A 57,243-nucleotide genomic window follows, 5' to 3' on the forward strand; every position below is an offset into this window, starting at 1 on the left:
CTATCGGCTCTTGTAGCGGGTCTTGCCGCGCGCGACGCCGACATCACCCTGTTCTTCGACGACTACCACGCCATCGAGGCGCCGGTGGTGAAGCGGTTCATGGAGCGCCTGACGAGGCAGGCACCGGCCAACGTCGCCTTCGTCATCGGTTCGCGCAACCTGCCAGACCTGCAACTTGGCAAGCTCAGGGTGCTTGGCGACGTTTTCGAAATCGGCCCGGACGATCTGCGCTTCGCCTCGTCCGAGGCCGAGGCCTTCTTCAACGACAAGCTGGGCCTGAGTGTCAGCAGCGGCACGGTGGAAACCTTGTGTTCACGGACCGAAGGGTGGGCCGCCGGCCTGCAGCTCGCCTCGCTGTCGCTGAGCGCCGCGCATGCGCCAGAAACCGTCATCGGCAATTTCACCGGCGCCAACCGCAACGTCGCCGACTTCCTGATGGGGGAAGTGTTCCTGGAACTGCCGCCGGCCCTGGCGAAATTCCTGCTCCACAGTTCGATCTTCGAACGCTTCAGCGCCGAGGCCTGCCGGGCAGTCTTGCGCGCGGCTGATGCCGAGGCCGACATCACCGAGATCGAGACCCGCAACCTGTTCCTGGTGCCGCTCGATGAGGAGCGGCGCTGGTTCCGCTATCATCATCTGTTCCACGACTTCCTCAGCCGCGAAATGGAACGGCGCGAACCGGAGATGATCGCACCGCTGCACCTGGCCGCCGCAGAATGGTTCGGCGAACGCAAGATGCTCACCGAAGCCATCGGACACGCGCTCGCCGCCGGCGACCAGGCGCGCGCGGCGGTGTTCGTCGAAAACAATGCGCTCGAACTCATCGCCCAGTGCCAGCTGCTTTATGTCAGGCAGTTGCTGGCACTGCTGCCGAGGAAGCTGGTCGACCAGCGCATCCGGCTGCAACTCATCGTGCTGTGGCTGGCGGTGCACTCGAGCCAGCCCGAGATTGCGCAGCAGACGCTCGCCAATGCGCGCAAGCTCGTCGAAACCGGGCCGGCCGACGGCAAGGATCCCGGCACACTGACCGGCACCACCATCGAGGCCGAGATCGCGGTCCTCGATGCCGCCGTGCACAGCACGCTGGAGCAGTTCGAGGCCGCGCGCGATACCGCGCTGTCCGCCCTGCGCATCATCGCGCCGGACGCCTGGTTCATGGAGGGCGCGACGGCCAACGTCATCGGCTACAATCTCTATGCGCTGGGCGATCTCGAAGGGGCTCGGGCGGCGGCGGACGCCGCGCGCAAGGCGCATGAGCGAAGCGGCAGCCTGCTCGGCGTCACCATCGCCAATTGCTACATGGCCGTCATCGAGCGCTCGGCCGGCCGCCTGCCCGCCGCCGAAAGGCTGCTGCGCAACACGATCATCGAGGCCAGGACGCGGATCGGCGCAAACTCATATGCCGAGGCGCTCGCCGGAACGCTGCTTGCCGAACTCGCCTATGAGACCAACGCATCCGGCGAGGCGCTGACGCTGGTTGAGAATCTCGGGCCGCTGATCGAGGGCGCCGCCGTCATCGTCTATCCGCTGGCCAGCGTGCCGACCTATGCCCGCGTGCTGCAGCTGACCGGTCGTGGCGACGCGGCACTCGACATGCTGGAGCGCGTCTACCAGCGTGTGCGCGGTTCCGTTTATCGCCGGCTCGCTTCGGTGCTGGTGCATGACCGCATCCGGCTGCTCATCGACCAGAGCCGCATCGCCGAGGCACGCGCTCTGCTGAGCGAGCATCGCCGCGAAAGCACTGAGACCGCCCCTACAGTCGCCAATGAATTCGAGTTCTTCGCCGAAGGCAGGCTGCTGACAGCGGAGAAATCCTATGCTGCGGCGGCGGCGATTTTTGACACGTTGCTGGAGCGAACGAAAAGCAGCGGACGCATGCGTCGCCATATACTGGCGCTGATCCTGCGCGCCAGGAGCGCCGGCCACGACCAGCGCGAAGCTGATCGCTATCTTCTCGAAGCGCTGCGCCTTGCCCAGCCTTCCGGCTTCATCCGCTCCTTCGTCGACGAGGGCAGGCCTGTCGTGGAAGGGTTGATGCGGCTGCGCGCCGCGCAAGCAAAGACCGAGCCGTCACTGTCGGCCTATGCAACGCGCATCATCCATGCCGCGCAGACCATGCCTGTGCCGACGCGCAAGCCGGCGGCACCCGCGCCCGAAAAGGAACAGCTCACCCAGCGCGAGTCCGAACTGCTGCGCTGCCTGTCGGAAGGCATGTCCAACCGCGATATCGCTGTCGCGCTGTCGGTGAGCGAAACGACGGTGAAATGGCATTTGAAGAACATTTTCGGCAAGCTCTCCGTATCGAACCGCGTCCAGGCCGTGCGCGCCGCGCAGGCGGCCGCCGACCTTCGGCCCCCTTCGAAAGGAGGGGCATAGACATCTGGCGCAACCCCCTCTTTCGGGTCGGGCCATGGTATAGTTAGCCTGCTAGCGTCATCCCGGATTGCAGAGGACGCTGCGCATGGCGACAGGTTACGTTTTTCACGAACAGCTGATGTGGCATGACACCGGCCCCAGCGCCGACATGATGCCTCCCGGCCGTTTCGTGGAACCCGGACGGCATCTGGAATCGCCAGGGTCGAAGCGCCGGCTCAACAACCTGATCCAGGTCAGCGGCCTGGGGCGCCATCTGGTGCCGATCATTCCCGAGCCGGTGACGGTCGAGGACCTGCTGCGCGTGCATACGCAGCGCCACGTCGACGATATCAGGACACTGAGCGAGCGCGGCTCCGGCTTCGCTGGCCCGCAGGCGCCGATCGGCTTCAACAGTTTCGACATCGCCCTCTTGTCCGCCGGCACCACCTATGCGGCAATGCGCGCCGTGCTCACCGGCCGTGTCGACAACGCCTATGCGCTGGCGCGCCCGCCGGGTCACCATGCCGAGCCCGACCAGGCGATGGGCAACTGCCTGTTCTCCAACATCGGCGTCTCCGTGCGCCGGCTGCAGCATGAAGGCCTGCTCGGCCGCGCCGCGATAGTCGATTGGGACGTGCATCACGGCAACGGCACCGAGACGGTGTTTTATTCCGATCCATCGGTGCTGACGATTTCGCTCCACCAGGACAATCTCTACCCGACCGGGCGCGGCGCGCTGGCCGATAATGGCAAAGGCGAAGGCGAAGGCTACAACATCAACATCCCGCTGCCGGCCGGCAGCGGCACCGGCGCCTACGAAGCGACGTTCGACCGCATCGTTGCCCCGGCGCTGCGCGCCTTCAGGCCGGACCTCGTCATCGTGGCTTCCGGTTTTGATGCGTCCGGCTTCGATCCGCTCGGCCGCATGATGCTCAACAGCGAATGCTTCCGGCGCCTTGCCGCGCGCATGGTGGCGCTGGCCGCCGAGACGTCACAGGGACGCCTGATCATGACCCATGAAGGCGGCTATTCCGAAGGCTATGTGCCGTTCTGCGGACATGCCGTCATCGAGACACTGGCAAACCATCGCACCGAAGTGGTCGATCCCCTGTCGGATCATATCGACGAGTGGGCCGGACAGGACCTGCAGCCGCATCAGGCCGCGGTGATCGATGCCGCCGAGGGCCTGCTCGCCGGCCTGCGCCAACGCCTCGCAAGTGCTGCCTGACACGATGGATTTTCTGATCACCACGCTCCTCAACGCGCTGACCCTGATCAGTATCCTGATGCTGGTCGGGCTCGGGCTGGCGATCAGCTTCGGCCTGATGAACGTGACCAATCTGGCGCATGGCGAGTTCGTCACCGTCGGCGCCTTCGCGGTCTATTTCGTCCAGAGCATCGGCGGCTCCTTCTGGCTGGGGCTGGCCGCTGCCCCCATCGCCGGCGCGGTGGTCGGCTGCATCCTGGAATTCGCCATCATCCGCCACCTCTATTCGCGGCCGGTCTCGACCGTGCTTGCCACCTGGGGCGTCAGCCTGATCCTGCAGCAAGGGCTGGAACTGACCTTCGGTCTCGGCGCCAAGCCGGTGACGCCGCCGATCGAGGGCACGTTCGACCTCTTCTTCACCGTCTATCCCGCCTACCGGCTGATCCTGATCGCCATCGCCATGCTGACCCTGCTCGGCGTCGTGCTGCTGATCAGCCGGACATCCTTCGGCCTCGATATCCGCACCGTCATCCAGAACCGCGAAATGGCCGAAGGCGTCGGCATCAACACACGGCGCACCTATGCCATCGCCTTCACCTTCGGCGCGGCCATCGCCGGGCTCGCCGGCGGGCTGGTCGCGCCGCTGGCGATCGTGCTGCCGCAGATGGGAGTGAACTATCTTGCCAATGCCTTCTTCGTCGTCATTGTCGGCGGCGTCGGCTCGATCGGCGGCCTTGTCGCCGGCAGCGTCTTCGTCGGCGGCCTGACCAGCATCCTCAACTACCAGATCTCGCCATCCCTGGCGCAAGCGATCGTGCTGCTCGCGGCCATTGTCGCTGTGCGGCTGCGGCCCAACGGCCTGTTCAACGGGGCATCACGATGATCGCCCGGGACCGCAACTGGCTGCTGATCTTCGCCGTCTGCGCAGCACTCGCCATCGTCTATCCCTTCTTCGCCGACGGCTACCAGCTGACGGTGATCCGCGACGCCCTGATCTTCGGCCTGTTTGCCGCGAGCCTCGACTTCTTCTGGGGCCGCACAGGCATATTGTGTTTCGGCCACGCCGCCTTCTTCGGCATCGGCGGCTACATCATGGCACTCATCACGCTCAATGATGCCATCCCCTTCGGCAGCCTGCTTGGCATCATGGGCGCGGTGGCTGGCGCCGCATTCGTCGCCGCCATCATCGGCTACTTCCTGTTCTTCGGCGGCATTCGGGGCAGCTATTTCACCATCGTCACGCTCGCCATGGGCGTCATCTGTCAGCAGGCCGCGATCTCCTGGAGCTCGGTCACCGGCGGCGACAGCGGCCTGATCGGCATCCCGCCGATCGAATTCGATCTTGGCGGGATGCATGTCGATCTCAGCCAGGACCTGCCCAGCTATATCTTTGTTGCATGCATCGTCGCGGTGGTCGTGCTGGCGCTGTGGTCGATCAGCCGTGGCCGCTGGGGCACGGTGCTGACCGCCATCCAGGACAATGAGGTCCGGGCTGCCGCGCTCGGACACAACGCACCCTTGCGGCTGCTCGTCACCTTCGTCCTGTCGGCCGCGATCGCCGGGCTCGCCGGCGCGCTTTATGTCTGCATGGCCGGGCTGGTGGCCCCCGACCTGTCCGGCCTGCTTCTGTCGACCGAAGTCATCGTCTGGGTGGCGGTCGGTGGGCGCGGCACGCTGCTCGGCCCGGTGCTGGGCGCCATCGCCATCCAGCGCGCGCAGCAGACAATCAGCAGCTTCAATCCGAGCCTGTGGCCGCTGCTGCTCGGCTGCGTCTTCGTCATCATCGTCTTCGTGCTGCCGGACGGCATCCTGTCGATCTACGCGCGGCTGAAGAGCCTGTTCAAAGGCAGGAGGCAGGCGCAATGAGCGACGTGCTGCTTCAAGCCGAGAATGTCGGCATCCGCTTCGGCGGGCTGCAGGCGCTGGAAGGGTTGAACCTGACGGTGCGCGACAAGGAACTCTGCTGCATCATCGGGCCTAACGGCGCCGGCAAGAGCACCTTCCTCAACGTGCTCACCGGCACGCTGCGCCCATCCAGCGGCAGCGTGCGCTTCCTCGGCCACGACATTGCCGGCCTGCCGCTGCACCGCATCGCCCGGCTCGGCATCGCCCGCAAGTTCCAGATCCCGTCGGTCTTCCCGAACCTCTCGGTCGAAGACAATCTGAAGGTGGCGCGGTGGGGGGCGCCCTCGCCGGTTCGCCCGGTCGGCGAATTGCTGGAGCTGGTGGCGCTCACCGATCGAGCCGCCACGCTGGCCGGCGAACTGGCGCATGGCCAGAAGCAATGGCTGGAGATCGGCATGGCGCTGGCGATCGAACCACGGCTGCTGCTGCTCGACGAGCCGACGGCCGGAATGACACCGCAGGAAACGATGGCGACCGCGCAGATGCTGCTGCGGCTCAAGGGCGAGTTCTCGATTGTCGCCGTCGAGCACGACATCCGCTTCGTGCGGGCGCTGAACTGCGAGACGCTGGTGCTGCACCAGGGGCGCCGGCTGCGCAGTGGTCCCTTCCACGACATCGAGGCCGACGAAATGGTCCGCGACGTCTATCTGGGGAGGCGCTGACCATGTTGCGGACATTTGCCGTGTCGGCAGGCTACGGCCCGCTCCCGGTGCTGAACGGCATCGACCTCGGCGTGGCGCCGGGCGAAGTCGTCGGCCTGCTCGGCCGCAACGGTGCCGGCAAGACGACGCTGCTGCGCGTCATCGCCGGCGCCTTGAGGGCCAGCAGCGGCGCCGTGGTTCTCGGCGGCCAGGATCTCACCAATGCAGCGGCCTTCCGCCGTGCGCGGGCGGGCATCGCGCATGTGCCGCAAGGCCGTGGCATCTTCAACCAACTCACCGTGCGGCAGAACCTGGAAGTCGGCACGCGTGCCGCCCGTGATCGCGGCGACGGCGGCATTCCGGCCGACATCTTCGGCTATTTTCCGATCCTGCGCGAACGCGACGCACAGATCGCCGGCACGCTCTCGGGCGGCCAGCAGCAGATGCTGGCGATCGGCCGTGCGCTGTGCGGCCTGCCGTCGGTGCTGCTGCTCGACGAGCCCTCGGAAGGCATCCAGCCGAACATCGTGCAGTCGATCGCTGAACTGGTGCCGCGGATCGCCCGCGAGCGCGGTATCGCGATCGTTCTGGTCGAGCAGAATCTCGATCTCGTTCTCAAGGCGGCGGACCGCTGCCTGGTGATGGAGAAAGGCAGGATCGTGCATGAAGGCACGCCGGAGGCGTTCGCCGACGAGAGCCTGCTGAAGGATTTGTTGGCCCTATGAGGCGCGGCTGAAGCGCACCTGGGACCTGTTGGCTTTGTAAGGCGTGCATGGGGCGCGCCTGAACTGGAAGGGAACACAAAAATGATAAGCAGAAGAACTATCCTGAAATCCGGCGGCGCTGCCGCCGCCTTCGCCATGGTCGGCGCTCCATCGATCCTGCGCGCCGCCGACACCGTCAAGGTCGGCCTGTCGATTCCGATTACCGGGCTGCAGGCGATCCTCGGCGAGACGCTGCTCAATTGCTACAAGCTCGCCGCGGCCGAACTCAACGCCGCCAACGGCATTGGCGGCCGCCAGGTCGAACTGTTCATCGAGGATAACCAGACCACGACCAAGGGCTCGATCGACAAGGCGCGCAAGCTCCTCAATGAGGACAAGGTCGACGTGATCATGGGCACGATCATCTCGCCCGAGCGCAGTGCGACGCTGTCGGTGACCTCGAAGGCCAAGAAGCTGTTCTTCTACCCGACCAATTTCGAGGGCGGCGAATGCAACCGCTACTTCGTCGCCACCGGCCCGATCCCGATGCAGCAGGTCGACCCGATGATGCCGTGGGTGGCCGAGAACCTCGGCAAGACCATCTACATCATGGCCTCGGACTATGCCTGGCCGCAGAAGATGACCGAGGCGATCACGGCTGCCTACGAGAAGGCCGGCGGCAAGATCATCGGCGCCGACTACTATCCGTTCGGCACCACGGATTTCGGCCCGGCCTTCCAGAAGATCAAGTCGCTGAAGCCCGATGTCGTCTGGTCGATGGTGGTCGGCAACGACGCTGTCACCCAGCTCAAGCAGTATCGCAGCTTCGACATCAAGCAGCCGCTGATCGCGCCGCTCGACGAGGTCTTCAACAAGGACGCGCTGCCGCCCGGCGTCGCCGCCGGCACCTACGCGCCGCAGCCCTACTGGATGGCGCTCGACAATCCGGTCAACAAGAAGTTCATCTCGAGCTTCCGCGCAAAATTCGGCCAGGAAAAGATGGTCAACGGCATCGGCGAGGCCGGCTATAACGGCCTGCATCTCTATGCGCTGGCCGCCGAGAAGGCTGGATCGCTGAAGGACGACGATGTGCTCAAGGCGCTGCCGACCATCGAGTTCGACGCACCGCAAGGCAAGATCCGCGTCGATGCCTCCAACAACCACACGCTCTGCCATTCCTATGTCGGCAAGGCGGCGGCCGACGGCATCAGCTACGAGATCGCCAAGGATTTCGGCACCATCGCGCCGGTCACGCCCTACTGCAAGGTGTAGGCCCTCGCACCCAACCAATCCTGACGGCGGCGTTGCCGCCGCCGTCAGGGCTTCTGTGGCGCCGGCAGCCGCTCGCGCAGTTCGTCGACAAGCACACGGGTGTTTTCGGAATAGTCGATGGGCACGACGACCAGATGCACGCCGCCGCCCGCGAAGGCCTGCTCCAGCGCCGGCCGCAATTGGGCGATCTCGCCGACCCTGGTTCCCCTGGCGCCATAGGCCTCGGCGTATTTGACGAAATCGGGGTTGCCGAAGGTCATGCCGAAATCCGGGAACTCGTCGACCGCCTGCTTCCAGCGGATCATGCCATAGGCATGGTCTTCGAGCAGCAGGACGACAAGGTTTAGCTTGAGCCGGACGGCGGTCTCCAGTTCCTGGCTGTTCATCATGAATCCGCCGTCGCCGCAAATGGCCATGACGCGGCGTTGGGGATAGAGCAGTGCCGCCATCATCGCCGACGGCAAGCCGGCGCCCATGGTGGCCAGCGCATTGTCGAGCAGCAGCGTGTTTGCCATGCGCGTGCGGTAATTGCGCGCGAACCAGATCTTGTACATGCCGTTGTCGAGGGCGAGGATCCCGTCCGCCGGCATCACGGCGCGCACGTCATGCACGATGCGCTGCGGCGTGAAACGGTCTTCGGTGGCGCGCGCGGCGATGCGGCTCAAAATGCCTTCGCGCAGCGGCAGCAAGGCCTGTGCATTGGGGATCTTGCCTTCGACGCGGTCGGCCAGCAGCGCCAGCGAGGGGCCAAGGTCGCCGACGATCTCGGCCTGCGGGAAATAGACCTGCTCGACATCGGCCGAGTGATAGCCGACATGGATCACCTTCGGCCCGTTGGTACCCATGATGAAGGGCGGTTTCTCGACCGTATCGTGGCCGATGGTGATGATCAGATCGGCCTGTTCTATGGCCTCGTGCACGTAGTCGCGCTCCGAGAGCGCCGCCGTCCCCATGTAGAGTTCGGTGCCGCCAGGCACGGTGCCCTTGCCCATCTGTGTGGTGAAATAGGGTATCTGTGTGCGCAGCACGAACTGAGCGATATCCGGGGTCACGCGCGGGCGCGACGCCGCCGCGCCGAACATCAACAGCGGACGCTTCGCCTCCATGATCATCCGGGCAGCCCGATCCAGCGCGTCCGCGCCGGCAATGGGCAGGTCGACCGGATGCGTCGGCACCAGCGCGACCGGATCGCACTGGGCCGCCGCTATGTCTTCCGGCAATTCCAGGTGCACCGGACCCGGACGCTCCTCCTGCGCGACGCGGAAGGCCTCACGCACCAGCGAGGGGATCATCTTGGGCGAGACGATCTGGCGCGACAGCTTGGTCAGCGGCTTCATCGCCGCGACGATATCGACGATCTGGAAGCGCGCCTGCCGCGATGACAGGATGCCCTTCTGGCCGGTGATCATGATCATCGGCATCGCGCCGAGCAGCGCATAGGCCGCGCCGGTCGTCAGGTTGAGCGCGCCGGGGCCAAGCGTGGTGATGCACACGCCCGGCTTGCCGGTGAGCCTGCCGTAGGTAGCGGCCATGAAGGCCGCCGCCTGCTCGTGGCGGGTCAGGATCAGCTGAATCGACGAGCGGCGAATAGATTCGACGATATCGAGGTTTTCCTCGCCCGGAATGCCGAAAATCCGCTCGACCCCTTCGTTTTCGAGGGCCGCCACGAACAGATCCGAACCCTTGGTCATGAACCGTCTCTCCTGCAATGCGCACATTCCGTCAGCCACCTTCATATGGCACCGGAACGCGACGCCTCAAAGACCTGAAGCGTGCACTCATTCTGCAGGAGAGACCCGAATCCGCGTCCTACCGGTCAAAGACGCGTTGAGCAGGCCGCCTTGGGCGATGCAAAGAGCTGCGCCGGCGCAGACCACTGGCTGGCCGGTGCGCCGCGCGTGCCGGTGATCAGCGAGCGCAGTTCCGACAGATAGGTCTGCACGAAGAAGGAGGTCTGGCTTTCCAGCGGCGTATAGGGGCCCGGACGGTAGGCGCGCGACAGGATGCCGTCGGCATTGTCCTCGGTGATCTTCTTGTCCTGCACGGTGGTCACGTCCCACATCCAGCTGATTGCGTCTGCATCGACGTCCTGATCGGCGTCCTTGTCGACGAGCCAGGTCAGGATGACGTCGGTCTCCATGGCATTGCGCGGTATCATCTGGAACAGCGTGACATAGTCGTTGGCAGCGCTGGCGAAGGACAGCCGCCCGAGGCGGAAGCCGCTTTCGCCGCCATCATAGGCATTGCGGCCGCCCATCAGGCACGAGACCCCCTCGCCCGTATTGGACAAGGTGTTGCGGCCCGAGCCGATCGGCTTGCGGTGCATGGCGAACGGCATGGTGTCGAGGTCGCCCGGCTGCCATGCGCCCTTGTGGAATTCGGCATCGCCGATGACGCTGTGCCAGGCCTCGATTTCATTCTGCCATTCGACCGCCTTGTCGGCGTCGCGGGTCGCGGTGACTTTGACATGGCCGTTGACGCGGTAATATTCGGGATGCGCCGGCCGGCAATGGTAGCATTCGAGGAAGTTCTCAAGCACCAGCTTCCAGTTCGCCTTGGTCAGGTAGTTCTTGCGGGCGACAATGCGCGCCTGGTCGAGGCCATTTTCGCGCAACCCATCGGTCAGCCCCGCCGCGACAGGCTCGATGTCGGGCAAGGAATTGGCGTCCAGGCCACAGAACACCAGGCCGCCGAAACATTTCGAGGGCACGCGATGCAGTCCGAGCGCCTCCGGGTCCACGCTTGGCGGAAGATCCTGCCGCGACTGCAGTTCGCCGGTCAGCCTGAACGACCAGGCGTGATAGGGACAGACCAGAAGCTTGCCGCGGCCATCCTTGGTGCAGAGCCGCGAGCCGCGATGGGTGCAGACGTTGTAATAGGCCGCGATGTCCTCCTCGCCGTCACCGAAGCGCACAACGATGATCTCCTCGTCGAACAGCTGACGCACGATGTAGCGCCCTTTCTCGGGCACCTCGCTGGCATGGGCGACAAGCACCCATTGGCGCGGGAACCACAGATCCCGCTCCAGCGCGAAGATGGCCGGATCCGTATAGAAAGCCTGTTCCAGCGACCAGTCCTGACGCTGCCGGTCAATCAGGCGGACAATCTCGTTTCGATCGATGGGCTGGCTGTTCGGTGTGTTGGCCTGCACGGCGAACACCTTTCTGCACGCTGGCGTTAGGATGATGTTTCGATAGAGTTTGCGATGCCGAAAAGCTTGCGGCAAATACAGAAATGGTAGACCTTCATATCGAAAAGGCATGAAGGCAGAACCGAGCCCCGATCGTGAAAACCCTCAAGGCGTCACTTCCGCTTCTGAACGCCATGGTCGCCTTCGAGGCGGCCGCGCGGCATGGCGGCCTGACACCCGCCGCGCAGGAACTCAACATCGCGCAATCCGCGGTCAGCCGCCACGTCGCCAATCTCGAAAGGCAACTTTCGGTCGAACTGTTCACGCGTCAGGGCAACCGCGTCGCCATCACCGGAGCCGGCATGGCGCTGGCCGAAGCGATCCGCGAAGGGCTAACGACCATTAGGCAAGCGGTGGAGGAGTTGACCGAGCACGACAGCGACACATTCGTCGTCGGCTGCAGCCATGATCTGGCGCAAGCGTGGCTGATGCCCCGCTTCGGCCTGATCACTTCGCTTGTCGCCGATGGCCGCGTGCTGCTGCAGACATCCAACGACTACAGGGATTTCGACCAGCCTGAAGTGGCACTGTCGATCCGCTTCGGCGAACCCGAACAATGGCCTGATCTTGTTGCCGAAAAGCTGTTCGACGGAGAATGGTATCCGGTCTGCGCGCCCGCTTTCCTGGCCCGGCATCCGGCGCTTGCGACGGAAGAGCCGGAGGCTTTCCTTGACGTGCCTCTGCTGCATCAGGCCACGCCGCCCAGGGCGATCGACAGCTGGCAATCGTGGATCGGAACCGACCGCAAGCTCGAGGGTCCGAGGTTCACGAGCTATATGTCGATGATACACGAAACCATCGCCGGCCGCGGCGCGGCACTGGCCTGGGCCGGCTTCGCCGACGAGCAGCTTCGTCGCGGCCAGCTCATCCGTTTGACCAAGGCCTCGCGTCGCCACGCCGGCTCCTTCCACATCGTGATGCGGAAGAATGCCGGTCCGCTGGTCAGGTCGGTGGCGCAGGCACTGCTTGGGAGCGTCGGCACCACCTGAGGGATCAGGCTTCGCGGCCAAACCGTGAGGCGTCGTGGCGCGCGCCCCAGGCTGGCATGGCGGCCTCGACCTCGGCTTCCGACTTGAAGGCATCGGAGGCGTAACGGTCGACACGGAAGCGTCCGGGCGAGACGAACGGGGTCTGGCCGAGGGCGAGTTCGCAGGCGAGCCGGCCAAGGCCCGGGCCATGGGTGACGCCGCTCTCATTGTCGCCGCCGGCGATCACGACGTTGTCGCTGCCCGGGATCTTGCCGACCACGAGGCTGTTGTCGGGTGTGTAGCACGGCACGCCTTGCGCCCAACTCGCGATCCTCGAGCCGCGCAGCGGCGGGAAGATCGTCTGCAATTCCGCAAGCTCTTGTTCGGACGTCGCCTGCATCAGTTCCAGATTATGCGGTTGACCGGGTTCGATGCCGCTGTCGGCCGTTTTGTAGAGAGGCTGATAGTGCCTGCCGGTGCCCCACATGACGGCGCCGAATGTTTCGCGCAGCCACAGCCGCAACTCGCGGCACTGGACTGTCGGGATCGTCGACGGCAATCCCCTGTTGTCGGTGACGATACGCGTCGCGACGACCCGCAGCAGCGGCAGCTGCCAGCCAAGGCCTGCGATCACTTGGTTGTTCCAGGCGCCGGCGGCAACGATCGCGCCATCGGCTTCAATGCTGCCCCGGTCGGTTTCGATCGTCACCCGATCACCCGCGTCCTGGACGGCGGTGACGCGCGTCCCGCTGCGGAAGACGCCGCCAAGCTCACCTATCTGGCCGGTGAGCACCTTCATCGCCAGGGTAGTATCCAGCTGGATGCCGTGCGGGTTGTAAGCCGCCGAGTGGACGCGCGCCGGATCGATCAGGCCCTGCATCTTCTGGCCGATCTGCGCGGCGTTCAGATCCTGCATTTCCGGCGGCGCGTAGGGAGAGTCCAGCACCGGACGCACGAAGCGCTCGCGTCCATCCTCGGTCAGCGCCATGATCAAGGTGCCGTTCGGCCGGTAGCCGATCTCGACGCCGACCTCGTGCAGCCGGCGATAGAAATCGAGCCCATACTGCTGAAGCTGAAAACCTTCCTCGCCGAGCGGGATCATGCCCGCGGACCAATGCGAGACGAAACCCGCACCGGCGCCGGTGGTCGCCGCGCCCGGCTGACCCGCATCGATGATGGTCACCTGGCGCACGCCGGACCGCAGCAGATGCACGGCCGCGCTGCAGCCGATGATGCCACCGCCGATCACGGCGATATGTCGGTTGCTGCCTCCGGTGTGGTTGCCGTTTGTACTCATCTCTTCTGTTCTCCCTTCACTCATGGCCCGGTCCCGCCGGCGGGGCCGATATGTCTTTCCAGCCACCACAGGATGCGCGCGGCACTGTCGATGTATTCGGGGTAACCGCGCAGGCTGTGCCCAGCTTTCGGATAGATGACGAGAGCGCTCGGCGCTCCGGACCTCAAGGCCGCGAAATGGCATTCCTCGGCCTGTCCCGGCGGTGTGCTCTTGTCGATGGCGCCAGCCATGATCAGCGACGGCACGATCTTCTTCTGCTTGTGGAATGCGGGGCTGCGCGAAAAATACTCGCCGCCGGATTGCCAAGGCGACGTCGTCAGCATGATCTCGTCAAATTCAGGGATTTGCGACGTGCGATGCTGGCTATACCAGTCGCCAACCGGAGAGATCGGCACCGCCACAGCGAAGCGGTCGCTCTGCGAGGGCAGCCAGGCTGACATGAAGCCACCATAGCTGGTGCCGGTAACGGCGATACGCGTGGCATCGACCAGCCCGCGCGCGATCAGCGCGTCGACCCCGCTGATGATGTCCTGCGCGTCGGCGCCGCCCATGTCGCCCTTGACGGCACGGGCAAAGTCGTCGCCGCGCCCGGTGCTGCCACGCGGGTTCGGGAACAGGATCGTCCAGCCACGGCTGGCAAGGATGGCGCCGGCGCGCGAACGGCCAAGCCAGCGGTTGCGGTGCGCCGAAACCGGTCCGCCATGAACATCGACCAGGAGCGGCGTCGGGGCCGTCGCGCCAGACGGCCGCACCAGCCAGCCCTGGATGGTCAGCCCGTCCGGCGCCGGCCATTCGAAGGGTTCGACCATACCGCAGGCGGCCATCGCCTTGGCAGCATCGGGCGCGGCCAGCGAGGCCAGTTCAACAATGGAGCCATCCGTCTCTTCGGCCAGGAACGGCGCGCGCGACCAGGATTCGGCGATGAACAGCGAGCCCCTGTCTCCGATCGGGTGAGACGCGGGCACCCACTCGCCATGGGTGAGTTCACGCGACGCCCAATGTTGCGTCGCGACCGCACTGTCGAGCGCGAAATCGCCGCTCACGGTTTCTGGGCCGCCGGCACCGGCAAAATGGATGACCGTTGCCGAACGCCATTCGACCGATGTCACATCGATGCCCGGCGTGTCGGCAATTACAACCGCGCCGGTTTTCAGATCGAGGATGGAAAGCAGGCCGGCAACCAGCCCGCGATCGCTGCAGAATGCCTGGACGAAGGCGACCTTGTCTCCGCCCGGACCGCCCCTGACGCAACCGATCTGGTCCTTTGGCGTATGGATCGTCCGCGCGGAGCCCGAGCCGGCGTCGACCAGCGCCAGATGCGCCCTATACCAGCTGCCCTCGCCATGATCGTCGCTGACCAGCGCGGCAATGCTGTCGTTGCCGGACCAGCTCGCCTCCCAGACGTTCAGCGGCGGGGCGGTGAGCGGGCGAGCGGCACCCTCGATGTCCCAGATCCATATGCGGCGCCAAAGGTCCTCGCCCTCGCCCAGCCGAACCTCGGGCAGCCAGGCGACGGCTTCCGCCTGTTGTTTCTGGGCATAGCCGCCGTGGATACCGGCAAGGTCGGCCGCGGTTCCGGCGACCACCAGAAGAAGTTTCCTGCCGTCCGGCGACCAGTCGAGCTGTTCGATGCGCCCTTGCAGGGCGGCGCTCGCGACAACGGCACTGTCGAACCATATCTCGACAAGGTCCGTCGCGGGACCGTCACCCTGGCAGGCGAATGCGAGCCGCGACCCGTCAGGCGACAAACGGATCTGCCGCGCTTCCCTTTCGCTGAGCCGTTTGAGCGGACCGCCGCGTGCGACCTGATAGAGCCTGCTCGCGGGTCCATCCTCGATCGTTCCTTCGGAACTGTGGCCGATGAAATGGAGTTGTCCCGCGCCATGATGGCCGCACAGCGAGCGGCCGCCGAAGACGTGGCCGGGGGCGCCCAGAAGATCGCTGTAGAAGCCGTGGACGGCTTCGAATTCCGCCGAGGAGCGAAAATCCCGTTGCATCGGATACCCTCATAGTCATGCGTTGCGAACCCACGACGCAGAGCCGCGCCGCACTGTCCTGATGGCAACGACGGCGACCATACAGGCTCAATCGGAGCTGTCTAGACACATGTGTCTGTGGCCTGATAGTTGATAGGCACTGCATCTGGATCACGCGACCGGAACGCTGATTGATCCGGCATTCCGAGATGTGGGTACTGCCGAGAGAGCGAGGAAAAAGTGACCGTTTCGAATGCCGCCCGGGCAATTTTTGACAGTGAAATCATTTGGGATGCGCATTCCGGCTTCATGCCGGATCCGGCGGCGGACCTGAACAATCTGCAGATATGGCGCGATGCCGGCATCGACTATCTGTCGATCGACGTCGGCTTCGATCTGTTGCCCTGGGAGCAGACTGTCAGGACGCTGGCGAATTTCCGCCATTGGATCCTTTCCAATTCCCAACACTACACTCTGGTCTCCTCGGTCACGGAAATCCGCAAGGCCAAGGCCGAGAGCAAACTCGCGATCACCTTCGACATAGAGGGCATGAACGCGCTCGACGGCCGCATCGAGATGGTGGAGTTCTACCACCAGCTCGGCGTGCGCCAGATCCTGTTCGCGTACAACAGGAACAATCTGGCCGGCGGCGGCTGCCACGATGTCGAGACCGGCCTGACGACGTTCGGCCGCGAGGTCATCGACGAGATGAACCGTCTCGGCATGTTTGTCGACGTCACCCATACCGGCTACCGCACTTCGATGGAGGTCATGGAGTATTCCAACCGGCCGGTCATCTTCTCGCACTCCAACCCCAAGGCGCTTTGCGGCCACGGCCGCAACATCACCGACGATCAGATCAAGGCCTGCGCACGCACTGGCGGCATTGTCGCAATCGTCGGGCTCAATCGTTTCCTCGGCGAAGGCCGGACGGATTCGGAGAGGCTGGCCGACCATATCGAGTACCTCGTCGATCTGATCGGCCCGCGCCATGTCGGCATCGGGCTGGACTACGCCTTCCCGGTCGACGTCAAGGGCATCGACCGCATCATCTCCGACAACCCGCAATTCTGGCCCAAGAACGAATATCCGGAAGGTGCCACGACCTACTCGGCCCCTGGCCAGATGCGCGAACTGGCCGAGGTGCTGCTGCGCCGTGGCCAATCGGAGCAGGCAGTGCGCGACGTCATGGGCGGCAATTTCATGCGGCTCGCGAGCGAGATCTGGAAGTAGGCGAGAACGCGGGCCGCGCTTCGGCTTTTGATCCAGCTTCCGCCGACCGGCGGGCCAGCCTGCCCGGGGTGGGCCGATGGCATTTCGCCCCCGCCGGAGTGCCGGCAGGGGCGGATCGGATATCGGGATTTTGCGCAAGACCGGCCATATTCAAGATTCGAACATGCCAGCAAAATTTTCGCTAGACATACATGTCTATCCCTAGCAGTTTTAGCTGACCGATAAATTCGGCGCGGTTCGAAAAAGCCAGCAGATCAAGCACGACAATTAAAACAGCAGAGGGGTAGAGCATGTCCATTTTTACCGACACCAGGATTTCGCGACGCGGCCTGCTGGCTGGAGCCGGAGCCTTTGGTCTTGCCTCGATGGTCAATCCGAAAATCTCCTGGTCGGCCGATGGTCCGATCCTGAAGGTGCGCTCATACGCCGACATCCAGACGCTCGACCCCTGCTTCCGGCTGGCCGCGCCCGAAGGCGATATCACCAGCGTCATTTTCGCCGGGCTCGTCGTCACCACGCCTGGCGAGAGCTGGGGCTGGCGGCCGATGGCGGCGGAGACGATCACACAGCTCGACCCGCTGACCGTCGCCTTCAAACTGCGCGACAATATCGGCTTCACCGACGGCTATGGCCAGATGACGGCGGAGGACGTCAAATTCTCGATCGAGCGCATCGCCGACCCGGCCAACAAGAGCCCCTATTCCGGCGACTGGGCGACGCTCAAGGAAGTCGAGGTCAAGGACAAGCTCTCTGGCATCATCCATCTCAAGCAGGCCTTCGCCCCACTGTGGACATCCACCTTGCCGACGCCGTCCGGGACCATCCTGTCCAAGAAAGCCATCACCGAACTCGGCGGCAAGTTGGGCGTCAAGCCGGTTGCGCAGTCAGGCCCCTACATACTGAAGGAATGGCTGCCCAAGCAGCGCACTGTGCTGGTGCGCAACCCTGACTGGAAGTACGAGCCGGGCGGCTTTGCCGAAATCCACATCCATCCGATCGAGGACGAGAAGACGGGAGAACTCGGCTACGAGGCCGGCGATCTCGACTACACCTGGACCGCGGTCTCCTCGATCTCGCGGCTGAAACAGACGCCGCCGCCGAAGACCAAGGTCGTCGAGAAGCCGTCGCTGGCCTTTGTCTGGCTGGGCATGAACCAGGATGTCGCGCCGTTCAACAATCCGAACATGCGCCGCGCGGTGCAATATGCCGTGGACCGCAAGGCCGTCGTCGATGCCGCCTATTTCGGCGCGGCCGCCACCGCGACCGGCATCATCGCGCCCGGCCTGCCCGGCCACCGCGAGAAGAACCTTTTCGACTACGATCCGGACCGCGCCCGCGACATGATCGCCAAGGAGGGGCTCGCCGGCACCACGATCACGCTCGACATCCTCAACAAGACCGAGCGCCTCACCGCCGCTCAGGTGGTGCAGTCGAACCTGCAGGATGTCGGCCTCAACGTCGAGATCAAGCAGAACGACAGCGGCACCTTCTGGACGCTCGGCGCCAAGGAAGGCGACTACTGGAAGAAGCTGCAGATGGTCATCAGCCGCTTCTCCATGCAGCCGGATCCAAGCTGGGCCACCGCGTGGTTCACACGCGACCAGATCGGCGTCTGGAACTGGGAGCGTTTCTCCAGCGAGGAATTCGACAAGCTTAATGCCGAGGGCATGGTCGAACTCGATCCGGCCAAGCGCGATGTCATCTACAAGAAGCTGCAGGACCTGATGGAGGAAAACGGCAACTACGTCTTCCTCACCCACGAAGTCACCGGCGTCATGTATCGCGACTCGGTCGTGGCCGGCCTGAAGCCGAACGGTGAACCAGTGTTCACCGATTTCAAACCGGCATGACATCGACCCGCGGGGACCTGCCCCCGCCGGAGACGTTCCGACGGGTAATGACATGATCCGCTACGCTCTCAAGCGTCTGTGGCTGGGCGCCATCATCATCAGCTTCGCGCTGATGATGATGTTCGCCATGGTTTACCTCATCCCCGGCGACCCGGCCTCGGTCGCGCTGGGACCACGCGCGACGCCGGAGATGAAGGAGGCGTTGCGCGAGCGCATGGGCCTGGATCAGCCCGTCTGGCGGCAATTCGTGAACTTCTATGGGTCGGCCTTGCATGGCGATCTCGGCACGGAAGTCTTGTCCGACCGGCCGGTGCTGAACGTGGTGATGGAGCAACTGCCGTTCACGCTGGCGCTCATCATCGGCGGCATCACCTGGTCGGTGGCGCTCGGCATTCCGCTTGGCTGCATCGCGGCGGTGCGGCGCGGAGGCTTCGTCGACCAAGTGATCGGCGTATTGTCGGTGGCGATGATCGCGGTGCCGTCCTTCGTCGTCGCCATCTATTCGCTACTGGTCTTTGCCGTTGCCCTGCAATGGCTGCCGGCAATCGGTGCCGGCGACCCCGGAAACCTCGCCAGCCAGCTTCAGCATCTCATCCTGCCGTCATTGGCGGTCGGCCTTGGCTGGATCGGCTATATCTCGCGCATGGTACGCGCCTCGATGCTGGAGACGCTCGAGGCCAGCCATATCCGCACGGCGCGCGCCTTCGGCCTGCCGGAACACCGCATCATCTACACCTATGCGCTACGCATCGCCGTGCTGCCGACCATCACCCTGCTCGGCGTCGGCATCGGCCATATGCTGTCGTCTTCGGTCTTCGCCGAAATCGTCTTTGCCCGCCCCGGCATCGGCAAGCTGGTCTATGAAGCGATTTCGGTGCGCAACTACCCCATTGTCTCCGGAGCCGTGCTGGTCACCACGGTCTTCTTCGTCCTCGTCAACGTAGCGGCAGACATACTGGTCGGCCTATTGGATCCCCGTGTCAGATCAAGTTTCAACTGAGCTGTCCTTTCGCGGCAGCCGCCTCGGCGGCGTGTGGCGCACCCTGCGCCGCATCATGCGCGAGCCGCTCGGCGCCATCGGCCTGACGCTGGTGGCGGTGGTGGTGCTTTCGGCTGTGTTCGCCAGTGTCCTGACCAGCTATACGCCGAGCAAGATTTCGCCGGCCGAGCGCTTCGCCTCGCCCAGCCTTATGCACCTGCTCGGCACCGACCATCTCGGCCGCGATCTCTTCACCCGGGTTCTCTACGGCGGACGCGTCGCGCTGATGATCGCGCTGGGTTCAACCCTGGTGTCGCTGATTGTCGGCGTGGTGCTGGGCCTGATCGCCGGCTATGGCCCGCGATGGCTCGACAATGTGCTGCTGCTCGTCTTCGACGCAGTGAAGAGTTTCCCGACCGTCATGCTGGCGCTGACGCTGGTCACCCTGTTCGGCCCCTCGCTTTACGCGGTGGTGCTGGTGGTGATGCTGGTCAACGTACCGGGCTATGCGCGCATCATCCGCACCCAGACGCTGGTGCTCAAATCCGCCGAACATGTCATGGCTGCACGCTCGATGGGCGCAAGCGCCGGCCGCATCCTGCGCGTCCATATCCTGCCCAACATCATCGGCCCGATCCTGATCCTGGTGTCGATGGACATCCCCGTGGTGGTGGCGATCGAGGCCGGCATGAGCTTCCTCGGGCTTGGCGTGCGGCCGCCGACGCCGAGCTGGGGCGCAATCCTCAATGACGGCTTCGCCAACATCCGCGATTCCTACTGGATCGTGATCGCCGGCGGCCTGCCGATCGTGCTGACCACGCTCGGCTTCACCTTCTTCGGCGAGACCTTGCGCGATCTCTTCGATCCCCGACTGAAGGGGCGGTCATGACGGTTCTCGCGGTCAAGAATCTCAGCGTTGCCTTCCACACCGAGAGCGGCCGGCTGGAGGCGCTGAAAGACGTCAGCTTTTCCGTGCCCTCCAACCGCAGCGTCGGCGTGGTCGGCGAATCCGGCTGCGGGAAGTCGACGCTGATCAACGCCATACTCGGCCTGCTCGCCGACAATGGCGAGATCTCGTCGGGCGAGATCGTCTTCGAAGGCGACAAGGACCTCACCCGGCTTGACCCGACCGCGATGCGCGGGCTGCGTGGCCGCAGGATCGCCACCGTGTTCCAGGATCCGATGGGTGCGCTCAATCCCGTGCTTTCGGTGGGACGGCAGATGCGTGATATCCAGTATCGCTCAGGCCTGTCGAAGCGGGACAAGGACGCGCGCTCGGTCGCCATGCTGCGCAAGGTCCGCATTCCCGATCCGGAAAGCCGGCTGGCGCAGTTTCCGCACGAATTCTCCGGCGGCATGAAGCAGCGCATCGCCATCGCCATGGCACTGATGATGGAACCGGCACTGCTGATTGCCGACGAGCCGACCACCGCGCTCGACGCGACGCTGGAGGTGGCCACCATCGAGCTGCTCAAGGACCTGCAGCGCGAGATCGGCTGCTCGGTGCTTTTCATCTCGCATCACCTGGGGGTTATCGCCGAACTCTGCGACGAGATGATCGTCATGTATGCCGGCGAAGTGGTGGAGAGCGGCACGACCCGCGAGATCTTCCATGATGCGCGTCATCCCTATACGCAAAAGCTGCTCGCCTGCGATCCCGCGCGGCTGTCGCAACGGGTCGCCCGCCTGCCGACCATCGCCGGAACCTTGCCGGATCTGCGCCGGCGGCCGAGCGGCTGCGTCTTCCAGCCGCGTTGCGACCGCGCCGATGCGCAATGCCTCACGACACCTCCCAACGCTCCACTTGGCGGATCTCACATCGCTCGATGCTGGCACGCGGACGTTCCCCAGGGGGTGATGAGCGCATGAGCTCCGACGACCTGCTCCGCGTCAGCGATTTACGCGTCTCGTTCCGGGTCGGCGGGCTGACCGCCAGGCTGGCTGGCCGCGCCACGGAGATCGAGGCGGTCTCCGGTGTCAGCTTCAACCTGCAGCGCGGCACCACTTTCGCGCTGGTCGGCGAATCCGGCTCCGGCAAGACCACTCTCGCACGCACGATCAATGGTCTTCAGCCCGTCAAATCGGGCACGATCCTGTTCGAAGGACAGGAGTTGCAGGGTCTCTCCAACGCCGCGATGAAGCCGGTGCGGCGGCGCATGCCGATGATGTTCCAGGATCCGATCGGGTCGCTGTCGCCACGGCTCAGCGTGCGGTCGCTGCTGTCGGAGCCCTTCGTGATCCATGGGCTCTCCAACCGTGATCTCAACGCCGAGGTCACACGGCTTCTGACGCTGGTCGGGCTGCCGCGCGAGTTCGCCGACCGCTATCCGCACCAGCTGTCCGGCGGCCAGGCACGCCGCGTCGGCGTCGCGCGGGCGATCGCGCTCGATCCCGTGCTGGTGGTTGCCGACGAGCCGACGGCCGGCCTCGATGTTTCCGTACAGGGCGAGGTGCTGAACCTGCTCAACGATCTGCGCGACCGCATGGGCCTGTCGATGCTGATCATCACCCACAATCTGCATGTCGTGCGCCAGATCGCCGACCGCATGGCGGTCATGTATCTCGGCCGCTTCGTCGAGCAGGGTGAGACCGAAGCGATCTTCCGCGCGCCGCATCATCCCTATACGGCGGCACTTCTATCAGCCAATCCGGAGCCCGATCCCGACAGGATGCACCAGCGCATCACGCTGCCGGCGGACGTACCGTCGCTGCTGGCGCGGCCCAAGGGCTGTGAATTCCATACACGCTGCCCGCAAGCACAGGACCGTTGCGCGGTCGATGCCCCTGTCCCGGCCGCTGTAGGCGACAGCCGTCTGACCTGCCATTTCCCGCTGAACACATAAGGACAGCCTCGGCACATATGGCCGGGGCGTCGAGAGGAGCCGCCATGCAAGATATCCGCGTCATCACCGATTTTCCGCGCAAGGTGCGCGAGATCGAGAACCTGTGGATTCCGATGCCGGACGGCGTCAAGCTGGCGGCGCGCGTCTGGCTGCCGGAAGATGCCGACGCCGATCCGGTGCCGGCGATCCTTGAATACCTGCCCTATCGCAAGCGCGACGGAACGGTGGAACGCGATGCGCTGACGCATCCCTATTTCGCCGGGCACGGCTATGCCGGCGTGCGTGTCGACATGCGCGGCTCGGGCGACAGCGAAGGGCTGTGCAAGGGCGAGTATCTGAAGCAGGAACAGGATGACTGCCTGGCGGTGATCGAATGGTTGGCCCGGCAACCCTGGTGCTCGGGCAGCGTCGGCATGATCGGCATCAGCTGGGGCGGCTTCAACGGGCTGCAGGTCGCCGCCCGGCGCCCGCCGGCGCTGAAGGCTGTCATCTCGCTGTGCTCGACCGACGACCGCTACAATGACGATGTGCATTACCTCGGCGGCGCCATGATGTGCGACAATCTGATGTGGGGAACGACTGCCTGGGCGATCGCCATGACGCCACCTGATCCGCTGATCGTCGGCGACCGCTGGCGCGATCTCTGGGAGCAGCGGCTGAACGGCAACGGCATATGGATGCAGGACTGGTTCGAACACCAGCGCCGCGACGACTTCTACAAGCATGGCTCGATCTGCGAGGACTACGCCGATGTCGAAATTCCGGTCTATGCCGTCGGCGGCTGGGCCGACGGCTATCCCAACCCGATCTTCCGCATGCTGGAAAACCTGCCCGGTCCCCGCAAGGGACTGATCGGCCCCTGGGGGCACAAATATCCCCACTACGCCATGCCCGGCCCGCGCATGGGCTTCCTGCAGGAATGCCTGCGCTGGTGGGACCAGTATCTGAAGGGGATCGACACCGGCATTGCCGACGAGCCGATGCTGCGCGCCTGGATCCAGGATCCGGCGCGGCCGGCCGCGATCTATGATGAGCGGCCCGGCCGCTGGGTGGCCGAGCCGTCCTGGCCGGGACCGGGCGTCGGGCAAAAGGTGCTGAACCTTGCACCCCATGTGCTGAGCGAGGCCAGGGGCGATAACGCGATCCTGGAGATTTCATCGCCACAGACGGCCGGCCTGTCTTCAGGCGCCTGGTGTGGCTACGGCGTCATGCCGACCTTGCCGGTCGACCAGCGGACCGAGGAAGGCAACGCCCTGATCTTCGAGACGGCGCCGTTGACCGAAGCCGTCGAGATCCTCGGTTTCCCCGAATTCGAGGTCAAGCTCGCCTCAGACAAACCGGTCGCGCTCCTCTCCGCCACCCTGTCGCAGGTGTTCGCGGACGGGGCGGCCTCACGTGTCAGCTACGGTATCCTCAACCTCAGCCATCGCAACGGCGACCTGGAGATCGAGCCGCTGGTGCCAGGGCAAGCGGAGACAGTGCGCATCAAGCTGCGCTGCTGCGGGCAGCGTTTCGAGGCCGGCGAGCGCATCCGGCTGGCGCTGGCGACGTCGCACTGGCCGATCGTCTTCCCGACGGCCGAACAGGCGACGCTGTCGATCCATTGCAGCGACAGCCGGCTGATCCTGCCGGTGCGCGCAGCGCAGGAGCTGGATGACACGCTGGGAGCATTTCTCGGCCCGGAAAGCGCCAGCCCGATGGAGCAGGAGGTGCTGGCCAGGGGCGACGGCTTCCAGCGCTCGGTGTCGACCGACCAGGTCACCGGCGAGACCGTCTACCAGGTGATAAATGACGGCGGCACGGTGCGGCACCCGCATACGGGAATGACCCTTTCGGCAAGGCATGTCGATCGCTTCACCATCCACCCCGACGATCCGAACACGGCGGTCGGCACCTGTACATGGGAGAAATCCTACGGCAGGGGCGACTGGCAAGCGCGTGTTTCGGTCAAGGCGACGGTGCGCGCGCTGCGCGATGTCTGGCGGATCGAGACCCACATCACGGCGCACGATCGCAACGAGGTGGTCGTCGACCGAAGCGAGGTCAAGGAGTATCCGCGCGACCTCAATTGAGGGCCCGGCGCGGCTCGCGATCACGTCATCAATTTCGGCAAGGCGGCCGCCAGCGCATCGACGGCGAGCCGCACCTTGAGCGGCAGATGCGACGTCCGCAGCCAAAGGGCGTGGCAGTCGTAGGGATAGCGCGGCTGATCTGGCAACAGCGCCACGAGCGCACCGGCCCGAATGCGCTCGCGAACCAGCCACCAGGGCAGCCACGCCAGCCCCATGCCTTCGACCGCAGCATCGGCGATGGCATCGAGATCGTCGAGCCGCAGCCGGCCGCTGGGCACAATCTCCCGGGCTGTCTGCCCTTCATGCGCAAACAGCCAGGGCTGAACGACCTGGCCAAGCCGGCGATAGACGATTGCATGATGATCGGCGAGGTCCTCGACCCGCCGCGGTTCGCCATGGCGTTGCAGATAGGAGGGCGCCGCGCAAACGATCATGCCCTGGCGCGCGACGCGGCGCGCGATGACGCCGGCCTTGTCGTCCAGATCGCCGGTCCGGATGGCGAGATCGTAGCCGTCCTCGGCAAGATCGGCGAAGCGGTCGCTGAGCGACAGGTCGAGTTCCAGCATCGGATATTGCCGTGCCAGTTGCAGCAGCACGGGGGTGACGCAGTGGCGACCGAAATGCGCCGGCATGGTGACGCGCAGTTTTCCGCGCGGTTCGGAGAGTTGGTCGGCAGCCAGCGCATCGGCGGCTTCCGCCTCGGCCAATACGACCCGGCAGCGTTCATAATAGGCGCGGCCGAAATCCGTCAGGCTCTGACGGCGCGTGGTGCGGTTGATGAGGCGCACACCCAGCCGTTCTTCGAGAAAGCGGACATGCTTGCCCACCATAGGTCCGGACAGGTCGAGCGCGACCGCGGCAGCCGCGAACGAGCCAAGGTCGGCCGCCTTGACGAAGACGGCCATGCTCTCAAGCCGATCCATATTCGAAACCTTCGGTTTCTACTGCTTTATCCGTACGCCCATTTATCCATGAAACCTTTATCCGCATAGCTCATTCGGTTCAGATAATTTGGAGTAACCCGAATGGCACGTATCGTCCGCTTCCACCAGCATGGCGGTCCCGAAGTCCTGCGCATCGAGGATATCGCCCTCCCGTCACCGGGCCCTGGCGAGGTTCAAATCCGCGTCAAGGCACTCGGCATCAATCGCGCCGAGGCGCTGCTGCGCGCCGGCACCTATGTCGAGACCGCTGCTCTGCCCTCCGGGCTTGGCCTTGAAGCGGCGGGGGTTGTCGAAACAGTGGGCGAAGGCGTGACGGATTTCGTCCCGGGCGACGCTGTCAGCGTCATCCCTCCACAATCGATGGTGCGTTGGCCGGCTTATGGCGAGTTGGTCACCTATCCCGCCGCGCTGCTCGTCAAGCACCCAACGTCGCTCGACTGGAAAGGGGCGGCGGCTGTCTGGATGCAATATCTCACCGCCTATGGCGCGCTGATCGACATTGCCAAACTTGGCAGTGGGGATACCGTCGTCATCACCGCGGCGTCGAGCAGCGTCGGGCTTGCAGCCATCCAGATCGCCAACAAGGTTGGCGCAACGGCGATCGCGGTGACGCGGACATCGACGAAGAAACAGGCCTTGCTCGACGCCGGAGCGGCTGAAGTCGTGATCCTGGCCGAAGAGGATCTCACCGCACGGCTGAACACGATCGCGGGAGCGAAAGGCGTTCGGGTCGTGCTGGATGCAATCGGCGGCCCGATCTTCTGGCCGCTGACGGCAGCGATGTCAAAGGGAGGCATTCTGATCGAATATGGCGGCCTCAGCAGCGAGCCGACGCCATTTCCCCTGGCTGCGGTGCTGGGCAAGACGCTGACGCTGCGTGGCTACCTCGTCCACGAGCTCACCGGCGACCCGACGAAATTGGAGGCAGCAAAGGCGTTCATCCTCGAAGGCCTGGAGACAGCCACGCTGAGGCCGATCATTGATAGGACCTTTGCCTTCGACCAGATCGTCGCAGCGCATCGCTATCTCGAATCGAACAACCAGTTCGGCAAGATCGTAGTGACGATCTGAGATCGTAGTGACGATCTGAGATCGTGGTGACGATCTGAGATCGTGGTAACGGTCTGAGCAACGGCAAACAAATCAGCCGTGCCGGCACTATCGCTCTTGAAGGCGCGGCTCCGCATTCCTAACTGTCTGGTGCGGGCCGGGCCCCTCTGACTGTCGCCAATGGTGACCGTGATGTCGGACCGCTTTAATGGGCCCGTTTCCATCCTTTCAGGTCAAGCGGGCTCAATCCTTTCGGTTTGGAGCCCCGTATGACATCTTCCCTCCTTGGTCTGGTTTGCCCCTCCTGCCGCGTCGCGCTCACAATGAGCGAACGCCAGGGTATCGAAATCGACTACTGTCCGCAGTGCCGCGGCGTCTGGCTTGATCGAGGCGAACTCGACAAGATCATCGAGCGTTCCGGCAGGGAGGCGTCGCCCGCGCCGCAGCCACAGCCGGCAGCCTTCTCGCAGCCGCAGCAAGGCCATGGCCGCGATGATGATTATTCGCGTTCGCAGGGTCACCGTTATCCCAAGCGGAAGAAATCATTCTTCGAAGAATTGTTCGATTGACCGGATGTCGCTCCGGTGCCCGGGCCGACGCTTGCTGAAAATTTCTAAAACCACATCGATAAAGGTTCATTTCCGATGATGTCTCGCACCAGCCGATTTGCAACCCTGTTTGCCGGACTGTTCCTCGCATTCTCCATGGTCGCGATCGACCATGCCGAGGCGCGGCGCGGCGGCAGTTTCGGCAGTCGCGGCACGCGCACGTTCCAGTCGGCGCCGCCGACCAGGACCGCACCGGCGCCGACCGCTCCGGTCGAGCGTTCGATGACGCCCAACACCGGTGTGAATTCTGCCGCCCGGCAGCCGCAGGCCGGCCCGCAGAGGCCGGGCTTCATGAGCGGCTTCGGCGGAACGATGATGCGCGGACTGCTGATCGGTGGGCTGATCGGGCTGCTCTTGGGCCAAGGCTTCGGCGGTCTGGCCGGCATGTTCGGCTTCCTGCTTCAGGCCCTGCTCATCGGTGGCGCGATCATGCTGGCCATCCGCTTCTTCCGGTCGCAAGCCGCGCGTGGCCCGGCGCCCGCGCTCGCGGGTGCCGGCGGTGCACAGGCGTCGCGATTTGAGAACCGCGCAACGGGACAGCAGACGGCGGGCTCGTTCTCAATCCCCGGCTTTGGTGGCGGTTCGGGCGGAGGCTCTCCGGCCGCGGCTGTCTCCGAGGAGATCACACTGGCTCAGAGCGACCTCGATGCGTTCCAGCAACTGTTGACCGACGTCCAAGAGGCATTCGGGCGCGAAGACCATGCCGCCCTGCGCCGGGCGACGACGCCTGAGATGGTATCCTATCTCTCGGAAGAACTGGCCGACAACGCCCAGAAAGGTCTCAGGAACGAGGTCTCGGACATCACTCTGCTGCAGGCCGACATCGCCGAAAGCTGGCGCGAGGATGACCGCGACTACGCCACGGCCGCACTGCGCTACGAGTCTCGCGACGTGATGCGCGAACGGGCCAGCGGCAAGGTCGTCGAGGGCGACGAGGGCCATCCGACCGAGACGACCGAGCTGTGGACATTCACGCGTCAGAATGGCTCAAGCTGGAAGCTCTCGGCCATACAGCAGGCCTGAGCCCGGCCAGTTCACCCGAAGGTCGTTGCGGACGTTCAGCGCACGATCCTGACGCACATCGGCGTGCCGATCTCTATGACGCGTCCGGTGTCGGTCAGCATGCCGCTCGCCGCGTCACGCGCGAAGATCGAGATGCGGTCGGCATTCTGGTTGGCGGAGAACAAATGGCTGCCGGAGGGCGTCAGCGCCAGGTTGCGTGGCGTGGCACCCCCGCAAGAGGCATAGCCGACGAGGCTCAGCGCGCCGGTCTGCTGGTCGACAGCCATGATGACGACGCTGTCGTGACCACGGTTGGAGCCGTAGACAAAACGGCCATCCGGCGAGATCTGGATATCGGCGCAGTGATTGCTGTCGCGCGCCTCGGCCGGCACCGCCGGTTTGGCATCGATGATGGAGAGCTTGCCTGATGCCTCGTCCAGCGCCATCGACACGACGGTCGAATCCAGCTCATTCATGACGAAGACGAAGCGTCCGTTCGGATGCAGTGCGAGATGGCGAGGCCCCGCGCCCGGCGTCAGGGCGGACTCGGTGAGCTTCGTCAGGTCTCCATCCTGCCCGATCCGGTAGGATACCAGTTGGTCGATGCCGAGATCTGCGACGATGGCCGTTCCGCCGGCAATGGTTTCTGTGACGCTGTGGGCGTGCGAGCGTTCCTGCCGCGCCGCATTCGGACCACTGCCCTTGTGCGAAACACTGGCCAGCGGCGGCGTCAACGCGCCGTCCTTCTCAAAGCCGTAAACCGCCACAGCACGATCCGGACCGCCCTCCCCCATGCCGTAATTGGCGACCAGCAGTTTGGTCCCATCGCGGGTGACGGTGTTGTGAGCGGTGATGCTGCCCAGCGATGGCTGCTTGTTCAGATAGGTGAGCGTGTTCGAACCACGGTCGAAGCGATAGGCGGAAACCGTCCCCTCGCGCCAGGCGAATACTTCCGAATTGGCGTAGATGCGCGAACCATCCGGCGTCACCGACAAGAAGGTCGGATTGTCGACGTCGTTGGTCTCCGCCAGTTTTCGTATTGCCAGCGTTGCTTCGTCGAAGCTGTAGACGCCGAGCCCAACGCCGCGCGCGCCCTGAAAATAGGGCGCCTCGCGGTTCAGGCTGCCGACGAAGACCAGACAATCCTTGCTCATGATTTCCTCCCTGCCCGCCTGCGCTTGGGGCGTGCGGGGCCGGCCGAAATTTCGCCTGTCCTCGCTTGCAACGCAACCCCATATGTGAAAATACTATTTACAAAAGAAGATTGACGGGAGGAGACGTCGTGCAACCACGCGCTTTCAGCGTTAGTCAAGCGGTTGCCCGGAGCCTCTTGCGAGACCGCCGGAGCCAGCCATGACCGACTTCGCCCCCACCGTCGGGGTCGCCTCGACGCACCCGAAGAACATGCCCGAGGAGCACGCCGCCTTGCCGGTGTGGAATGCCGAGAACTGGTTCTACGAAGACTGGCCGGTCGGGCAGAAAATCCGCTCCTTGCGGCGCACGATGGCCGAGGGCGACAGCCATCTGTTCAACACGCTGGTGCTCGACATCCACCCCTACGTGCAAGACCAGATGTTTGCCGAGAACGAAGGCATTTTCGGCAAGCGGCTGATCGCCGGCGCTTTCGTTTTTTCAGCGGGCCTCGGGCTGGTCGCCACCAACTGCGTCAACGCCTTTTCCTACGGCTATGACAAGCTCCGCTTCATAAAGCCTGTCTTCATTGGCGACACGATCTATTCGATCCGCTCCAACCTCGACAAGAAGCCCCGCTACAAGGAGATGGGGCTGATCCGCGCCAGCTACGAAGTGTTCAAGGGCGAGGGCGAGCTTGTTCTGTATTGCGAGCATCTGCAGACGGTGAAGTACCGCAACCCCGCCGACTTCGTCGGTAAGACGGAGAAATAATGATGCCGGCAGCAGCCGAATTGCCGCTCGCCGGTCTCGTCGTCGTCGACATGAGCCAGTTCCTGTCCGGGCCCTATTGCTCGCTCCGGCTGCTCGATCTCGGCGCCCGCGTCATCAAGATCGAGCGTCCGGACGGCGGCGACCTGTCGCGCCGGCTCTATCTCAGCGACACCGAGATCGGCGGCGATTCCACCATCTTCCACGCCATCAACCGGGCCAAGGAAAGTCTCGCCATCGACCTCAAGAACGAAGCCGATCTCAAGGCGTTGCGCGGGCTCCTGGCCAAGGCCGACGTGCTGATCCAGAATTTCCGCCCAGGCGTCATCGAACGGCTCGGCTTAGATCATGAGGCAGTCCGCAAGATCAATCCAAGGCTCGTCTATGCCTCGATCAGCGGCTATGGCGAAGAGGGTCCATGGGTCAAGCGGCCCGGCCAGGACCTGCTGGCGCAGTCGCGCTCCGGCGTGATGTGGCTGAATGGCGACGAGGACCAGGGACCGGTGCCATTCGGGCTCGCGATCGGCGACATGCTGGCGGGTGCTGCCTGCGCTCAGGGCATTCTGGCGGCCTTGGTGCGGCGCGGCATCACCGGCCAGGGCAGCCATATCGAAACCAGCCTGCTCGAGGCGCTGGTCGACTTCCAGTTCGAGGTGCTGACGACGCATCTCAATGACGGCCGCCGCTTGCCGCGACGCTCGAGCTTTCGCAGCGCACATGCCTATCTCTCGGCGCCTTACGGCGTCTACCCGGCCAAGGATGGCTACCTCGCCATCGCCATGACGCCGATCCCGAAACTCGCGGATCTGCTGTCGCTCAATGAGCTGGCGCCCTATCGCGACAAACCGGCCTCGTGGTTTACCGCGCGCGACGATATCAAGGCGATCATCGCGCAACGGATAGCCACCAGGACCATCGACGAATGGCTGGCCATTCTCGAGCCAGCCGACATCTGGTGCGCCAAGGTGCTGACCTGGCCGGAGATGCTGGCAAGCGACGGATTTCAGTCGCTCGACATGCTGCAGACGGTGACGCGCGAGGATGATGTCTCGATCCTCACCACCAGTTCGCCGCTCAGGGTCGACGGCATCAGGGCCAAGGTCGATCGCGCCGCTCCGCGCATCGGCGAACACAGCGCGGCGATCCGCGCGGAGTTCGGCCTGTGACCACGCTCAAGGGCATGACCTGGAGCCATCCGCGCGGCTATGATCCGATGGTTGCCTGCTCATCTCTCTGGCGGCAGAAAACCGGCGTCGCCATCGAATGGGACAAGCGATCGCTGCAGGATTTCGAATCCTTCCCGGTCGAGGAGCTGGCCCGCGCCTACGACCTGATCGTCATCGACCATCCGCATGTCGGCCAGATCACGGCGGAAGGCTGCCTGGCGCCGCTGGATGTTGCCGGCCGCGAAGGCGAGCGCACCGCGCTCGCTTCGGGCAGCGTCGGCCAATCCTATCCGAGCTATAGCTGGCAAGGGCGGCAATGGGCCTTCCCGATCGATGCCGCCAGCCAGGTCCAGGCCTGGCGGCCGGATGCGCTCGATGCGCCGCCGGCTCGCTGGAGCGAGGTACTCGATCTCGCCCGGCACGGCCGCGTGCTTTTGCCGTTGCGGCCGCCGCATGTGCTGATGGTTTTCTACACGCTGGCCGGCAATCTCGGACACGCTTGCGCCACCGATCCTTCCGGTGATCTCATCGATATCGAGACCGGCGCCCAGGTTTTCGAAGCGATGCGTGAGATCGCCGCGCTGGTCGAGCCGGCCTGTCTCGAAATGGACCCGATCGCGGTTTCCGAACGTATGGCGGAGGCCAATTCCAAAATCGTCTGCGCGCCGCTGATCTATGGCTATGTCTCCTATGCGATATCAGGGTTTCGCGCGCACCGGCTGGCCTTCACCGACATCCCGGCCGTCGGCTCCAACGGCGCGGTCGGCTCGGCGCTTGGTGGCACCGGTATAGCGGTGTCGGCCTTTTCTCGGGCAAAAGAAGCCGCGATCGATTTCGCCTACTGGGTCGCCAGCGGCGATGTCCAGCGCGGCCCGTATGCCGCCGCCGGCGGACAGCCGGGCCATGCCGCAGGCTGGGAAGATCAGACCGTCAACGCCGCGACCGGCAATTTCTATCGCGATACACGCGCGACGCTCGAGGGCGCATGGGTGCGGCCGCGCCATGACGGCTACATGGCGTTCCAGCAGGCAGCGTCCGACCGCATCCTTTCCGGCATGACTTCCGGGCACAAAGCCGCCCAGGTCATTGCCGATCTCAATCGCCTGTTCCGGGAGAGTTCCCCCGCACAGGTGTCCGGCGCTGCCGGTGGAGGAGCCTGAACGAAACCGAACGGAGGAGACACAATGAAAAACATGATGCGCGGCCTGATGGCCGCAACCGCCTTTGTATCCATAACAAGCGTTGCCCATGCCCAGGATGTGCAAGGCGTCATCGGCGGCCTGCCGACCGAACTCAAGGCACAGTATGACGGCGCGCCGCAGAAGGTGCTGCCTTCGGCCTGGGACAATTTCACCCCGCCGCCGAAGCCGTGGAAATGGTGCCACTCGGAATCCTACCAGGGCAATCCGTGGCGTGTGACGGTGACCAAGGAGCTGAAGCGTCTCGTCGACGGGCTGATCGCCGATGGCACGGTATCGAGCTTCGAAGTGTCTGATTCCAACAACGATGCCAGCCAGCAGATCAACCAGATCCGTGCCTTCATCGACAAGAAATGCTCGATCATCACCTCGATCCCGGGCTCGGCTACCGCACTCGATGACGCCATCGATGCCGCCGCCAAGGCCGGTATTCCGTTCATCACCGCCGCCGGTTCGGTAACCAGCCCGAATGCGATCAACGTCGATTCCAACTATGCACGCTGGGGCTATGACATGATGACGGCGATCGGCAAGGCTCAGCCGGACGGTGCCAGCATCCTGCTCGTCGAAGGCATTGCCGGGCATCCGATCGTGGTGCAGGAACGCCAGGGCGCGGACAAGGCGCTGGCAGAAAATCCGAAGCTGAAGATTTCGCGCAACGTCAACGGCAACTGGACGGCTAACGTCACCAAGACGGTGGTTCTTCAGGCGATCGCCACCAATCCTGCACCGATCGATGCGGTGTGGACGACCGGCAGCGAGAGCCGCGTCGTCGCAGAGGCCTTCGCCGAGGCAGGACGACCGGCGCCGCTGATCACCGGTTCAATCACCGGTGACGCGCTGGGCTATTGGAAAGCCAATCCCGACAAGTACCGCTTCGAAGGCCATGCCGTGCTGCCGCACTGGACCGCCGAGACGCTGTTCCGTGTCGGTGAGCGCATGCTCGACGGCCAGAAGCCGAAGCTCAACACACTGCTGATCCCGATCCCGCCGGTGCACACCGCCGATCTCGGCCAATGGTACAAGGACTGCATGACGACGGATGCCGTCTCGATCTTCCCGATCCCGCCCAAGGATCCGATGCCGGAGGAATGGCTCGATGCCTATTTCTCCAACCCGGCGCCGACCAAGGGCTGGGATTATTCAAAGGTACCCGACGCCTGCGCCAAGTGACGGCTAGGACAGACCCAGAAAGCCGGCTCCTTTCGGGGAGCTGGCTTGCCAGCTTCGAAACACGGCATGCTTGAAATCAGAACCATATCCAAACGCTATGGCGAGACGGTCGCGCTCGCGGACGCCTCGATCGCGTTCCGGCCGGGCACCATCCACACCATCCTGGGCGAGAACGGTTCGGGCAAGAGCACGATGGTCAAACTGCTGTCCGGCATCGTCCAGCCGGACAGCGGCGCGATCCTGCTGCAAGGCAAGCCATTTTCCGGCGCCAGGCCTTCGGCCTTCCAGGCGCAAGGTTTTGCCACGGTGTTCCAGGAGGTGCTGATCGCACCGGACCGCAGCGTGACCGACAACATCCTGCTCGGCCTCGACGGGCTGATCCGGCGTGCCGTGCCGCGCAACGAGCGTCGCGACCGGGCAGCCGCCGCATTGAAGCGCTTCGCCGTCACCAAGGTCCCCCTCGATACGCCAGCCGGCCTGTTGCCGTTGGCCGCGCAGCAATTGGTCGTTCTCGCCCGCGCGATCGTGCGCAACCCGAAAATCCTTATCCTCGACGAGGTGACCGCGGCGCTCGACTTCGCCGACCGCGAATCCGTCTTTTCACTGATGCGCACCCTTGCCGGCGAAGGCTGCCTTATTCTGTTCATCACCCATCGCATGGATGAGGTGATGTCGCTCTCAGATCGCATCTCGATCCTGCGCGGCGGCGGCGTGGTGCGGACCGAGGAGCGCGGCACCTCGACGCCGGCGGAACTGCTCAAGGCGATGGCGCCACGCACGGCAGCGGAGCTGGCACATGGCTGATCTAACGGCTCCCGACTTTCGCGGCCTCGCCATTCGCGGCCTCGTCATCGCGCCCGGCGCCAGCGCGATAACGCAAACCATCGCTCCCGGCGAGATCGTCGGCCTTGCCGGCCTCGACGGCCATGGCCAGGAACTGTTCCTCAAGATGCTTGCCGGCCTGACGCCATCACTGGGCGGCGCGATTGAACTTGCCTTGCCGAATGGCCGCCGAGCGATCACCGGGTTCCGCAAGGCGGTCGCCAGCGGCATCGCCTACCTGCCGCGCGACCGGCGCGCGAACGGCATTTTTCCGACGCAATCGGTGCTCGATAATTTCGCCGTTTCGACCCTGTCGCGTGACACGCGCCTTGGCCTGATCAGCCCGGCGGCGCGCAAGGCGCGCTACGACATCTACCGCGAAAGACTGTCGATCGCAGCGCCCCGTCCCGATGCGCCGATCACCACGCTGTCTGGCGGCAATCAGCAGAAGGTGCTGCTGGCGCGGGCGCTGGCGCTGGAGCCGGCCATCCTGCTGCTCAACGATCCGACGCGCGGCGTCGACGTGGCGACGCGGCATGTCCTCTACGACGTCTTTCGCGGCCTGGCGGCCGACGGCATGGGGCTGGTCATCCTGTCCAGCGAGATCGAGGAGATCCTTCTCCTGTGCCATCGCGTGCTGGTGTTCAGGGAAAACGAGGTCGCGGCCGAAATCACCGGTCAAGCGATGACCACCGACAGCGTGATCTCCGCCATGTTCGGACGCGCGGCATGAGCCCTCTCGCGCGCCTCCTGTCGCTTGGGCGAAGCCTCGGCTTCGCTGTCGTGCTGCTGGCCATCCTGCTTGCGGTCAATCTCATCCTCAGCCCGGCACGATTCCAGCCCGGATCCTGGGGCGCGCTTGTCGGACTGGCCGCGCCGCTGATCGGCGCGGCGATCGCCTCAACGCCGGTGATCCTCGCCGGGCGTGGCGGCATCGACATCTCGGTCGGACCCTTGATGGGGTTCGTCAATGCCGTCGTGATCCAGCTGTTGTTTCTCAAGGCCGGCATCTCCTCACCGCTGCTGCTTGTCCCGGCGGCCCTGCTCATCGGCGCGCTGGTCGGCGCGGCGAACGGTTTCCTGGCAACGGTCGTGCGCATCCAGCCGATCGTCGCCACGCTCGGCACCTATCTGATCCTTACCGGCGTGACGCTGACCATCTTGCCGGCGCCGATCGGCCCGGCGCCCGCCTGGCTCAAGGCGTTGGCGAGTCCTTGGTCGCTGCTGCCGCTGCTGTTGATGTTCCTCGCCTGGTGGCTGGTGCGGCGCATGCCCTACTACGACCAGCTGATGGCGGTCGGCAGCGACGATCGCGCCGCCTACACCGCCGGCGTCGATGTCACGCGCGTGCGCTTCATCGCCTATGTCATGACCGGCATTCTCGGCGGCTGTGCCGGGCTGATGCTGACGGCGCTGATCGGTTCTGCCGATCCCAATATCGGGCCGACCTACACGCTGATCGCCATCGCTGCCGTGGCACTTGGCGGCGTCAGCCTGGCCGGCGGCCGTGGCGGCGTCGCCGGTGCCGCGATCGGCGCCATAGACATCTTCCTGCTGCAAAGCGTGCTGACGACGTTCAACGTCTCCACCTTCGTGCTGCAGATCGCCTATGGCGCAATACTGGTTCTGGCCGTGATGCTGACGGCGCTGCAAGAACGCCTTGCCACGAGGGGACGCTGACATGACCGGGCGAAACCTGTTCGCGACCACCAATGCCCGCGTCGTCGGCGCCTTCTGCGTCGCGGCGCTCCTGCACCTCGCAGGTGCAGTCCTCATTCCCGGCTACTCCTCGCCTTTCGCGGTGCGCGCCATGCTGGTGCTCGCTTCGCTGCTCGCGGTGGCCTCGATCGGACAGACGCTGGTCGTCATCATGGGCGGCATCGACCTGTCCATCCCTTTCGTCATCGGCTTCGCCAATGTCGTGGCCGCGCAGCTCTATGGCGATGGCTGGAATTTTGTCCTGGTCTGCGGCCTGGTCGGTGTACTGGCGATTCTGATCGGCGGCCTGAACGGCCTGATCGCGCGCAGCCTCGACATCCAGCCGCTCATCGTCACGCTCGGCATCGGCATGGTGGTGCAGGGGCTGGTGTTGTTGTGGACAGCCGGTTTCCCGTCAGGCTCGGCACCGCAAGCGGTTTCCAGCTTCGTGTCGATCGGCGGATCGGCCGGGCCGCTGCCGGTGCCGTGGCTGGTGCCGAGCCTCATCGTGCTGGCGGCACTTGTAGTGCTGGTGCTGGAGCGGACGCCCTACGGGCGCCGGCTCTATGCGCTGGGCAGCAATCCGGGCGCGGCACCGTTGGCGTTGATCGATCCGGTTCGCATGTGGATGATCACCTACGCGGCGAGTGCCTTCTTCGCGGCCGTCGCGGGCGTGCTGTTGCTCGGCTTCACCGGCTCGGCCTATGGCGATGTCGGCCAACCCTATCTGTTCCAGACCATCGCGGCCGTGGTCGTTGGCGGCGCCGCACTTGTCGGCGGCCGCGGCAGCTATCTCGGCACCATCGCCGGCGTGCTGGTGCTGACCGAGATCAACACGCTGCTGATCGGCCTCGGCTTCCAACCCTCGGCGGTGCAGGCCGCACTGGGTCTCATCATCGTGCTGCTGGTCTCGCTCTATGGCCGCGAGCGCCACGTCTCGACGACGATCTGACGGCGATTGTTTGTTTGACGCAATTCCGGACGGAAAACCGCTCCGCACTTTTCCTGGAATTGCTCTACTTCAACCGCCAGAGCTTGCGGGCATTGCCAGACAACAATCTGTCGCGCTCCGCGACGCTGCAGCCCGAAAGCAGCGCCTGGGTAGCGGCAACCCAGGTCGAGAGCCCGCCGCCAAGCGTGCAGACCGGCCAGTCGCTGCCCCAGACGACACGGTCCCAGCCGAACGCAGCGATGGTGTGTTCGACATAGGGCCGCAGCGTCTCGACCGTCCAGTTGCCAGGATCGGCATAGGCGACGACGCCGGATATCTTGGCCATGACGTTCGGGCGCCGTGCGATCTCGCTCATGTGCTCGCGCCATGGGTGCTCGCCATTGCCCTTGATGTCGGGGACACCGCAATGGTCGAGAACGAACTGGACATCGGGCGCCAGGTCGGCCAGCGCGACCGCCTTGGGAATCTGGTGCGGCAGCACAACGAGATCGAAGGTCAGGCCGGTGCCGCCAAGCCGCTTGATGTTTTCACGGAACAGATCGCCTTCCGACAGGTCATCGGGCACAACGTGGAGCACGCGGCGGAAGCCCTTGACGAAGGGATTTGCCCGCTGGCGTTCGAGATAAGCGGCAAAGTCAGCCTCTTCCGGCCGGCACGATGCGATCACTCCCGCCAGCATGCTGCCCGCCTGCCGCGACAGGCCCTGGACGCGGGCGGTCTCTGCCTCGATGTCGGCCGGATCGACATCGACCTCCATGTGCAGCACGCGCTGGACGCCGACACTTTGCGCCTCGGCAGCGTACTCCTCATAGGAGAAATCGCGGTTGAGCGCCGGCACGCCGGCAAGCCAGGGATAGCGCAAGGCCGAGCGATCGATGAGATGCAGATGGGTGTCGATGATCATGGCGAGGCTCCTCCCCCAGCGTTTCAAATCATCTCACGGAGGAATTCTTCATTCAAATAAGAATTCATGCCGATGAGCCGACAGTCGAACCTGCCAGATGCGACAGCTTCTCGCATGTTGCCAGCAGGAGTTCGATGGTCCGTGTAATGTCGGGCGCGGAAGGCGTGTTGATGACGGTGATGTAGGGGATTGACAGGGCGGCGATCGCCTTGCCGTCGGAACTGCGCACCGGTGCCGACAGATTGAAGACGCCGGCGGTCTGCATCGAGGCCATCATCTCGTAGCCACGGTCGCGGATCTGGTCGAGCCGGGTGAAGAACTCGGCCGATTGCGCCGTCTTATCGGTGCTGCGGAGGTGCTCGGAGATCATCATCTGCCGCTCTTCCTGCGAGCGGAAGGCGAGCAGCACATGGCCCGAACCGGTATCGAACAGGCTGATGTGCGAGCCGACCCGGATCGAGATGCCCCAGTAATTCGGCGCCTCTTGCTGGGCGATCACGACGGCGGAACCACGATCGAAAACAACGAGTTGGTTGGCCTGTTGCGACGTCTCGGCCAGTTCGCGCATCAGTGGCGTGGCGTAGGAAACCAGTCGCCGCACCGGGGCATGCAATTGCGCAAGGCCGAACAGTTTGAGCGTCAGCGAGTAGCGGTCGCCGTCCAGCCTTGTGACGTAGCCGCGCCGGACCAGCCGGTCCAGCATGCGGTAGAATTCGTTGGGACTGCGGTCGAGTTTCTTGGCGATTTCCGCCTGCGTCAGGCCGCCATCGACGCCGGCCAACAGCTCCAGGATGTCGAGCCCCTTGTCGAGCGCCGGCGCGCGATAGCGCTCGTCTTCGCTGTCATCCATGGGCATTTCTCCAGTGAATTCTGTCCTTCATATACGCAGGAACGTGGCCGGCGGAAACAAATTTCGCCTTGACGTATGTATGAATGTTTTGTTTGTATATGAATGTAGCACTTCTTGTCACGCGGACAAGTTGCGGTCGCGCCACGGCGCACCCAGGGAGGAAACCAATGAACAGACTGCTTTCCGGCGTCTCCGCCGGCGCATTGGTGCTTGCATTTGGTGCAGGCACGGCCCTTGCCGGCGACCTGCCCGGCAAGTTCGAAGGCGTGACCGTCGACGTGAAGCTGATCGGCGGCCAGCAATATGAAAAGCTCTATGAGCGCATTCCCGAATGGGAGAAGGCGACCGGCGCCAAGGTCAACATCCTGACCAAGAAGAACGGCTTCGACATTGACAAGGAGCTCAAGTCCGACATCGCCTCGGGCAGCACCAACTGGTGCGTCGGCTGGAACCATTCGTCCTTCGCGCCGCAGTATACGGGCCTCTACACCGACCTCAGCAAATTGCTGCCCAAGGCGGAGATCGACGCCTTCGTGCCGTCAACGATCAAGGCCGCGACCATCGACGGAAAGCTGGAAATGCTGCCGCGCGCCCAGTTCGACGTCTCTGCCCTCTACTACCAGAAGAGCCTCTATGAGAACGCCGACAACAAGGCCAAGTTCAAGGCCAAATACGGCTATGACCTGGTGCCGCCGGACACATGGAAGGAAGTCACCGACCAGGCCGAGTTCTTCGCCAACCCGCCCAATTTCTACGGCACGCAGTTCGCCGGCAAGGAAGAAGCCATCAACGGCCGTTTCTACGAGATGGTGGTCGCCGAGGGCGGCGAATATCTCGACAAGGACGGCAAGCCTGTCTTCAACTCCGAGGCTGGCATCCGGGCGCTCGACTGGTTCGTCAACCTCTACAAGGCCAAGGCCGTGCCGGCCGGCACCACCAACTATCTCTGGGACGATCTCGGCCAGGGCTTTGCCTCGGGCACGGTGGCGATCAACCTCGACTGGCCGGGCTGGGCCGGGTTCTTCAACGATCCGAAATCGTCGAAGGTCGCCGGCAATGTCGGCGTGAAGGTCGCGCCGAAAGGGTCTTCCGGCAAGCGCACCGGCTGGTCGGGTTTCCACGGTTTCTCCGTCACGGAAAACTGCCCGAACAAGGAAGCCGCGGCTTCGCTGGTCTGGTGGCTGACCAATGAGGACAGCCAGAAGCTGGAAGCCGCCGCGGGCCCGCTGCCGACCCGCACGGCGGTCTGGGACTGGGACCTGAAGCAGGCCGAAAACGACCCTTACAAGAAGGAGGTTCTCTCAGCCTTCCAGGAAGAAGCCAAGCACGCCTTCGCCGTGCCGCAGACACCTGAATGGATCGAGATCTCGAATGCCGTCTATCCCGAACTGCAGGCGGCGATCCTTGGCGACAAGACCTCCAAGCAGGCACTGGACGAAGCGGCCGCCAAGGCGACGCAGATCCTCCAGGACGCCGGCAAGCTCTAGAACCGTCTCCCAAGGCTGCCTCCCCCATCGTGATGGGGGAGGCGATCGCGTCTTGTCGGTGCGGACCCTAACCTTATCCCAGCTAGGGCTCGACGAACGGGCGGCTGACACTTGGATGCAAACCCCACAGGATTCTGATGAAGGGCTTCAAGCCATCGGCGCCGTTCCTGCTGCTGCTTCCAGCCTTCATCGTGCTGGCGGCGGTCGTCGTCGTGCCGCTGCTCTTGTCGCTGTATTCCAGCTTCACACCCTTCCGTCTGACCAAGCCCGAGACATTCTATGTCTTCATCGGCCTCCGGAATTATCTCTCGATCCTGGCCAACACCGATTTCTGGTGGGCATTCGGGCGCACGGTGCTGCTGCTGACCATCGCGCTCAATCTCGAAATGCTGCTAGGCCTCGGCCTCGCCATGCTGGTCGAGAAGGCGACGCGAGGCCAGCGCATCCTGCGCACGCTGATGATGTTTCCGATGATGTTCTCGCCGATCCTCGTCGGCTTCCAGTTCAAGTTCATGTTCAACGACAATATCGGCCTGGTGAACAACGCCCTGCAGTCGCTCGGTATCACGCAGGATGCCATACCGTGGCTGATAGAAGGCCATCTCGCCTTCATCGCCATTTCGATCGCCGAGATCTGGTCGTCCACCGCGATCTTCGCCATCCTGATCCTCGCCGGCCTGCTCGCCATGCCCAAGGAGCCGATCGAGGCGGCGCGCGTCGACGGCTGCACGCCGTGGCAGACATTCCGGTATGTGACTTGGCCGTTCGTCATGCCCTTCGCCTACATCGCCATGACCATCCGCTCGCTCGACGTGGCGCGTGCCTATGACATCGTCAAGATCATGACCGACGGCGGCCCGGCTGGCCGCACTGAACTGCTCTGGACCCTGGTGGCGCGCACCGCCTACAGCGATGGACGCATGGGCATGGCCAATGCCATGGCCTATTTCTCGATCCTGCTGTCGATCGCTTTCACCGTCTACTTCTTCAACAAGCTCGCCGCGGCGCGCACGCAGATCGGTGCGGAGTGGTGATGGACGAGAATTCTTCCGCCCGCCTGAAGCGCCGGCTGCTGGGTGTCGTCTATCGCATCGGCCTGTTCCTGGCGATGTTGACCATCTGCCTGCCGGGCCTGTGGATCGTCATCTCGTCGCTGCGGCCGACGGTCGAGATCATGGCCAAGCCGCCTGTGTGGATCCCGCAGGAAGTCTCATTCGACGCCTATGTCGCGATGTTCTCAGGCATCGGCAAGGGCGGCATCCCCGTCATCGAATATTTCCGCAACTCGCTGATCATCTCGGTGACTTCGACTGTCATCGCGGTCGCCATCGGCATGGCCGGCGGCTATGCCTTCGCGCGCTATCGTTTTCGCGGAAAGTCCAGCGTCTTCCTCGGCCTGATGCTGACGCGCACGGTGCCCGGCATCGCGCTGTCGCTGCCGCTGTTCTTCCTCTATGTGCGGCTCGGCATCATCGACACGCATTTCGGGCTGATCCTTGCCTATGTCGCGCTCAACGTGCCGTTCACCATCTGGCTGATCGACGGCTTCTTCCGCCAGGTGCCGAAAGACCTCGCCGAAGCAGCACAGATCGACGGCTGCACGCGCTGGCAGGCGTTCTGGCAGGTCGAGTTCCCTCTCGCGGGGCCGGGCATCGCATCCGCCGCCATCTTTGCCTTCCTGACCTGCTGGAACGAGTTTGCCTTGGCCTCGCAGCTGACCCGTTCGGTCAGCGCCAAGACGCTGCCGGTCGGCCTGCTCGACTACACGGCCGAGTTCACCATCGACTGGCGCGGCATGTGCGCGCTCGCGGTGGTGATGATCATCCCGGCGCTTACCCTCACCTACATCGTCCAGAAACACCTTGTCGGCGGCCTGACTTCCGGCGCGGTGAAAGGCTGATCCCATGGCAACGGTTTCCCTCAAAAAACTGACCAAGCGCTACGGCAATATCGAGATCGTGCACGGCATCAATCTCGATATCACCGACCGCGAATTCATCGCGCTGGTCGGCCCGTCCGGCTGCGGCAAGTCGACGACGCTGCGCATGATCGCCGGACTGGAGGAAATCAGCGCCGGCTCGATCGAGATCGGCGGACGCATCGTCAACGATCTGCCGCCGCGCTCGCGCAACATCTCGATGGTGTTCCAGTCCTACGCGCTCTATCCGCACATGACGGTGCGCGAGAATCTCGGCTTCTCCCTGAAGATCGCCGGTGCCGCCAAGGAAGAGATGGACCGCCGCGTTGCCGAGGCCTCGGCCATCCTCGGCCTCGACACGCTGCTTGACCGCCGACCGTCGCAACTGTCCGGCGGGCAGCGACAGCGGGTCGCCATGGGCCGCGCCATCGTGCGCGACCCCGACGTCTTCCTGTTCGACGAGCCGCTTTCCAATCTCGACGCCAAGCTCAGAACGCAGATGCGCACCGAGATCAAGAAGCTGCATGCCAAGGTACAGTCGACGGTGATCTACGTCACCCACGACCAAGTCGAGGCGATGACGCTGGCCGACCGCATTGTCATCATGCGCGACGGATACATCGAACAGGTCGGCACGCCGGACGAGGTTTTCCGGCGACCGGCGACACGCTTCGTCGCCGGCTTCATCGGCTCGCCGCCGATGAACCTGCACGAGGCGACGATCGATGACGGCCAGATGGTGTTCGCCAGTGGCGAGAAACTGCCTTTGCCCGGCCAGTTCAAGGCCAATGTCGCGACCGGCGACAAAGTGGTGTTCGGGCTGCGGCCGGACGACATCTATCCGACCGGCCACGGCATCAGCTCCGGCGGTGAGGCAGATGTCCACCAGATCGAATTGCCGATCACAGTCACCGAACCGCTCGGCAACGAGACGCTGGTGTTCGTCGAATTCAACCGCGAAGACTGGGTGTCGCGCATGCTGAACCCGAGGCCGCTCAAGTCGGGCGAGCGGGTCGCCATGAGCCTTGACCTGTCGCAGGCACATCTGTTTGCCACTGAGACCGGAAAGACATTGCGGAGCTGACCGATGGCTAGAATCGAGAAAATCGAACTGCGGATGGTAGACCTTGTGCCCAAGGTCAAGCGTACCGACGCGATCCAGAGCTTCGTCAGCCAGGAAACGCCGATCGTCACGATCACCGATTCCGACGGCGCGGTCGGCACCGGCTACAGCTACACGATCGGCACCGGCGGTTCGTCGGTGATGCGGCTCTTGTCCGATCATCTGGCGCCGCGTCTGATCGGTCGTGACCCTGACATGATCGAGGCGATCTGGCACGATCTCGAATTCGCCACGCACGCCACCACGATCGGCGCGATCACGGCGATCGCCATCGCGGCGATCGATACGGCGCTTTGGGATCTCAGGGCGAAGAAACAGAACCTGCCGCTGTGGAAACTGGCCGGCGGCGCCAAGGACCGCTGCCCGCTCTACACCACCGAGGGCGGCTGGCTGCACATCGAGACGGCCGCACTTGTCGACGATGCACTGGCCGCCAAGGCCAAGGGCTTTCGCGGGTCGAAGGTGAAGATCGGCAAGCCGCACGGATCGGAGGATCTGGCGCGCCTGTCGGCGGTGCGTAAGGCTGTCGGCGACGGCTACGAGATCATGACCGATGCCAACCAGGGTTTTTCTGTCGACGAGGCGATCCGGCGTGCGGCCAGGCTGCGCGAACTCGACCTTGCCTGGATCGAGGAGCCGCTGCCGTCCGACGACATTGACGGGCACGTGCGGTTGTCGAATTCGACGCCGACGCCGATCGCCATTGGCGAGTCGCTCTACTCCATGCGCCATTTCCGCGAATACATGCAGAAAGGCGCCTGCTCGATCGTCCAGGTCGATGTCGGCCGCATCGGCGGCATCACGCCCTGGCTCAAGATCGCCCACGCGGCGGAAGCCTTCGACATTCCGGTCTGCCCACATTTCCTCATGGAACTGCATGTCAGCCTGACCTGCGCTGTTCAGAACGGCCGATATGTCGAGTACATTCCGCAGCTCGACCAGTTGACCGGCAAGCATATGCGCATCGAGGATGGGCATGCACTGGCGCCCGACGAGCCCGGCATCGGCGTCGATTGGGACTGGGACGCGGTCAAGGCCATGAGCATCGCCGAGTTCACCACGGCGATCACCAAATAGGAGACGGATATGCAGCGGATGGGGATGGTGCTGGGGTTGAAACCGGAAAAGGTCGAGGAGTATGTCCGCCTCCACGCCGCCGTCTGGCCCGACGTGCTGACCATGATCTCGGCCTGCAACATCAAGAATTATTCGATCTACCTGAAGCGGCCGGAGAATCTCTTGTTTTCCTATTTCGAGTATCACGGCACCGACTACGCGGCCGACATGGCCAAGATGGCAGCCGACCCGAAGACGCAGGAATGGTGGGCGGTCTGCATGCCGTGCCAGGAGCCGCTGGCGACCCGCAAGGAGGGCGAATGGTGGGCATCGATGGACGAGGTCTTCCATCATGACTGAGGTCGGTTTCGACCCTGCCTCGCTCATCCAGTCCTGGCCCAAACCCTCGAAGCCCCGGCCGATCGTCACTTTCGGTGCAGGTTCGATCGTCGGAGATGCGCATTTCCCGGCCTACAGAAAGGCAGGCTTTCCGGTCGCCGGACTTTATGATCCGGACCAGACAAAGGCGCGGACCCTGGCCGAGAAATGGGGTGTCACCGCATTCCGCTCGGTGGAAGAAGCGGCCACCGAGGATGCGATCTTCGATCTGGCGACGCCGCCGGGACGGCACGCCGAGATCCTGAAGGCCCTGCCTGACGGTGCGGTCGCATTGATCCAGAAGCCGATGGGCAACTATCTCGGCGAGGCAACCGAAATCCTCGAAATCTGCCGCGCCAAGGATCTCAAAGCGGCCGTGAACTTTCAGCTGCGCTTCGCGCCGATGATGCTGGCGCTCAAGGATGCGATCGCCAAGGGCTGGCTCGGCGAGGTCGTCGATTTCGACGCCTGGCTGGCGCTGGCGACGCCGTGGCAATTGTGGGAGTTCCTGCTCAAGGCGCCGCGCGTCGAGATCGCCATGCACTCGATCCATTATCTCGACCTGATCCGGCAGTTGCTTGGCGATCCGAGTGGCGTCCACGCCAAGACGCTCGGCCATCCCAACCACAAGGTGGCGCAGACGCGCACCAGCGCCATTCTCGACTATGGCGAGACAGTGCGTTGCGCCCTGTCGATCAATCACGACCATAAATTCGGCCGCCGGCACCAGGCCTGCGAATTCCGCATCTGCGGTACCGAAGGTGCGGCCTACCTCAAGCTCGGCCTCAATCTCGATTATCCCACTGGCGAGCCGGATATCCTGGAAATCCATCCGAAGGGCGGAACGGACTGGGTTACCGTACCGCTTGCCGGTGAATGGTTCCCCGACGCCTTCGTCGGGCGCATGGCCAATGTGCAGCGCTTTGCGGCCGGAGAAGACGACGAACTGGTAAGCTCGGTTGAGGACGCCTGGAACACCATGGCGCTGGTGGAGGCCGCCTATAAATCGAGCGCGTCGCCGGCGACGCCGATCGCGGAAAGACCCTGATGGAACAGATTCAGTATTTCGAGGATTACGAGATCGGCTCGTCACGCCTGACCAGCGGCCGCACCATCACCGAGACGGATTTCATCGTCCATGCCGGCCACACGGGCGACTTCTTCCCCCATCACATGGACGCCGAATACATGAAGACGACGCCATTCGGCCAGCGCATCGCGCATGGCACGCTGGTGTTCTCGGTCGGCATCGGCCTGACGGCAGCCATCGTCAACCCGGTCGCCTTCTCCTATGGCTATGACCGGCTGCGCTTCATCAAGCCGGTGTTCATCGGCGACACGATCAAAACCCGCACGACGATCACAGCCCGGGAAGACGATCCCAAGCGGCCGGGTTCGGGACGGGTGATCGAGCGCTGCGAGGTGGTCAACCAGCGCGGCGAAGTGGTGCTGGCGGCCGACCACATCTACATCGTCGAACGCAAGCCGGCGCAGAGCTGAAGCTTAGGCAATCCTCAAGAACCGGTGGCGCGTGCAGTGATGCGCTCGAGACCAAGCAGCAGAACCAGCGTCGCCGCCACCAGGATCATGGTGAGCGCTGCTCCGGCAAAAATATCGCCGCGATCAGTGAGGCTGAAGATCGACACCGGCAGCGTCACCCAGCCCGGGGGATAGACCATGACGGTGGCGCCGAGTTCGCCCATCGACAGCGCGAAGCTCAAGCCGAAGGCAGCGACCAGATAGGGTGCGAGCAGTGGCAGCGTGACGCGCCAGAGCCGGTAGGCCGGCCGCGCGCCGAGGCTTGATGCCACTTGTTCGAAGTCGGGCGAAAGCCGTGCCAGCCCGGCCGAGACATTGCCGAAGGTGAAGGCTGAGATCAGGACGAAATGCGCGATCATGACGATCGCCACCGTGCCGTTGAGCAGCAGCGGCGGATGGCTGAACGCAACCAGCAGGCCAAGGCCGACCGACACAGAAGGCACCGCACTGGGAATGAAGAACAGCAGGCCGAGCAGGCGCTTCAAGGCGTGCCCCTGAAGGCGAAGCGAAAGGGCCGCCCAGGTACCGCTGACCAATGCAAGCGCACTGGCCAGGAAGCCGGTGATCAGACTGGCCTTGACCGAGTTCCAGGCCGACCCTTTGACCACATCGGTGTAATGCTCCGTCGTCAGGCCATTGGGCAGCACGCCGTTCCACTGGTCGGCAAGGCTAGACAGAAGGATGACAGCCAGCGGCGCCAGGAACAGCACGCCGAAGATCAGCGCAAAAAGCAACCACAGCACGATGCGAGCAGGGCGTGACCAGACCAGCATGGCTAGACCCCCAACCGGCCGGCGGCGAAACGGTAGAGGCCGAACAGGCCGAGCGACAGCGCGATGTTGACCACTGCGATGATGCAGGCCACCTGATAGGCCGATTCCTGGATCGCCTTGCCATAAATCAGCAGCGGCAGCGTGATGACGCCCTTGGCGCCGATGAACAGCACGATGCCGAACTCGTTGACGGTCAACAGCAGGCAGAGACTCCCGCCGGCTATGAGCGCGGGCACCGCCGCCGGAAGGATCACCTGGCGCACGATGCGGAACGGCCTGGCGCCGAGCACGCTTGCCGCTTCGATCTGGCCCTGGTCGACGAGCGAAAAGGCAGCGAGCAGCGGCCGCAGGATGAAGGGCGTGTAGACCGTGACTTCGGCCAGCACCACGCCCCATGTCGAATAGAGGAAATCGACGGGGGGCAGCGGCAGCGAGAAGGCCTCCATCAGCCCGGTGTTGAGCATGCCGGCGGAGCCGTAGAGGAAGGTGAAGGCGAGCGTCACAAGGAAGGTCGGCAGCGCGATGAAGGTGTCGATCAGCCGGGCGATGAAACCGCTGCCGGGGAACGGCACAAAGGCCAGGATCAGCGCCAGCACGAGGCCGACGATCAAGCATCCGGCCGTCGCCGCTACCGAGATCGTCACTGTGTTGATCAGCGCGTTGAGGAAGAAGCGCGAATGCAGTACGCGAAAAATCTCGGCGGCATTGGCAACACCACTGTCGTCAAGGAAAGCCTGCCGGGCAATGAGCGCCAGTGGATAGAAGAACAGCAGCGCCAGCAGAGCCGCCGGTGGCACGATCCAGAATTTGCCGGGTTCCCGCCTGATCGCCGGCGCGTCAAGGGCGATCGCCTCAGACACCGGCGTCTTCCGGCAGGAGCGAAGTGTCGGCAGGGGAGAAGAACAGCGGCACCTGGGCGCCGGGTTTGGGCAAGGCGATCGGCAGCTTCGTCGCCGAGACGCGAACCGGCGTGCCCTCGACATCGAGTACAAGATGAGTGAGTTCGCCCTGCCAGTGCACTTCCCTCAACGTGCCGACGATGCGGTTGGTGTGCTCTGCGTCGGCCGTCAGGCTGAGATGCTGCGGCCTGATGCAGAGCAAGCTCTTGTCGCCGGCCTTCTCGTCGCGACCGGCGCCTGTGAGTACCGCATCGCCATGCCTTGCCGTGGCAAAGCCCTTCGACCCAACGCCCTCGGCGACCGTCACCGGCAGGAGATTGGCGCGGCCGAGGAACTCGGCGGTGAACCGGTTCGGCGGGCGGCGGTAGAGTTCCGTCGTCGGTCCGTGCGAACAGACCCTGCCGTCACGCATGATGGCGATCTTGTCGGCGAGCGTCAGCGCCTCGGTCTGGTCGTGAGTGACGTAGAGGATGGTCAGGCCCGGCAGGCTGCGGTGCAGGCGAGCGATCTCCTCGACCATGTTGCGGCGGATCTGTGCGTCGAGCGCCGACAGAGGCTCGTCGAGCAGCAGCACACGCGGGCGCACAGCCAAGGCGCGGGCAATCGCGACGCGCTGCTGCTGGCCGCCCGAAAGCTCGCGCGGATAACGCCGGGCAAAAGTCGCCATGCCGACGGTGCCGAGCGCATCCCTGACCCGCTCCGCGATCAGCGCCTTGTCAGCGCCTTGAGCCCGCAGGCCAAAGGCAACGTTGTCTTCCACCCGCATATGCGGAAACAGCGCATAGTTCTGCACCACCATGCCGAGCCCTCGCTCGTAAGGCGGCAGATCGGTCACGTCTGTCGCGCCGATGCGGATGCGGCCACTTGCCGGCCGCACGAAACCTGCGACGGCCCGCAAGGCGGTGGTCTTGCCGGAACCGGACGGGCCGATCATCGCCAGGATTTCACCGGGCGCGATATCCAGGGTCAGCGGATGCAGGACGACATGCGCGCCATAGGCGACGCTGACCTTGTCGAAGTGGACATTGGAGCCGGCGCCGCGAATTTTCGCGGCGTCGATGTCCATGACACTGGTCCCAGTAAAGGCGGCGGCCGACATGGCTTGGTCCTCCGGATCTCTGCCCTCGGGTGTCAGCTTCCGGTCGCCTCGTTCCACTTCTTGACGTAGTCGGGAAGCTTGCTCAGCGCCTCGTCCCAATTCGGCGACCAGATGGTGACGCCCTTCATCGCCTCCTGCGCCTTCGCGAAATTGGCGTCATCCGGCTTCACGTCCTTGCGGGCCGGTAGGCCGAGCGCCACCGAGCTCACTGTCGACTGGGCTTCCTTGGAGAGCAGGAAGTCGATCAGCTTCTTGCCGTTGTCGGCATTGGGTGCGCCGGTGACCAGACCAATTTCATAAGGCAGCGCAAAGGTGGAGCGGGTGCCATCCGGGCCAGCGGGCCAGAACACCTTGATGTTGGGATTGTCGGCCATCTGCGACATGTTCATCTGCAGATCGCCATTGGCGACATGCAGTTCGCCCTTGTTGACCAGCGCGGTCAGCTTGCCGGTCGACGCGGACGGACCGACATTGTTGTCCTGCAGCTTCTTCATGAACTCGAAGCCGGCATCCTCGCCGCCGAAAGCATGGATGATCTGCAGCATGACGGCGGTGCCGTCGCCGGCCTGGCCGGGGGTCGAATACTGGATCTTGCCTTTGAACTTCGGGTCGAGCAGATCGTTGTAGCTCTTGGGCGCTTCCGACAGCACGGCGCTGTTGTAGATGAAGTTCATGTAGTTGTTCACCAGCGGCCGGTACTTGTCGGCGCCGCCGTCGATCTGGTCGGCGCCTGCCGGCTTGTAGTCCTGCAGCAGGCCGTCGGCGGCGGCGCGCTGGACGAAGGGGGGCAAGGTCACCAGCACGTCGGCCTGCGGGTTCGATTTTTCCTTGGCGACACGCTCGACGACACCGCCGGAGCCGGCCTCGATATACTGCACGGTGATGCCGGTCGCCTTGGTGAAGGCGGCGAATTCGGTCTCGTACCAGCTGCCATTGCCGTCATGCAGGCCGTCGGCGGAATAGATGGTGACGACGCCGCCGGCGAATGCCGGTCCGACGAGAGCCGACGACGTCAGGAGCGACGCGGCGAAAGCCATGGCGATGGTTGCATTGCGCGATTTCATGGATCAGTTCCCCTGTGATTGTTGGCACATTCTTCGATGCACTAGGACCAATCGGCTTCGGATCTCTGGCGGACGTTGAGCCGACTGGATGTCGTCGTTGTGACAACTCTGAGGATTGGGGATCGATAAGTAAAATCTATTTATTTTATGACAGACAAGCTTCTACTGATATTTGTCATGGAACTGTCGCATCCCTGTCTTGGGCGCGACCGCGGTTGCGCGGGAGGCATCTATCTATTTGAAAAACAAGACCTATCAGGTGAACGAAACGCGCGATGTCTGCACCCGCAAACGCGGATCATGTGAGCGGATGGTCACCGGCCGACCTTCGAGGATCTCGAAGCAGCGCGCGAGCGTGTCGTCTTCGAGCCGCCGCATCGCCTCATGCGTGAAGAAGGTAAGATGCGGAAACAGGATCACATTGTCGCGATCGAACAGGGCGCTCATCGGATGGCCTGACCTGGCCAATGGCTCGACCGAATAGACGTCGAGCGCGGCGCCGCCGATGCTGCCGGCAACGATCGCCTCGACAAGCGCCGCCTCGTCGATCAGTGCGCCGCGCGAGACGTTGATGATGATTGCGGAGGCCTTCAGGCAAGCGAGTTCGGCCTTGCCGATCAGGCCGCGCGTCTTGTCGTTGAGCACGCAATGAAGGGAAACGAAGTCGCAGGCGCGCAGCATGGCCTGGAGGTCGTCGACCTTCTCGATGCCGGCAGCGTGCATCGTCGTGGCATCGACACCGGGATCGAAGCCGAGAACCCGGGCATGAAACCCTTGACCCGCCATGCGCGCCATGCTGCGGCCGATCTTGCCGCAGCCGACGAGCCCCAGCGTGGCGCCGGACACGTCTCGGCCGAGCCAGCGCTGCTCGGGCCAGACCCAGCCGTCACGCGATACCGCCGCAGTGATCGCCGGCAAGCGCTTGGCAAGCGCGATCATCAGGGCGAAAGCGCCCTCGGCCACGGTTTCCTCGGCATATTCGGGCACATTGACGACGGGAATGCCACGCCGCATCGCGGCAGGGATGTCGATCGCATCGATGCCGACGCCGTATTTGACGATGCCCTTCAATTTCGGCGCTGCGTCGATCACCGGCGCGGTGACGGGTGTGTAGCACATGAGAAGGAGATCGGCGTCGGTAACGGCGTGGATCAAGTCCGCCTCGGCAATGCCGTCCGGCAGCGTCACCAGTTCGACGCCGCTTGCCCGCAAGCCGGCATCGATGCCTGGGCATTCGAGTTCCCGGTCGGTGCGAACGGCCTTCATGGTCAGGCCGCAAGCACGGCGCGCTCGACGATGTCGAGCGCGCGGTCGAGATCGGCTTTCGAGATGACCAACGGCGGCGACAGCGTCAGCACATTGCCATGGCTGATCTTGAAGCTCAGGCCCTGCTCCAGGCAGGCGTAGAAGACGCGTTCGGCAAGGTCGCGTGCCGGCTGCCGCGTAGCGCGGTCCTCGACCAGTTCGACACCCACCATCAGCCCCCTGCCCCTGACGTCACCGACTTCAGTCGAACGCGCCATCAGGTCCTGCATGCGTCCAAGCATATGCCGGCCGAGTTCGGCCGACCGTTCGACCAGCCCCTCTTCGAGGATGATGTCAATGGTGGTCAGCGCGGCACGCGTCGTCACCGGATTCTTTTCATGGGTGTAGTGACCGATGGCAAAGCCGCCGGTGACATCGAGGTCGCGGCGGGCGATGACGGCGGCGATCGGCAGGATGCCGCCGCCGAGCGACTTGCCGAGAACGACGATGTCAGGTGTCACGCCGTCATGCTCATGGGCGAAAAACTTACCTGTCTTGCCGAGACCAGTCGGAATTTCGTCGAAGATCAGCAGCGTGCCGTGCCGGTCGCAAGCCTCGCGCACGCGCTTCCAGAAGCCGGGCGGCGGCGGGTTGGGTGTCGCCCGCATCGGTTCGGCGACGACCGCCGCCACATCCTGCTCGCGGCCAAGCACATAGGCGATCATGTTGGCGCAGGCGAGCCCGGACGCTTCAAGGGAATCGTGGCCGTACGGGCAGCGATAGCCGTCCCATGGCGCGACATGCTCGGTACCGGTCATCATCGGGCCTGATATGTGCGAGCGGAAGGTCGCCTCGCCGCCAACACTTGCCGCGCCGAAGCCGGCACCATGAAACGCATCCCAGAACGACACTGTCTTGAAGCGACCGGTTGCCGCTCGCGCGATCTTCAGCGCCACCTCGATGGCGTCGGAGCCGCCTGTCGTGAACAGCACCTTGCCTAGATCGCCGGGCGCCAGTGCCGCCAGTTTCTCCGCCAGTTCGACAGCGGGCTCGCAGGTGAAGCGGCGCGGCGCGAAACAGAGCTCATCGAGCTGCTTCTTGATCGCTGCCACCAGCCTGGGATGAGCGTAACCGAGGTGATGCACGCTGTTGCCGTGGAAATCCATGAAACGACGGCCGGCAGTGTCCTCGATCCAGATGCCTTCCGCCCTGGCGATCGTCGACAGACAGGGGCTGGAGAGGCTCTGATGCATAAAGGCGGCCGCGTCGCGATCGAGCAGACCGCGGATGCGAGGATCGTCCTGGCCGGCGTCCCAGCGGCCGCGTGCCGCCGTGGTGTTTGAATCGCCCTCGGTATGCACAAGCTCTGATATTGCGGCCATCATCGTCTCCGAAACGCGAATGAGGGAGCGTGGAACGCCCCCTCGATTATTCTGCCAGTCGACGCTGCCCGGTCACGACCAGGGCAGCGAGAATGTCTTCACATTGGTGTAGCTCTTCATCGCTTCGATGACGCCTTCCTTGTAGCCGTTGCCCGAATCCTTGATGCCGCCGAAGGGCGACATCTCGATGCGGTAGCCCGGCACTTCCCAGATGTTGACCGTGCCAACCTGCAGGCCCGCAATGTATTTCTGCATGCGCGGAAAGGAGTTGGTGCAGACACCCGACGACAGGCCGAAGGCGGTCGAGTTGGAGAGTGCTATCAGCGCCTCGTCATCGTCCGGCGCGCGCACGATCGGGATGATCGGCCCGAACGTTTCTTCCATCACCAGTTCGGACGTATGCGGCACGCGATCGACGACGATCGGCGGCAGCAGCGCACCCTGCCTGCCCGGATTGTAGAGAATTTCGGCGCCTTGCTCCGCGGCCATGTGGACACGGGTTTCAAACAATGCCGCGGCCTTCTCGTGCACGACGGTGCCGAGATCGGTCGAGCGGTCCATCGGATCGCCGAAGCGGATCTTTTTCGCCCGCTCCAAAACCAACGGGACGAAACGGTCGGCGACGCTTTCCTGGACAAGGATGCGCTTGACCGCCGTGCAGCGTTGGCCGGAGTTTTTCGTTGCACCGGCCACCGCGAGATAGGCCGCCTTGGCGAGATCGTCATCGGAGAGATCGTTGAGGATGATCAGCGGATCGTTGCCGCCGAGTTCCAGCACCTGGCGTTTATAGCCGGCGGTACGGGCGATCATCTTGCCGACCGGCACGCCGCCGGTAAAGGTGATGAGATCGATGTTCTCGTTGGTGATCATCTCGTTGCCGATATCGGCCGGCCAGCCGGTCACCACCGACAGCATTTCCGGCGGCAGTCCGGCTTCGTAGAGAATGTCGGCCAGAAGCAGCGCCGTCATCGGTGTCAATTCGGTCGGCTTCACCACCACGCAATTGTTGGTGACGATCGCCGGCGCCACCTTGTGCGAGACCATGTTGAGCGGATGGTTGAAGGGCGTAATCGCCGAAATCGCCTTCAGCGGCTCGCGGGTGGTGAAGATCTTGCGCGCCTTACCGTGCGGGGTGAGGTCGCAGGAGAAGATCTGGCCGTCATCCTGGATGCACATCTGCGCCGACAGCGTGAACACGTCATAGGCACGACCGACCTCATAGAGCGAGTCGGTCTTGGAGATGCCGAGTTCGAGCGTGATGAGATCGGAGATCTCTTCGCGGCGCGACGCCAGCGCTTCAGCGGTGCGAAACAGGATCTGCTGGCGCTCGTAGCGCGTCAGTTTCGACTTGTAGCCAGCGGCGATCCCGAAGGCTTTTCGCGCATGCTCGGCGCGACCGGCTGGCACGGTGCCAATGACTGCGTTGGTGTAGGGGTAGTGAACCGGGACGACGTCATCGGCGTCGACCTTGTGACCCGCTATGCGCATCGGCTCGTGGCGAACTTTGATTGAGGTGTCGAGCTTGGTCATTTCGAGTTCCCGGTCCTCGGTAGGCAACATTGATCTTCCATCAGCAAGGCCACCGCGTCTCGGCAATGGCTTCCCTCACTCCGTCGCCGCTTCGCGGCGCCACCTCTCCCCCGTCGATCGGGGGAGAGGTGGCCCGAAGGGCCGGAGTGGGGGTCGACCGGCGCCATGATGAACGGCCACATACCCGCTGGCGCCCAATTCACTCAGCTCGCCAGCGCCGCCGCCATCGTCGCATAGTAGAAGGCGTCGAAATTGCGCAGCGTCGGCTCGTTCGGCAGGTCGGGCAGCACACGATTGACGATGAACGGCACCTCTTGCTCGGTCAGCCCGCCATGCGAGCGCAGCGGCTCGTTGAGGGCCGCCAGATCATGGCGATGCTCCGACGTGCCGATTGTCTTGTTCTCGGTCGAGATCAGCACGATGTCGCCGATCCTATCGGCAGGAAGCTCGAAGCGCTCGCAGGCGGTCGGGCTGTCGACGACCAGCATGATGCCGTCTGTCTTGGCGAGCCGTGCCATGATGCCGGCCTGGTCGGCGCCATCGGGCAGATAGGCGGTGGCGAAGGAACCGAGCGCGCCGTGGTGGACGACATAGGGGTCGGTGATCGGCAGGATGACACGGGCGGCATCCTTGCCGAGCCACTCGTCGAGCAGGTCCTGGACATAGACCACATCTGGCGAACCGTCCGCCTTATGCTTGGGCTTCATGCCATGGTCGGCGGTGACGACGATCGCCGCGCCCAGCGCATCGAGTTCGGCCAGGTACTTGTCGAACATCTCGTAGAAGGCGTTGGCCTGGGGCACGCCGGGCGCGTATTTGTGCTGCACATAGTCTGTCGTCGTCAGGTACATGATGTCGGGGCGGAATTCCTTGAGCAGTTGGACACCGGCGGCAAAGACGAACTCCGACAGTTCGGCCGAATAGACTTCAGGCACCGGCAGTCCGAAGTGCTTGGAGGCATTGTCGATGCCGTGCTCGGCCTTGGTGGTGGTGTCGGACTTTTCCGCCGAGAAGCACAGTGCGCGGCCTTCATCGAAAGCCAGTCCCTTGCCGAGCAGCGCGCGCAACTTGTCCTTGGCGGTAACCACGGCAACCCTGGCGCCGGCATCGTAGAAGGCCTGGAAGATCGTCGGCGCGCGCAGGAAGCGCGGATCGTTCATCATCACTTCCCTGCCGGTCTCGCGCTCGTAGAGATAGTTGCCGCAAATGCCATGCACCGACGGCGGACGGCCAGTGGCGATCGACAGATTGTTGGGGTTGGTGAAGCTCGGAATGACCGAGTGCGCGAAACGCACCGTGCCCTTCTCCTTGATCCTGACCAGAGCCGGCATCAGCCCGGCCTTGATCGCCTCGTCGAGATAGGCCGGCTCGCAACCGTCAAGGCAGATGGCGATGGCCGGCACGCGCGGCCAGGCGTAGGTGCGGCCGTTGACGGCGACATTGACGGGAGACATCTGGTTCATCGAAAATCCTCGAAAATCGGGCCGCGTCAGGCGGCGAGTTTGGCGCGCTCGGCGATTGCCGCGGCAGGTGGGGCGGCGGTGTCGACGCCCATTTCATCAAGCGATTGCGCCGCCGCCTCGACGACGCGGCGCATCACATGTTCGTCCATCTGGCCGATGCAGCCAACGCGGAAGGAATCCACGACCGTCAGCTTGCCCGGATAGATGATGAAACCCTTGTCCTTCATCAGTTCGTAGAAACGATCGAAGGCGAAGTTGGCGTGGGCCGGATTGAAGAAGGTGACGATGATCGGCGACAGCCAGCGATCCCTGAGCAGCGTCTCGAAGCCGAGCTCGCGCATGCCGGCAACCATGACGTCACGGTTCCTGGTGTAGCGGGCGCCGCGGCCGGCGACGCCGCCTTCGGCCTCGTGCTGGCGCAGCGCTTCGAGGAAAGCGGCGACGACATGGGTCGGTGGGGTGTAGCGCCACTGGCCTGTCTTGTTCATGTGCGCCCATTGCGCATGGACATCGAGCGACAATGAATGGCTGCGGCCCTTGGCGGCTTCAAGTTCGCTCTTGCGGGCGATGATGAAGCCGAAGCCCGGCACACCCTCGATGCATTTGTTGGCAGAGGAAACCATCGCCTCATAGCGGATTTCGTTGACGTCGAGCGCAACGGCGCCGAAGGCGCTCATGGAATCGACCAGCAGCTTGCGGCCCTTTTCATGGACCGCTTCGGCAATCTCGGCGACCGGATTGAGGATGCCCGAGCTGGTCTCGCAATGGATAGCGATGACATGGGTGATGGCGGGGTCCGCCTCGAGAGCGGCCGCCACCTCGTCGCCGCGCGGCGGCAGGTAGTCGCCCTTGTCGATCAGCGTATAGGCGCGGCCGAGATATTGCATGGTCTGCGCGGCACGCAGGCCGTAGGCGCCGTTGGCCAGCACCAGGACCTTGCCGTCCCTGGGCACGAACGAACCCAGCATCGCCTCGACACAGAAGGAGCCGCTGCCTTGCATCGGCACGCAATCAAACTCGTCGTTCGCGTCCCCGGTCAGCGCCAGCAGGCGGCGGCGCATATCTGATGTCATTGCACGGAAGTCGCCGTCCCAGGATCCCCAGTCGCGCAGCATCGCCTGCTTGACCGAATAGGCCGTGGTGAGCGGGCCCGGGGTCAGCAGATACGGCTCGCCCAGCGCCGGCCTGGCCAGCGGCTCCGCGGCAAATTTCGTCTCGGCGAGCATGGTGTCCTCCGACAGATCGGTGCTGCTTTTTATGTGGCCTCATTCTTGGCCCGAACGACGTATTTGTAAAATCGTTATTTTGTATCGAAGTATCGATTCTGACGATAGTCAGCGAGGGCCACGCGATACAAATCGCATCCGGTCATGACACGGTTGTGAAGCCGGATAAGTTCGCCTTTTCAACATAAGCCAAATCGTTCATTTCTGACTTTTGAAAATCCAGGCTTATGGTAGATTACCCGCAATTCCGGTGCCTCGAGGTGACAAAGATGCGCTATGTCCAGCTGCGAGCCTTTCAT

52 protein-coding genes (2 of these 52 running past the window's edge) are annotated in these 57,243 nt (G+C 64.0%); 35 read left to right on the forward strand and 17 right to left on the reverse strand.

The genetic code is table 11. The features are described from left to right. The 7 genes from FJ977_RS05810 to FJ977_RS05840 all read left to right on the forward strand — a co-directional run. On the forward strand, positions 1-2,376 hold the 3' portion of the coding sequence (locus tag FJ977_RS05810) for a LuxR C-terminal-related transcriptional regulator (RefSeq protein WP_140769352.1). It extends 339 nt beyond the left edge of the window; the window shows 2,376 of its 2,715 coding nt (coding positions 340-2,715); its start codon lies beyond the left edge, outside the window; it ends in the stop codon at positions 2,374-2,376. Between the two features lie 85 nt (positions 2,377-2,461). Further along, the gene (locus FJ977_RS05815) at positions 2,462-3,583 is read left to right on the forward strand and encodes a class II histone deacetylase (protein WP_140769354.1); all 1,122 of its coding nucleotides are present in this window, start codon (positions 2,462-2,464) and stop codon (positions 3,581-3,583) included. A gap of 4 nt (positions 3,584-3,587) precedes the next feature. Further along, positions 3,588-4,445: an urea ABC transporter permease subunit UrtB gene (gene urtB / locus FJ977_RS05820; protein WP_140769356.1), complete on the forward strand. Its 858-nt coding sequence runs from the start codon at positions 3,588-3,590 to the stop codon at positions 4,443-4,445. Then, positions 4,442-5,428 (forward strand): branched-chain amino acid ABC transporter permease, encoded by a 987-nt coding sequence (locus FJ977_RS05825; protein WP_140769358.1) that lies wholly within the window; start codon positions 4,442-4,444, stop codon positions 5,426-5,428. The genes urtB and FJ977_RS05825 overlap by 4 nt, the downstream gene beginning before the upstream one ends. Then, positions 5,425-6,129: an ATP-binding cassette domain-containing protein gene (locus FJ977_RS05830; protein WP_140769360.1), complete on the forward strand. Its 705-nt coding sequence runs from the start codon at positions 5,425-5,427 to the stop codon at positions 6,127-6,129. The genes FJ977_RS05825 and FJ977_RS05830 overlap by 4 nt, the downstream gene beginning before the upstream one ends. Positions 6,130-6,131: 2 nt before the next feature. Next, positions 6,132-6,833 (forward strand): ABC transporter ATP-binding protein, encoded by a 702-nt coding sequence (locus tag FJ977_RS05835; RefSeq protein WP_140769362.1) that lies wholly within the window; start codon positions 6,132-6,134, stop codon positions 6,831-6,833. 81 nt (positions 6,834-6,914) lie between these two features. Continuing rightward, positions 6,915-8,084, forward strand: coding sequence for a substrate-binding protein (locus FJ977_RS05840; protein ID WP_140769364.1), 1,170 nt, complete (start codon positions 6,915-6,917; stop codon positions 8,082-8,084). A 44-nt stretch (positions 8,085-8,128) separates the two neighbouring features. On the opposite strand, the gene FJ977_RS05845 is transcribed toward FJ977_RS05840, so the two are convergent. Both FJ977_RS05845 and FJ977_RS05850 read right to left on the reverse strand, forming a co-directional pair. Beyond that, positions 8,129-9,775 (reverse strand): acetolactate synthase large subunit, encoded by a 1,647-nt coding sequence (locus FJ977_RS05845; protein ID WP_140769366.1) that lies wholly within the window; start codon positions 9,773-9,775, stop codon positions 8,129-8,131. A gap of 125 nt (positions 9,776-9,900) precedes the next feature. Then, positions 9,901-11,235 (reverse strand): aromatic ring-hydroxylating dioxygenase subunit alpha, encoded by a 1,335-nt coding sequence (locus tag FJ977_RS05850; RefSeq protein ID WP_181179621.1) that lies wholly within the window; start codon positions 11,233-11,235, stop codon positions 9,901-9,903. Between the two features lie 134 nt (positions 11,236-11,369). Here FJ977_RS05850 and FJ977_RS05855 point away from each other — a divergent pair, with 134 nt between their 5' ends. Next, a complete protein-coding gene (locus FJ977_RS05855) occupies positions 11,370-12,263 on the forward strand; it encodes a LysR family transcriptional regulator (RefSeq protein WP_140769370.1) in 894 nt (297 codons plus the stop codon). A gap of 4 nt (positions 12,264-12,267) precedes the next feature. Here FJ977_RS05855 and FJ977_RS05860 read toward each other — a convergent pair whose 3' ends face one another. Beyond that, the gene (locus tag FJ977_RS05860; RefSeq protein ID WP_140769372.1) at positions 12,268-13,539 is read right to left on the reverse strand and encodes an FAD-binding oxidoreductase; all 1,272 of its coding nucleotides are present in this window, start codon (positions 13,537-13,539) and stop codon (positions 12,268-12,270) included. Positions 13,540-13,559: 20 nt separating this feature from the next. After that, on the reverse strand, positions 13,560-15,536 hold the full coding sequence (locus tag FJ977_RS05865; RefSeq protein WP_140769374.1) for a prolyl oligopeptidase family serine peptidase: 1,977 nt from the start codon (positions 15,534-15,536) through the stop codon (positions 13,560-13,562). Positions 15,537-15,755: 219 nt separating this feature from the next. On the opposite strand from FJ977_RS05865, the gene FJ977_RS05870 reads away from it, so the two are divergent. The 7 genes from FJ977_RS05870 (at position 15,756) to FJ977_RS05900 (ending at position 24,492) form a co-directional block, all read left to right on the forward strand. After that, positions 15,756-16,748 (forward strand): membrane dipeptidase, encoded by a 993-nt coding sequence (locus tag FJ977_RS05870; protein WP_140769375.1) that lies wholly within the window; start codon positions 15,756-15,758, stop codon positions 16,746-16,748. A 290-nt stretch (positions 16,749-17,038) separates the two neighbouring features. Further along, complete coding sequence (locus FJ977_RS05875) at positions 17,039-18,598, forward strand: ABC transporter substrate-binding protein (protein WP_140769377.1); 1,560 nt, start codon at positions 17,039-17,041, stop codon at positions 18,596-18,598. A gap of 52 nt (positions 18,599-18,650) precedes the next feature. Beyond that, positions 18,651-19,598 carry an ABC transporter permease gene (locus FJ977_RS05880; protein WP_056564683.1) on the forward strand — a complete coding sequence of 316 codons (948 nt, stop codon included), beginning with the start codon at positions 18,651-18,653 and terminating at the stop codon, positions 19,596-19,598. Next, positions 19,576-20,466 (forward strand): ABC transporter permease, encoded by an 891-nt coding sequence (locus FJ977_RS05885; protein WP_246682822.1) that lies wholly within the window; start codon positions 19,576-19,578, stop codon positions 20,464-20,466. Before FJ977_RS05880 ends, FJ977_RS05885 begins: the two co-directional genes overlap by 23 nt. Beyond that, the gene (locus tag FJ977_RS05890) at positions 20,463-21,446 is read left to right on the forward strand and encodes an ABC transporter ATP-binding protein (protein ID WP_140769379.1); all 984 of its coding nucleotides are present in this window, start codon (positions 20,463-20,465) and stop codon (positions 21,444-21,446) included. The genes FJ977_RS05885 and FJ977_RS05890 overlap by 4 nt, the downstream gene beginning before the upstream one ends. Next, the gene (locus FJ977_RS05895) at positions 21,443-22,420 is read left to right on the forward strand and encodes an ABC transporter ATP-binding protein (protein ID WP_140769381.1); all 978 of its coding nucleotides are present in this window, start codon (positions 21,443-21,445) and stop codon (positions 22,418-22,420) included. The genes FJ977_RS05890 and FJ977_RS05895 overlap by 4 nt, the downstream gene beginning before the upstream one ends. A gap of 44 nt (positions 22,421-22,464) precedes the next feature. Then, on the forward strand, positions 22,465-24,492 hold the full coding sequence (locus FJ977_RS05900) for a CocE/NonD family hydrolase (protein ID WP_140769382.1): 2,028 nt from the start codon (positions 22,465-22,467) through the stop codon (positions 24,490-24,492). Positions 24,493-24,512: 20 nt separating this feature from the next. Here FJ977_RS05900 and FJ977_RS05905 read toward each other — a convergent pair whose 3' ends face one another. Next, on the reverse strand, positions 24,513-25,415 hold the full coding sequence (locus FJ977_RS05905) for a LysR family transcriptional regulator (protein WP_140769384.1): 903 nt from the start codon (positions 25,413-25,415) through the stop codon (positions 24,513-24,515). Between the two features lie 102 nt (positions 25,416-25,517). Here FJ977_RS05905 and FJ977_RS05910 point away from each other — a divergent pair, with 102 nt between their 5' ends. The 3 genes from FJ977_RS05910 to FJ977_RS05920 all read left to right on the forward strand — a co-directional run bounded on the left by FJ977_RS05910 (position 25,518) and on the right by FJ977_RS05920 (position 28,117). Then, the gene (locus tag FJ977_RS05910; RefSeq protein WP_140769386.1) at positions 25,518-26,507 is read left to right on the forward strand and encodes a zinc-dependent alcohol dehydrogenase family protein; all 990 of its coding nucleotides are present in this window, start codon (positions 25,518-25,520) and stop codon (positions 26,505-26,507) included. A gap of 248 nt (positions 26,508-26,755) precedes the next feature. Further along, positions 26,756-27,055: a zf-TFIIB domain-containing protein gene (locus FJ977_RS05915; protein ID WP_140769388.1), complete on the forward strand. Its 300-nt coding sequence runs from the start codon at positions 26,756-26,758 to the stop codon at positions 27,053-27,055. 75 nt (positions 27,056-27,130) lie between these two features. Then, the gene (locus tag FJ977_RS05920; protein ID WP_140769390.1) at positions 27,131-28,117 is read left to right on the forward strand and encodes a Tim44 domain-containing protein; all 987 of its coding nucleotides are present in this window, start codon (positions 27,131-27,133) and stop codon (positions 28,115-28,117) included. A 35-nt stretch (positions 28,118-28,152) separates the two neighbouring features. Here the strand turns inward: FJ977_RS05920 and FJ977_RS05925 are convergent, their stop codons facing one another. Then, positions 28,153-29,250, reverse strand: a complete 1,098-nt coding sequence (locus FJ977_RS05925; protein WP_140769392.1) for a lactonase family protein — start codon at positions 29,248-29,250, stop codon at positions 28,153-28,155. Positions 29,251-29,449: 199 nt separating this feature from the next. On the opposite strand from FJ977_RS05925, the gene FJ977_RS05930 reads away from it, so the two are divergent. The 8 genes from FJ977_RS05930 to FJ977_RS05965 all read left to right on the forward strand — a co-directional run bounded on the left by FJ977_RS05930 (position 29,450) and on the right by FJ977_RS05965 (position 37,008). Further along, a complete protein-coding gene (locus FJ977_RS05930; RefSeq protein ID WP_140769394.1) occupies positions 29,450-30,001 on the forward strand; it encodes a MaoC family dehydratase in 552 nt (183 codons plus the stop codon). Between the two features lie 2 nt (positions 30,002-30,003). Next, positions 30,004-31,164, forward strand: coding sequence for a CaiB/BaiF CoA-transferase family protein (locus tag FJ977_RS05935; protein WP_140769396.1), 1,161 nt, complete (start codon positions 30,004-30,006; stop codon positions 31,162-31,164). 14 nt (positions 31,165-31,178) lie between these two features. Then, positions 31,179-32,324 (forward strand): extracellular solute-binding protein, encoded by a 1,146-nt coding sequence (locus FJ977_RS05940; protein WP_140769761.1) that lies wholly within the window; start codon positions 31,179-31,181, stop codon positions 32,322-32,324. 24 nt (positions 32,325-32,348) lie between these two features. Further along, positions 32,349-33,536: an ABC transporter substrate-binding protein gene (locus FJ977_RS05945; RefSeq protein WP_140769398.1), complete on the forward strand. Its 1,188-nt coding sequence runs from the start codon at positions 32,349-32,351 to the stop codon at positions 33,534-33,536. Positions 33,537-33,602: 66 nt separating this feature from the next. Next, positions 33,603-34,340, forward strand: coding sequence for an ATP-binding cassette domain-containing protein (locus tag FJ977_RS05950; RefSeq protein ID WP_140769399.1), 738 nt, complete (start codon positions 33,603-33,605; stop codon positions 34,338-34,340). Beyond that, complete coding sequence (locus tag FJ977_RS05955) at positions 34,333-35,091, forward strand: ATP-binding cassette domain-containing protein (protein WP_140769401.1); 759 nt, start codon at positions 34,333-34,335, stop codon at positions 35,089-35,091. The genes FJ977_RS05950 and FJ977_RS05955 overlap by 8 nt, the downstream gene beginning before the upstream one ends. Further along, positions 35,088-36,038, forward strand: a complete 951-nt coding sequence (locus FJ977_RS05960) for an ABC transporter permease (protein ID WP_140769403.1) — start codon at positions 35,088-35,090, stop codon at positions 36,036-36,038. The genes FJ977_RS05955 and FJ977_RS05960 overlap by 4 nt, the downstream gene beginning before the upstream one ends. A 1-nt stretch (position 36,039) precedes the next feature. Beyond that, on the forward strand, positions 36,040-37,008 hold the full coding sequence (locus FJ977_RS05965) for an ABC transporter permease (RefSeq protein ID WP_140769405.1): 969 nt from the start codon (positions 36,040-36,042) through the stop codon (positions 37,006-37,008). A gap of 64 nt (positions 37,009-37,072) precedes the next feature. Here the strand turns inward: FJ977_RS05965 and FJ977_RS05970 are convergent, their stop codons facing one another. Together FJ977_RS05970 and FJ977_RS05975 are read right to left on the reverse strand one after the other, a co-directional pair. After that, a complete protein-coding gene (locus tag FJ977_RS05970; protein WP_140769407.1) occupies positions 37,073-37,912 on the reverse strand; it encodes an amidohydrolase in 840 nt (279 codons plus the stop codon). A 64-nt stretch (positions 37,913-37,976) separates the two neighbouring features. Further along, on the reverse strand, positions 37,977-38,762 hold the full coding sequence (locus FJ977_RS05975) for an IclR family transcriptional regulator (RefSeq protein WP_140769409.1): 786 nt from the start codon (positions 38,760-38,762) through the stop codon (positions 37,977-37,979). Between the two features lie 167 nt (positions 38,763-38,929). Between FJ977_RS05975 and FJ977_RS05980 the strand changes: the two genes are divergently transcribed. The 8 genes from FJ977_RS05980 (at position 38,930) to FJ977_RS06015 (ending at position 46,224) form a co-directional block, all read left to right on the forward strand. After that, complete coding sequence (locus FJ977_RS05980) at positions 38,930-40,249, forward strand: sugar ABC transporter substrate-binding protein (protein WP_140769411.1); 1,320 nt, start codon at positions 38,930-38,932, stop codon at positions 40,247-40,249. Between the two features lie 137 nt (positions 40,250-40,386). Further along, positions 40,387-41,283 carry a sugar ABC transporter permease gene (locus FJ977_RS05985; RefSeq protein WP_140769413.1) on the forward strand — a complete coding sequence of 299 codons (897 nt, stop codon included), beginning with the start codon at positions 40,387-40,389 and terminating at the stop codon, positions 41,281-41,283. Further along, positions 41,283-42,149: a carbohydrate ABC transporter permease gene (locus FJ977_RS05990; protein WP_140769415.1), complete on the forward strand. Its 867-nt coding sequence runs from the start codon at positions 41,283-41,285 to the stop codon at positions 42,147-42,149. Before FJ977_RS05985 ends, FJ977_RS05990 begins: the two co-directional genes overlap by 1 nt. Before the next feature lie 4 nt (positions 42,150-42,153). After that, on the forward strand, positions 42,154-43,251 hold the full coding sequence (ugpC, locus tag FJ977_RS05995) for a sn-glycerol-3-phosphate ABC transporter ATP-binding protein UgpC (protein WP_140769417.1): 1,098 nt from the start codon (positions 42,154-42,156) through the stop codon (positions 43,249-43,251). A gap of 3 nt (positions 43,252-43,254) precedes the next feature. Continuing rightward, positions 43,255-44,367: a mandelate racemase/muconate lactonizing enzyme family protein gene (locus tag FJ977_RS06000; protein WP_140769419.1), complete on the forward strand. Its 1,113-nt coding sequence runs from the start codon at positions 43,255-43,257 to the stop codon at positions 44,365-44,367. A gap of 9 nt (positions 44,368-44,376) precedes the next feature. Further along, a complete protein-coding gene (locus FJ977_RS06005) occupies positions 44,377-44,706 on the forward strand; it encodes an L-rhamnose mutarotase (protein ID WP_056564736.1) in 330 nt (109 codons plus the stop codon). Continuing rightward, positions 44,699-45,772 (forward strand): Gfo/Idh/MocA family oxidoreductase, encoded by a 1,074-nt coding sequence (locus FJ977_RS06010; RefSeq protein WP_140769421.1) that lies wholly within the window; start codon positions 44,699-44,701, stop codon positions 45,770-45,772. Before FJ977_RS06005 ends, FJ977_RS06010 begins: the two co-directional genes overlap by 8 nt. Beyond that, positions 45,769-46,224 (forward strand): MaoC/PaaZ C-terminal domain-containing protein, encoded by a 456-nt coding sequence (locus FJ977_RS06015; RefSeq protein ID WP_181179667.1) that lies wholly within the window; start codon positions 45,769-45,771, stop codon positions 46,222-46,224. Before FJ977_RS06010 ends, FJ977_RS06015 begins: the two co-directional genes overlap by 4 nt. Before the next feature lie 14 nt (positions 46,225-46,238). Here FJ977_RS06015 and FJ977_RS06020 read toward each other — a convergent pair whose 3' ends face one another. The 9 genes from FJ977_RS06020 to FJ977_RS06060 form a co-directional block, all read right to left on the reverse strand. Then, complete coding sequence (locus FJ977_RS06020) at positions 46,239-47,036, reverse strand: ABC transporter permease subunit (RefSeq protein ID WP_140769425.1); 798 nt, start codon at positions 47,034-47,036, stop codon at positions 46,239-46,241. A gap of 2 nt (positions 47,037-47,038) precedes the next feature. Next, a complete protein-coding gene (locus FJ977_RS06025; protein WP_140769427.1) occupies positions 47,039-47,896 on the reverse strand; it encodes a 2-aminoethylphosphonate ABC transporter permease subunit in 858 nt (285 codons plus the stop codon). Continuing rightward, on the reverse strand, positions 47,889-49,001 hold the full coding sequence (locus FJ977_RS06030) for an ATP-binding cassette domain-containing protein (RefSeq protein WP_246682824.1): 1,113 nt from the start codon (positions 48,999-49,001) through the stop codon (positions 47,889-47,891). The genes FJ977_RS06025 and FJ977_RS06030 overlap by 8 nt, the downstream gene beginning before the upstream one ends. A gap of 65 nt (positions 49,002-49,066) precedes the next feature. After that, complete coding sequence (locus FJ977_RS06035; RefSeq protein ID WP_140769430.1) at positions 49,067-50,098, reverse strand: 2-aminoethylphosphonate ABC transporter substrate-binding protein; 1,032 nt, start codon at positions 50,096-50,098, stop codon at positions 49,067-49,069. Between the two features lie 255 nt (positions 50,099-50,353). Further along, on the reverse strand, positions 50,354-51,364 hold the full coding sequence (locus FJ977_RS06040) for an NAD(P)-dependent oxidoreductase (protein ID WP_140769432.1): 1,011 nt from the start codon (positions 51,362-51,364) through the stop codon (positions 50,354-50,356). Between the two features lie 2 nt (positions 51,365-51,366). Continuing rightward, a complete protein-coding gene (locus FJ977_RS06045) occupies positions 51,367-52,725 on the reverse strand; it encodes an aspartate aminotransferase family protein (RefSeq protein WP_140769434.1) in 1,359 nt (452 codons plus the stop codon). A 72-nt stretch (positions 52,726-52,797) separates the two neighbouring features. Then, the gene (gene phnY / locus FJ977_RS06050) at positions 52,798-54,255 is read right to left on the reverse strand and encodes a phosphonoacetaldehyde dehydrogenase (RefSeq protein ID WP_140769763.1); all 1,458 of its coding nucleotides are present in this window, start codon (positions 54,253-54,255) and stop codon (positions 52,798-52,800) included. A gap of 203 nt (positions 54,256-54,458) precedes the next feature. Further along, on the reverse strand, positions 54,459-55,718 hold the full coding sequence (gene phnA, locus FJ977_RS06055) for a phosphonoacetate hydrolase (RefSeq protein WP_140769435.1): 1,260 nt from the start codon (positions 55,716-55,718) through the stop codon (positions 54,459-54,461). Between the two features lie 26 nt (positions 55,719-55,744). After that, on the reverse strand, positions 55,745-56,944 hold the full coding sequence (locus FJ977_RS06060) for a 2-aminoethylphosphonate--pyruvate transaminase (protein ID WP_140769437.1): 1,200 nt from the start codon (positions 56,942-56,944) through the stop codon (positions 55,745-55,747). A gap of 269 nt (positions 56,945-57,213) precedes the next feature. Between FJ977_RS06060 and FJ977_RS06065 the strand changes: the two genes are divergently transcribed. After that, positions 57,214-57,243: the start of a LysR substrate-binding domain-containing protein gene (locus FJ977_RS06065; protein WP_140769439.1), read on the forward strand. It continues 840 nt past the right edge of the window; 30 of the gene's 870 nt are visible here — the first part of the coding sequence; it begins with the start codon at positions 57,214-57,216; its stop codon lies beyond the right edge, outside the window.

The sequence above is a fragment of the Mesorhizobium sp. B2-1-3A genome, from assembly GCF_006442655.1.
Classification (GTDB): domain Bacteria; phylum Pseudomonadota; class Alphaproteobacteria; order Rhizobiales; family Rhizobiaceae; genus Mesorhizobium.

Bases quoted from the DNA above. Each gene is read 5' to 3' on its own strand.
- FJ977_RS06060 (WP_140769437.1), bottom strand. From the start codon at position 56,944: ATGCTCGCCGAGACGAAATTTGCCGCGGAGCCGCTGGCCAGGCCGGCG.
- FJ977_RS05860 (WP_140769372.1), bottom strand. From the start codon at position 13,539: ATGAGTACAAACGGCAACCACACCGGAGGCAGCAACCGACATATCGCC.
- FJ977_RS06020 (WP_140769425.1), bottom strand. From the start codon at position 47,036: ATGCTGGTCTGGTCACGCCCTGCTCGCATCGTGCTGTGGTTGCTTTTT.
- FJ977_RS05875 (WP_140769377.1), top strand. From the start codon at position 17,039: ATGTCCATTTTTACCGACACCAGGATTTCGCGACGCGGCCTGCTGGCT.
- FJ977_RS06035 (WP_140769430.1), bottom strand. From the start codon at position 50,098: ATGAAATCGCGCAATGCAACCATCGCCATGGCTTTCGCCGCGTCGCTC.
- FJ977_RS05965 (WP_140769405.1), top strand. From the start codon at position 36,040: ATGACCGGGCGAAACCTGTTCGCGACCACCAATGCCCGCGTCGTCGGC.
- FJ977_RS05915 (WP_140769388.1), top strand. From the start codon at position 26,756: ATGACATCTTCCCTCCTTGGTCTGGTTTGCCCCTCCTGCCGCGTCGCG.
- FJ977_RS05825 (WP_140769358.1), top strand. From the start codon at position 4,442: ATGATCGCCCGGGACCGCAACTGGCTGCTGATCTTCGCCGTCTGCGCA.
- FJ977_RS05835 (WP_140769362.1), top strand. From the start codon at position 6,132: ATGTTGCGGACATTTGCCGTGTCGGCAGGCTACGGCCCGCTCCCGGTG.
- FJ977_RS05895 (WP_140769381.1), top strand. From the start codon at position 21,443: ATGAGCTCCGACGACCTGCTCCGCGTCAGCGATTTACGCGTCTCGTTC.
- FJ977_RS05925 (WP_140769392.1), bottom strand. From the start codon at position 29,250: ATGAGCAAGGATTGTCTGGTCTTCGTCGGCAGCCTGAACCGCGAGGCG.
- FJ977_RS05865 (WP_140769374.1), bottom strand. From the start codon at position 15,536: ATGCAACGGGATTTTCGCTCCTCGGCGGAATTCGAAGCCGTCCACGGC.
- FJ977_RS05845 (WP_140769366.1), bottom strand. From the start codon at position 9,775: ATGACCAAGGGTTCGGATCTGTTCGTGGCGGCCCTCGAAAACGAAGGG.
- FJ977_RS05945 (WP_140769398.1), top strand. From the start codon at position 32,349: ATGAAAAACATGATGCGCGGCCTGATGGCCGCAACCGCCTTTGTATCC.
- FJ977_RS05975 (WP_140769409.1), bottom strand. From the start codon at position 38,762: ATGGATGACAGCGAAGACGAGCGCTATCGCGCGCCGGCGCTCGACAAG.
- urtB (WP_140769356.1), top strand. From the start codon at position 3,588: ATGGATTTTCTGATCACCACGCTCCTCAACGCGCTGACCCTGATCAGT.
- FJ977_RS06045 (WP_140769434.1), bottom strand. From the start codon at position 52,725: ATGGCCGCAATATCAGAGCTTGTGCATACCGAGGGCGATTCAAACACC.
- phnY (WP_140769763.1), bottom strand. From the start codon at position 54,255: ATGACCAAGCTCGACACCTCAATCAAAGTTCGCCACGAGCCGATGCGC.
- FJ977_RS05990 (WP_140769415.1), top strand. From the start codon at position 41,283: ATGGACGAGAATTCTTCCGCCCGCCTGAAGCGCCGGCTGCTGGGTGTC.
- FJ977_RS06005 (WP_056564736.1), top strand. From the start codon at position 44,377: ATGCAGCGGATGGGGATGGTGCTGGGGTTGAAACCGGAAAAGGTCGAG.
- FJ977_RS05960 (WP_140769403.1), top strand. From the start codon at position 35,088: ATGAGCCCTCTCGCGCGCCTCCTGTCGCTTGGGCGAAGCCTCGGCTTC.
- FJ977_RS05815 (WP_140769354.1), top strand. From the start codon at position 2,462: ATGGCGACAGGTTACGTTTTTCACGAACAGCTGATGTGGCATGACACC.
- phnA (WP_140769435.1), bottom strand. From the start codon at position 55,718: ATGAACCAGATGTCTCCCGTCAATGTCGCCGTCAACGGCCGCACCTAC.
- FJ977_RS05900 (WP_140769382.1), top strand. From the start codon at position 22,465: ATGCAAGATATCCGCGTCATCACCGATTTTCCGCGCAAGGTGCGCGAG.
- FJ977_RS05985 (WP_140769413.1), top strand. From the start codon at position 40,387: ATGAAGGGCTTCAAGCCATCGGCGCCGTTCCTGCTGCTGCTTCCAGCC.
- FJ977_RS05955 (WP_140769401.1), top strand. From the start codon at position 34,333: ATGGCTGATCTAACGGCTCCCGACTTTCGCGGCCTCGCCATTCGCGGC.
- FJ977_RS05880 (WP_056564683.1), top strand. From the start codon at position 18,651: ATGATCCGCTACGCTCTCAAGCGTCTGTGGCTGGGCGCCATCATCATC.
- FJ977_RS05890 (WP_140769379.1), top strand. From the start codon at position 20,463: ATGACGGTTCTCGCGGTCAAGAATCTCAGCGTTGCCTTCCACACCGAG.
- FJ977_RS05935 (WP_140769396.1), top strand. From the start codon at position 30,004: ATGCCGGCAGCAGCCGAATTGCCGCTCGCCGGTCTCGTCGTCGTCGAC.
- FJ977_RS05940 (WP_140769761.1), top strand. From the start codon at position 31,179: ATGACCTGGAGCCATCCGCGCGGCTATGATCCGATGGTTGCCTGCTCA.
- FJ977_RS05970 (WP_140769407.1), bottom strand. From the start codon at position 37,912: ATGATCATCGACACCCATCTGCATCTCATCGATCGCTCGGCCTTGCGC.
- FJ977_RS06030 (WP_246682824.1), bottom strand. From the start codon at position 49,001: ATGGACATCGACGCCGCGAAAATTCGCGGCGCCGGCTCCAATGTCCAC.
- ugpC (WP_140769417.1), top strand. From the start codon at position 42,154: ATGGCAACGGTTTCCCTCAAAAAACTGACCAAGCGCTACGGCAATATC.
- FJ977_RS05980 (WP_140769411.1), top strand. From the start codon at position 38,930: ATGAACAGACTGCTTTCCGGCGTCTCCGCCGGCGCATTGGTGCTTGCA.
- FJ977_RS05950 (WP_140769399.1), top strand. From the start codon at position 33,603: ATGCTTGAAATCAGAACCATATCCAAACGCTATGGCGAGACGGTCGCG.
- FJ977_RS05840 (WP_140769364.1), top strand. From the start codon at position 6,915: ATGATAAGCAGAAGAACTATCCTGAAATCCGGCGGCGCTGCCGCCGCC.
- FJ977_RS05920 (WP_140769390.1), top strand. From the start codon at position 27,131: ATGATGTCTCGCACCAGCCGATTTGCAACCCTGTTTGCCGGACTGTTC.
- FJ977_RS06040 (WP_140769432.1), bottom strand. From the start codon at position 51,364: ATGAAGGCCGTTCGCACCGACCGGGAACTCGAATGCCCAGGCATCGAT.
- FJ977_RS06000 (WP_140769419.1), top strand. From the start codon at position 43,255: ATGGCTAGAATCGAGAAAATCGAACTGCGGATGGTAGACCTTGTGCCC.
- FJ977_RS05905 (WP_140769384.1), bottom strand. From the start codon at position 25,415: ATGGATCGGCTTGAGAGCATGGCCGTCTTCGTCAAGGCGGCCGACCTT.
- FJ977_RS06010 (WP_140769421.1), top strand. From the start codon at position 44,699: ATGACTGAGGTCGGTTTCGACCCTGCCTCGCTCATCCAGTCCTGGCCC.
- FJ977_RS05830 (WP_140769360.1), top strand. From the start codon at position 5,425: ATGAGCGACGTGCTGCTTCAAGCCGAGAATGTCGGCATCCGCTTCGGC.
- FJ977_RS05930 (WP_140769394.1), top strand. From the start codon at position 29,450: ATGACCGACTTCGCCCCCACCGTCGGGGTCGCCTCGACGCACCCGAAG.
- FJ977_RS05910 (WP_140769386.1), top strand. From the start codon at position 25,518: ATGGCACGTATCGTCCGCTTCCACCAGCATGGCGGTCCCGAAGTCCTG.